This window comes from Kitasatospora sp. NPDC050543 (genome assembly GCF_044457565.1).
In the GTDB taxonomy this organism is placed as follows: domain Bacteria; phylum Actinomycetota; class Actinomycetes; order Streptomycetales; family Streptomycetaceae; genus Kitasatospora.
On sequence record NZ_JBITGZ010000045.1, the window covers coordinates 1 to 42,836 of the forward strand.

General features: G+C 71.4%; 41 protein-coding genes. 30 read left to right on the plus strand and 11 right to left on the minus strand.

Going from position 1 to position 42,836, the window contains the following annotated elements:
* Positions 1-251: 251 nt before the first annotated feature.
* Positions 252-689 (plus strand): phage tail protein, encoded by a 438-nt coding sequence (locus ACIBH3_RS32495; RefSeq protein WP_396315703.1) that lies wholly within the window; start codon positions 252-254, stop codon positions 687-689.
* Between the two features lie 219 nt (positions 690-908).
* On the opposite strand, the gene ACIBH3_RS32500 is transcribed toward ACIBH3_RS32495, so the two are convergent.
* The 3 genes from ACIBH3_RS32500 to ACIBH3_RS32510 all read right to left on the minus strand — a co-directional run bounded on the left by ACIBH3_RS32500 (position 909) and on the right by ACIBH3_RS32510 (position 2,521).
* Positions 909-1,247 carry a hypothetical protein gene (locus tag ACIBH3_RS32500; protein ID WP_396315704.1) on the minus strand — a complete coding sequence of 113 codons (339 nt, stop codon included), beginning with the start codon at positions 1,245-1,247 and terminating at the stop codon, positions 909-911.
* Between the two features lie 176 nt (positions 1,248-1,423).
* Entirely contained in the window at positions 1,424-1,621 is a 198-nt protein-coding gene (locus ACIBH3_RS32505) for a DUF397 domain-containing protein (RefSeq protein WP_396315705.1), read from the minus strand.
* A gap of 3 nt (positions 1,622-1,624) precedes the next feature.
* The gene (locus tag ACIBH3_RS32510; RefSeq protein ID WP_396315706.1) at positions 1,625-2,521 is read right to left on the minus strand and encodes a helix-turn-helix transcriptional regulator; all 897 of its coding nucleotides are present in this window, start codon (positions 2,519-2,521) and stop codon (positions 1,625-1,627) included.
* 284 nt (positions 2,522-2,805) lie between these two features.
* Here ACIBH3_RS32510 and ACIBH3_RS32515 point away from each other — a divergent pair, with 284 nt between their 5' ends.
* Positions 2,806-3,228, plus strand: coding sequence for an ATP-binding protein (locus tag ACIBH3_RS32515; protein ID WP_396315707.1), 423 nt, complete (start codon positions 2,806-2,808; stop codon positions 3,226-3,228).
* A gap of 198 nt (positions 3,229-3,426) precedes the next feature.
* Here the strand turns inward: ACIBH3_RS32515 and ACIBH3_RS32520 are convergent, their stop codons facing one another.
* On the minus strand, positions 3,427-3,756 hold the full coding sequence (locus tag ACIBH3_RS32520) for a MazG-like family protein (RefSeq protein WP_396315708.1): 330 nt from the start codon (positions 3,754-3,756) through the stop codon (positions 3,427-3,429).
* A gap of 140 nt (positions 3,757-3,896) precedes the next feature.
* Between ACIBH3_RS32520 and ACIBH3_RS32525 the strand changes: the two genes are divergently transcribed.
* The 4 genes from ACIBH3_RS32525 to ACIBH3_RS32540 all read left to right on the plus strand — a co-directional run bounded on the left by ACIBH3_RS32525 (position 3,897) and on the right by ACIBH3_RS32540 (position 6,685).
* Positions 3,897-4,211 carry a type VII secretion target gene (locus ACIBH3_RS32525; protein ID WP_396315709.1) on the plus strand — a complete coding sequence of 105 codons (315 nt, stop codon included), beginning with the start codon at positions 3,897-3,899 and terminating at the stop codon, positions 4,209-4,211.
* 84 nt (positions 4,212-4,295) lie between these two features.
* Complete coding sequence (locus tag ACIBH3_RS32530; protein ID WP_396315710.1) at positions 4,296-5,465, plus strand: polymorphic toxin type 44 domain-containing protein; 1,170 nt, start codon at positions 4,296-4,298, stop codon at positions 5,463-5,465.
* Entirely contained in the window at positions 5,462-6,121 is a 660-nt protein-coding gene (locus tag ACIBH3_RS32535; RefSeq protein WP_396315711.1) for a hypothetical protein, read from the plus strand. The genes ACIBH3_RS32530 and ACIBH3_RS32535 overlap by 4 nt, the downstream gene beginning before the upstream one ends.
* 309 nt (positions 6,122-6,430) lie before the next feature.
* Complete coding sequence (locus ACIBH3_RS32540; RefSeq protein WP_396315712.1) at positions 6,431-6,685, plus strand: hypothetical protein; 255 nt, start codon at positions 6,431-6,433, stop codon at positions 6,683-6,685.
* Positions 6,686-6,751: 66 nt separating this feature from the next.
* Here ACIBH3_RS32540 and ACIBH3_RS32545 read toward each other — a convergent pair whose 3' ends face one another.
* A complete protein-coding gene (locus tag ACIBH3_RS32545; RefSeq protein WP_396315713.1) occupies positions 6,752-7,438 on the minus strand; it encodes a peptidylprolyl isomerase in 687 nt (228 codons plus the stop codon).
* A gap of 81 nt (positions 7,439-7,519) precedes the next feature.
* Positions 7,520-8,140 carry a TetR/AcrR family transcriptional regulator gene (locus tag ACIBH3_RS32550; protein ID WP_396315714.1) on the minus strand — a complete coding sequence of 207 codons (621 nt, stop codon included), beginning with the start codon at positions 8,138-8,140 and terminating at the stop codon, positions 7,520-7,522.
* Between the two features lie 48 nt (positions 8,141-8,188).
* On the opposite strand from ACIBH3_RS32550, the gene ACIBH3_RS32555 reads away from it, so the two are divergent.
* Positions 8,189-8,929 carry a CatB-related O-acetyltransferase gene (locus tag ACIBH3_RS32555; RefSeq protein WP_396315715.1) on the plus strand — a complete coding sequence of 247 codons (741 nt, stop codon included), beginning with the start codon at positions 8,189-8,191 and terminating at the stop codon, positions 8,927-8,929.
* The gene (locus ACIBH3_RS32560; RefSeq protein ID WP_396315716.1) at positions 8,926-9,864 is read left to right on the plus strand and encodes an alpha/beta fold hydrolase; all 939 of its coding nucleotides are present in this window, start codon (positions 8,926-8,928) and stop codon (positions 9,862-9,864) included. Before ACIBH3_RS32555 ends, ACIBH3_RS32560 begins: the two co-directional genes overlap by 4 nt.
* On the opposite strand, the gene ACIBH3_RS32565 is transcribed toward ACIBH3_RS32560, so the two are convergent.
* Positions 9,861-10,595: a DUF2278 family protein gene (locus tag ACIBH3_RS32565; RefSeq protein WP_396315717.1), complete on the minus strand. Its 735-nt coding sequence runs from the start codon at positions 10,593-10,595 to the stop codon at positions 9,861-9,863. The two genes, ACIBH3_RS32560 and ACIBH3_RS32565, sit on opposite strands and share 4 nt — an antisense overlap.
* Before the next feature lie 99 nt (positions 10,596-10,694).
* A complete protein-coding gene (locus ACIBH3_RS32570) occupies positions 10,695-10,856 on the minus strand; it encodes a hypothetical protein (protein WP_396315718.1) in 162 nt (53 codons plus the stop codon).
* A gap of 239 nt (positions 10,857-11,095) precedes the next feature.
* Here ACIBH3_RS32570 and ACIBH3_RS32575 point away from each other — a divergent pair, with 239 nt between their 5' ends.
* The 20 genes from ACIBH3_RS32575 (at position 11,096) to rarD (ending at position 35,269) form a co-directional block, all read left to right on the plus strand.
* Positions 11,096-12,028, plus strand: coding sequence for a DMT family transporter (locus tag ACIBH3_RS32575; protein WP_396315719.1), 933 nt, complete (start codon positions 11,096-11,098; stop codon positions 12,026-12,028).
* Between the two features lie 512 nt (positions 12,029-12,540).
* Positions 12,541-12,900 (plus strand): NADH-quinone oxidoreductase subunit A, encoded by a 360-nt coding sequence (locus tag ACIBH3_RS32580; RefSeq protein WP_014137597.1) that lies wholly within the window; start codon positions 12,541-12,543, stop codon positions 12,898-12,900.
* A gap of 57 nt (positions 12,901-12,957) precedes the next feature.
* Positions 12,958-13,512 carry an NADH-quinone oxidoreductase subunit B family protein gene (locus tag ACIBH3_RS32585; RefSeq protein ID WP_266271098.1) on the plus strand — a complete coding sequence of 185 codons (555 nt, stop codon included), beginning with the start codon at positions 12,958-12,960 and terminating at the stop codon, positions 13,510-13,512.
* Complete coding sequence (locus ACIBH3_RS32590; RefSeq protein ID WP_396315720.1) at positions 13,509-14,273, plus strand: NADH-quinone oxidoreductase subunit C; 765 nt, start codon at positions 13,509-13,511, stop codon at positions 14,271-14,273. Before ACIBH3_RS32585 ends, ACIBH3_RS32590 begins: the two co-directional genes overlap by 4 nt.
* Positions 14,273-15,601, plus strand: coding sequence for an NADH-quinone oxidoreductase subunit D (locus tag ACIBH3_RS32595; RefSeq protein WP_396315721.1), 1,329 nt, complete (start codon positions 14,273-14,275; stop codon positions 15,599-15,601). Before ACIBH3_RS32590 ends, ACIBH3_RS32595 begins: the two co-directional genes overlap by 1 nt.
* Positions 15,598-16,338 carry an NADH-quinone oxidoreductase subunit NuoE gene (gene nuoE, locus ACIBH3_RS32600; protein ID WP_396315722.1) on the plus strand — a complete coding sequence of 247 codons (741 nt, stop codon included), beginning with the start codon at positions 15,598-15,600 and terminating at the stop codon, positions 16,336-16,338. Before ACIBH3_RS32595 ends, nuoE begins: the two co-directional genes overlap by 4 nt.
* Positions 16,338-17,699 carry an NADH-quinone oxidoreductase subunit NuoF gene (gene nuoF / locus ACIBH3_RS32605; RefSeq protein ID WP_396315723.1) on the plus strand — a complete coding sequence of 454 codons (1,362 nt, stop codon included), beginning with the start codon at positions 16,338-16,340 and terminating at the stop codon, positions 17,697-17,699. The genes nuoE and nuoF overlap by 1 nt, the downstream gene beginning before the upstream one ends.
* Positions 17,696-20,146 (plus strand): NADH-quinone oxidoreductase subunit G, encoded by a 2,451-nt coding sequence (locus ACIBH3_RS32610; protein ID WP_396315724.1) that lies wholly within the window; start codon positions 17,696-17,698, stop codon positions 20,144-20,146. The genes nuoF and ACIBH3_RS32610 overlap by 4 nt, the downstream gene beginning before the upstream one ends.
* Positions 20,143-21,477, plus strand: a complete 1,335-nt coding sequence (nuoH, locus tag ACIBH3_RS32615; RefSeq protein ID WP_396315725.1) for an NADH-quinone oxidoreductase subunit NuoH — start codon at positions 20,143-20,145, stop codon at positions 21,475-21,477. The genes ACIBH3_RS32610 and nuoH overlap by 4 nt, the downstream gene beginning before the upstream one ends.
* A 6-nt stretch (positions 21,478-21,483) precedes the next feature.
* A complete protein-coding gene (nuoI, locus tag ACIBH3_RS32620; RefSeq protein WP_396315726.1) occupies positions 21,484-22,074 on the plus strand; it encodes an NADH-quinone oxidoreductase subunit NuoI in 591 nt (196 codons plus the stop codon).
* Positions 22,071-22,919 carry an NADH-quinone oxidoreductase subunit J gene (locus tag ACIBH3_RS32625; RefSeq protein ID WP_396315727.1) on the plus strand — a complete coding sequence of 283 codons (849 nt, stop codon included), beginning with the start codon at positions 22,071-22,073 and terminating at the stop codon, positions 22,917-22,919. The genes nuoI and ACIBH3_RS32625 overlap by 4 nt, the downstream gene beginning before the upstream one ends.
* A complete protein-coding gene (nuoK, locus tag ACIBH3_RS32630; RefSeq protein ID WP_209412994.1) occupies positions 22,916-23,215 on the plus strand; it encodes an NADH-quinone oxidoreductase subunit NuoK in 300 nt (99 codons plus the stop codon). Before ACIBH3_RS32625 ends, nuoK begins: the two co-directional genes overlap by 4 nt.
* A gap of 14 nt (positions 23,216-23,229) precedes the next feature.
* The gene (gene nuoL, locus ACIBH3_RS32635; protein WP_396315728.1) at positions 23,230-25,125 is read left to right on the plus strand and encodes an NADH-quinone oxidoreductase subunit L; all 1,896 of its coding nucleotides are present in this window, start codon (positions 23,230-23,232) and stop codon (positions 25,123-25,125) included.
* 34 nt (positions 25,126-25,159) lie between these two features.
* Positions 25,160-26,791 (plus strand): NADH-quinone oxidoreductase subunit M, encoded by a 1,632-nt coding sequence (locus tag ACIBH3_RS32640; RefSeq protein WP_396315729.1) that lies wholly within the window; start codon positions 25,160-25,162, stop codon positions 26,789-26,791.
* Positions 26,788-28,419 carry an NADH-quinone oxidoreductase subunit NuoN gene (gene nuoN, locus ACIBH3_RS32645; protein WP_396315730.1) on the plus strand — a complete coding sequence of 544 codons (1,632 nt, stop codon included), beginning with the start codon at positions 26,788-26,790 and terminating at the stop codon, positions 28,417-28,419. The genes ACIBH3_RS32640 and nuoN overlap by 4 nt, the downstream gene beginning before the upstream one ends.
* Before the next feature lie 353 nt (positions 28,420-28,772).
* Positions 28,773-29,783, plus strand: a complete 1,011-nt coding sequence (locus ACIBH3_RS32650; protein ID WP_396315731.1) for a polyprenyl synthetase family protein — start codon at positions 28,773-28,775, stop codon at positions 29,781-29,783.
* Between the two features lie 212 nt (positions 29,784-29,995).
* Complete coding sequence (locus ACIBH3_RS32655) at positions 29,996-30,658, plus strand: LuxR C-terminal-related transcriptional regulator (RefSeq protein ID WP_396315732.1); 663 nt, start codon at positions 29,996-29,998, stop codon at positions 30,656-30,658.
* Positions 30,659-30,891: 233 nt separating this feature from the next.
* Positions 30,892-32,865, plus strand: a complete 1,974-nt coding sequence (locus ACIBH3_RS32660) for a 2-oxoacid:acceptor oxidoreductase subunit alpha (protein WP_396315733.1) — start codon at positions 30,892-30,894, stop codon at positions 32,863-32,865.
* A complete protein-coding gene (locus ACIBH3_RS32665) occupies positions 32,858-33,991 on the plus strand; it encodes a 2-oxoacid:ferredoxin oxidoreductase subunit beta (protein WP_396315734.1) in 1,134 nt (377 codons plus the stop codon). Before ACIBH3_RS32660 ends, ACIBH3_RS32665 begins: the two co-directional genes overlap by 8 nt.
* A 243-nt stretch (positions 33,992-34,234) precedes the next feature.
* Positions 34,235-35,269, plus strand: coding sequence for an EamA family transporter RarD (gene rarD, locus ACIBH3_RS32670; protein ID WP_396315735.1), 1,035 nt, complete (start codon positions 34,235-34,237; stop codon positions 35,267-35,269).
* On the opposite strand, the gene ACIBH3_RS32675 is transcribed toward rarD, so the two are convergent.
* The 3 genes from ACIBH3_RS32675 to ACIBH3_RS32685 all read right to left on the minus strand — a co-directional run bounded on the left by ACIBH3_RS32675 (position 35,259) and on the right by ACIBH3_RS32685 (position 38,463).
* Entirely contained in the window at positions 35,259-36,209 is a 951-nt protein-coding gene (locus tag ACIBH3_RS32675; RefSeq protein ID WP_396315736.1) for an ABC transporter permease, read from the minus strand. The genes rarD and ACIBH3_RS32675 overlap by 11 nt on opposite strands.
* The gene (locus tag ACIBH3_RS32680) at positions 36,196-37,125 is read right to left on the minus strand and encodes an ABC transporter ATP-binding protein (protein WP_396315740.1); all 930 of its coding nucleotides are present in this window, start codon (positions 37,123-37,125) and stop codon (positions 36,196-36,198) included. Before ACIBH3_RS32680 ends, ACIBH3_RS32675 begins: the two co-directional genes overlap by 14 nt.
* An 84-nt stretch (positions 37,126-37,209) precedes the next feature.
* Positions 37,210-38,463, minus strand: coding sequence for an outer membrane lipoprotein carrier protein LolA (locus ACIBH3_RS32685; protein WP_396315737.1), 1,254 nt, complete (start codon positions 38,461-38,463; stop codon positions 37,210-37,212).
* 181 nt (positions 38,464-38,644) lie between these two features.
* On the opposite strand from ACIBH3_RS32685, the gene ACIBH3_RS32690 reads away from it, so the two are divergent.
* Together ACIBH3_RS32690 and ACIBH3_RS32695 are read left to right on the plus strand one after the other, a co-directional pair.
* Complete coding sequence (locus tag ACIBH3_RS32690) at positions 38,645-41,230, plus strand: bifunctional FO biosynthesis protein CofGH (protein ID WP_396315738.1); 2,586 nt, start codon at positions 38,645-38,647, stop codon at positions 41,228-41,230.
* A gap of 291 nt (positions 41,231-41,521) precedes the next feature.
* On the plus strand, positions 41,522-42,637 hold the full coding sequence (locus ACIBH3_RS32695) for an ADP-ribosylglycohydrolase family protein (RefSeq protein WP_396315739.1): 1,116 nt from the start codon (positions 41,522-41,524) through the stop codon (positions 42,635-42,637).
* The last annotated feature ends 199 nt before the right edge of the window (positions 42,638-42,836 follow it).

Consider the following 42,836-nt stretch of genomic DNA (forward strand, 5'->3'; position numbering starts at 1 on the left):
TTTTTTGGCCCCCAACCGGCCGGCCCCGGGGGGGGGGCGGGGGTTGGCCCGGCTACAAACCGGCCCCCCCCGGGGCCCCCCCCCCCGCGCCCCCCCCCCGGGGGGCCCCCCCCCGCCGGGGGGGGGGCCCCCCGTCATGTCCCCGGGCACGCCGCAGATGAACCCTTTCGGGGGACATGACACATAACCTCGGCGACAGCGGGCAGCAACCCTGACGGCCGGACACCCGTCAGCAGTCAGGAAGCCCTTCCATGCCCCTCGGCGACGCCCTCTCGTCACACACCTTCGCGGTTGAACTCGGCAACTTCCAGGTCGAGACCGTCCAGGCGGTGTCGGGACTCACCCTTGGACAGGACGTGATCGAGACCCGCCAGGTCAGCCCGACCGGCGAACTCATCATCCGGAAGCAGCCCGGAGCGCAGAAGGCGGGCGAGATCACCGTCACTCGCGGTCTGGACAAGAGCACCGCCTTCACAGACTGGATCAAGCAGACTCTTGTTGACGGGGACCTCGACTCGGCGCGCCAGAACATCACCATCGCGGTGAAGGACGGCCGCAACGAGACCGTGCGCCGTATCCACCTCACGAACGCGTGGGCCTCCGGCTGGGCGGGGCCGGAGCTGGACGCCACCTCTGGTCCGGCGATCGAGACAGTGACCATCACCTACGAAGACGTGACCGTCGAATAGCGGCCAGAAGTGAAACCACCCGGCCGGCCCAGCAATGGCGTTGGGCCGGCCGGGTGGGCGGTTGGGTGTCTGTGGCAGGACCGCGGTCGTCAGAGCGTCCAGCTGCCGATCGTGCCGTCAGGTGCGGTGTAGCGGACGCTCTGGCCATCGGCGGTGGCCTCGATGGTGAGCCACTCGCGGCGGGGCCGGTTGTGGGTGCGCCACTGGCTGGAACTGCCGTCAGGAGCGGTCGATGCCGTCTACGGGACGTGTCGAGACGGGGCGGATGCGCACGAGGTGTGCCTCAAAGCCCAAGAACGCGATACGCGTTACGAGGCCAGTCCGGTGAAGCTGCTCAGCGATCGTCTCGATCTGGTCCGGTGCGAGGAAGTCCCCGAAGGATCGCAGGTCCGCGTCGGAGAGCGGCATCGCGCGCAGTGATTCGAGCAACGCGCCCAGTGCCGTGCCGAGTTGGGTGAACGTCGTCGGCTGGGTGATGCCCTGGATGTCTACCGTGACCGGCCCGGCGTACGTGCTGGGCTGCTCGCTGTTGAGGGTCGGGCCGGGAGTTGGGGGCATGACGGTGCACCACCTCGGAAGGTCAGGCCGCCATCATGGCAGCGCGTAGGGTTACGCTAGACCTACAGTGAGTAAGGATGCAAGAGTGAAGGGTGCACGAATGCGGGGGTGGCTCCGCCGGGTGCACGACGGCCCCCCTTGTTACGGGCAAGGGGGGCCGTCCGTCGGCGGGTCCGCTATGCGATGAAGCGGTCGAACTCGCCCCGCTTCACGCCCTCCAGCCAGAGTCCGAACTTCGTGGGTGTGGTCACGATGACCCTGTCCGGGGCGTCGGACTCGCGGATTTCGATCATGCCGTCATCGTTGGTGGAGACCTCTACCGAGTTGCCTCCGTCCTGACTGCTGGTCGTCGACTTCTGCCATTGCTTCGGCATGACTTACCTTTCCATTTCCATGCTGTGTTTAACGTGCTGGACGACCCCCCATGAATCGCGACCAGAGGTGGGTCGTGCAGACGTCTTGGCGTTTCCGGAGGGGAGTGCCAATCGACTGAGATCGTCGAACCTCCCGCGGTACTTCTCCAGCGCTTCCATTGTCTCGGTGAATTCGGATGCGCCGGGATGATCGATCACCACCGTGGAGAGCGAACGCGAAGCTGGCTCGGTGATGAGGAACGGGCCGCTGTACGGTGGCGTCGCCTTCACGCTGAACGGGTAGATCTGGATGCTGACGTTGGGTCGCTCCCAGACTTCGAGCAGGTGGGCCAGCTGGAGGCGCATCGCCTCGCCGCCTGCGAATGCCATGAGCAGTGCTGCCTCGTGGATCACAAAGCGGAACTCGGTAGGGCTGTCGAGGATTCGCTGACGTTCGAGGCGGAAGCGCACCGTGTCGTCGATCTGATCGTCGGAGAGCGACGTATCGCCGTTCTCGAACAGCTTGCGCATGTACTCCTCGGTCTGGAGCAGGCCGGGGATGAAGAATGTCTCATAGTTGAGGTACCCGCTGGCTGCCCAGTGCTCCAGCTCGGCAAGGTCGAGTGCGAAAGTCGGAACCTTCCGCTTGTAGCCGCTCCACCAGCCCTTGCCGTCGCTGGCGCCCATTGCTGCGAGCGTGTCGAGATACGCGGAATCCTTACAGCCGTAGAAAGCCGCGAGCAGGCGCAGACGTTTCTCGTCGAGACCGGTTCGAGCCGCTTCAATGTGGTTGAGCTGCGGCCCGCGCATGCCCACCTGCGCGGCGGCTTCCTGTACCGGCATGTCGGCTTCCAGTCGCAGTCGGCGCACCTCGGCGCCGTAGCGCCGTTGGCGTTCGCTGATGTGCGCTCGCAGAGCCAATGTCCATCCCTTCCGTAGCACGGGCAGTGTCGCGCGCGGAAGGCGTGCCGCGCCACTTGCTTGCTTGGCCAACCTATCCCGGCCATGGCGCAGGGTTGCACGAATGAAGGGGTAGCTCTACCTTGGGTCGCATGCCGCTCACTGACGGTTCGTCAAGCGGCCCGAAGCGCACCCCGTACGGGCGTGCAGGTAGCCGATGCCTGCCCGCCTGTTGATCGGCGGGCAAGCCACGGGCTCACGATCCCGTCAGCACCTACACGCCAGGAGACTGGAGACCCAGAATCATGCTGCTGCCTTTGGTGCGCCCGCCCGGCGACGCTGCGCCGGACGAGTTCCGGCTCGATCTCTTCCTGCCCGCCGTGCCTCAGTCCGTGCCTGCTGTGCGGCACCTGCTGCGGGACCTGCTCGCCGCGCTCGGCCTCGACTCAGACACGGCCTGCCTGCTGCTCTCCGAGCTGCTGTCCAACGCGATCCGGCTCGGCGGCTTCCCGACCGTGACTCTCGAACTGCGGTCGAAGACCCTGTACATCGCGGTTGCCGACCACGTTCCGGGAACGGTGACGGCACAGAGAACGGGCCCCGACGGCACCTCCGGCCGGGGGTTGTTCCTGGTCGAGGCATTGGCCGATGAGTGGGGAGTGAAGGACATCGGACCGTACGGCAAAGCGGTCTGGGCGACCGCGCCGGCGGTGCCGGCCGCAGCCTGACGGCCGCAGGCTGTTTCCGCCGACGGCTTCGCGGCGTTCGGCCCCGGGGTCAGGGCCGGGGAGTTCGCCAGGCGGGCTCCTACGGTTGGTCTCCACGGGCAGGCCTTCGGGAGTCCCCGGAGGCCTGCACACCGGATTGGTCGCCGGTTCGGCGCCGTAGACCGACCGCAGCAGTTCGTCGAGGGCTGATCGCCCCGGTCAGTTCTTCTCCCGGCTGGCCCGGGAACGGTCCTCGACGTACGCCAGGCGCCGTTCGAACACCTCGCGGGCGTCCGGGGTCAGGGTGCGCAGGGCCACCAGGGCGCTGAAGACCACGTCGCAGAGCTCGTGCTCGACGTCCTCCCAGCTGTGGGTGACGCCCTTGCGCGGGTTCTGCCCGGTGGCGCCGATCACGGCGGCGCCCACCTCGCCGACCTCCTCGGACAGCTTGAGGATCCGCAGCAGCCGCTCGTCTCCGCCGGAGAGCCCGCTCTCCTGGTCCAGCCAGGTCACGAGCCGGTCGACACTGTCCCAGATCCTGTCGTCCATGGTGTGCTGCTCCCGTGCGGTGGTGGTGACGCCGCCTGCCACCGTACGGCAGCGGGGCGCCGCGATTCCCCGCGAACGCCTGCGCGTTCGATCTCCGTTCGGCTAGCTTGGCCCCGAATCCGTGGCGAAGGGGGAACGCGATGGCGGATGGGATGAAGGTGGATCCGGCGGCTCTGGAGCGGGCCGCGTCCGGTACGACCACCAGCAGGGGCGAGCTGAAGTCGGCCGGGGCGTTCGCCCTCGACGAGACCTCGACGGCCGCCTCCAAGCTCACGGGCTGGAGGACGGCGGGCGGGCTCGGGGCCCTGCGCCAGCGCTGGGAACAGCAGATGAACGGGGTGGACGGCGCGATGGCCGATCTGGTGGAGCGCTTCCACAGCTCGGCCGGGCACTACAGCGCGACCGAGGGTGACGTCGCCGCGAGGATGCACCGGTCCGGTCGGGCGTTCGAGTAGCCCGGCCCGGAGCCACGACCCACGCGTCCAGGACCGTGCGGCCCGAGGCACGCCCGGGCCCCGAATTCGAACCGTGAAGGTGCCATGCGTTACGAGGATCTGTACCACGCCGACATGGGCGCGCTGGACACCGCCGCCGAGCGGTGGAGTTCGACGGCGGCCAGGCTCAGGACCGCCACCGAGGAGTTCAAGACCCAGACGATCACGCCGCTGCAGAACACCGGCTGGAGTGGGGACGCCGCCGTCCGCGCCTACAACCGGATCGGCGAGGTTCAGACGCAGCTCGGGCGGGCCGTCGAGGAGGCCGGCAAGATCCACACCCTGTTGGCCGACGCCTCGCAGAAGTTCAAGGCCGTCCAGCAGCGGCTGAAGGCGCTGGTCGAGACCGAGGCGCCCAGCCGGGGCCTGTACGTCACCGACCGCGGCGAGGTGCTGGCGCGGGAGCCGTACGACAGCAACTCGCGGGACCGCCACGACCCGGACTTCCGGGAGCTGGCCGGCAAGCAGCGCCAGGACATCCGGGAGGTCGCGGAGGCGATCACCGGGGTGCTCAAGCAGGCCGACGAGGTCGACGCGGAGGCCGACTGGGCGCTGCGTCAGGACCCCAACGGCGCGCAGGACACCGGATTCAACGAGCGGGTCTACACCGGGCTCGACGAGGCGAAGCGCCTGATGGACAGCGAGGCGCGCTACAACGACGCCCAGCGCTACATCTTCGAAGAGATGAAGACCAACATCAACTCCGATACGGTCAAGTCGATCCAGACGCTGCTCCGGCCGCCGGCCTGGTACGACTTCGGCCGGGATCCGGGGCAGGACACGATCGCCGCCCTGACCATGTGGGGCGTGAAGGTCGGCCCCCACCAGGACTGGGACCACAAGCCCAAGCTGAAGGACCGCTACGGGCTGGAGAAGCGCGAGGACTACTTCTTCAAGGTGCCGGGCAGCGACGACAAGGTGTTCTACGACATCTACTCCAACATCCACTACGGCTACGTGGGCCGCGCGGCCGGCTTCGACGCCAAGACGCTGATCGACGGCGCGTCGGTGGCCGAGCCCATCCTGGTGGGTGACGACGACCAGGGTGACCAGATCACCATGCGGGCCGGGATCGAGCTGTACGACAAGTACGGCAAGGATCTGACGGAGGAGCAGCTGGCCGCCAAGATCCACGAGGTGGTGGAGGAGATGAAGCGGACCAAGGACAAGGACGGCAAGCCGCTCGGGCAGGTCCACAAGGACGCCGCGCAGTGAGCCCGCAGGCGCCCGCAGGCCCGCGCCGGCCCGGGCCGGCGCGGCTGCTCCGGCTGCCACGGCGGCGGTGGGCCCGGTGGGCGCTGGGCGTCACGGCCGTCCTGGTGGTGGTGGCGGTCGGGCTGTGGAACCTGCCGCTGGCCGGCCAGTGGCGGGCCGAGCGCCAGCCGCGGGACCTGCTGCTCGCCGAGCCGGGTGGCGGCCGGGAGTGGCGGGTGCTGGGCGACGGGTCACCGCAGTCGCCGCAGCTGCGCGGGCTGGACCAGCGCTGGGGCCGGAGCTGGCAGGAGGGCGCGCACAGCTCCGAGGGGCGCGCGGACCAGGTCTTCGAGCGGGTGAACCGGATGGACTCGCCGACCTGGGCCTGGCTGCTGTTCCGGGGCGGCGCCGATCCGGCCGAGCGGGCCGGCAAGTTCTACGACGTGGCCCGGCTGGACGCCGCCGCTCTGGCGCCGCACGCGGACGAGCGGCGGTTCTCCTGCGCGCGCTCGTCGGTGGCCGAGGGCGCGTGCACCCGTTGGTGGGTCTGGCTGCGGTACGGGCAGTACCTGGTGGAGCTGGAGGCGGCGCCGGTGGGTGACCCGCACGCGGAGCCGCCCGCCTGGCTGGCCGACACCGTGGCCCGGGTGGACGGGGCCATGGCCGCCACCGCGTAGGGCGTCGGCGGGCGGGCGACCTTCAGGGCCGTGCGGGATTCGCTGTTGCGTCAATGGCCCTTCTGCGTAGAGTGGTTGGGCACGTGTCGCATCGAGGTCGCAGAGAGGTGAGTCGCATGTCTCGCGCGGGGTGGCCGGCCAGCTGACCGGCCGGTTGATTCCAGAACGTTCGAGCCGAGTGCTGGGCATCCAGGTGCCCTGGTGCTGGGCGGGGGGCGGGTCGGTGACACCGATTCGCTCGCGCCGACGGGCCCTGGGCCCGGTCGGGCGAACCGACTGATCAACTTCGCTCGCGAGAGAGGATCCGATGTGGCCGGAACCATCGCCGCGGCGGCGCTGGCCATCGCGGCTGTGCTGTCCTGTGTGGTCTATGTGGCGAGGCAGGTCGAGGATGTCATCCCGTCGATCACCTCGCTGATCAAGAGCGTCATCGACGCGCGCAGCGAGATCGTCGCCCACTACCGTCGCAGCCTCCGCCCGGAGGACCAGGACGCCGCCCGCACGGCCGTCGTGGTCGAGCGGGTCGAGGAGGCGCCGGTGGTGGAGCGGATTCCGCTGGCGTAGTGCACCGCGGCTCCCGGGCCGGCCGTTCGCGCGGCCGGCCCGGGAGCTCCTCGGCCCGGCGGCGGTTCAGTGGTTGCTGATCCTGACGTCCCTGATGTTCACGGGCAGGGTCGGGAAGCCGTCGCCGGGGTTGTTCTGGTCGTCCTCGCCGCCGGCCGCGATCTTCTGCAGGACGTCCAGGCCGGCCGTGACCTTGCCGAACGGCGTGTAGGCGGGCGAGAGCTTGGTGTCCTTCCAGACGAAGAAGAACTGGCTGCCGTTGGTGTTCGGGCCGGCGTTGGCCATGGCGACGGTGCCTGCGGGGTACGTCGCGCCCTCCAGGTTCTCGTCGGGGAACGAGTAGCCGGGGCCGCCGCTGCCGGTGCCGGTCGGGTCGCCGCACTGGAGGACGAAGAGCCGCTGGGTGGTGAGCCGGTGGCAGTGGCTGCGGTCGAAGTAGTCGTGCTCGGCGAGGAACCGGAACGAGAAGGTGGTGCACGGGGCCTTGTCGGTCAGTGCCTGGAAGGTGATCTTCCCCTGGCTGGTCCGCAGGGTGGCGCTGTACGGCCTGGCGGCCTTCTTGGCGTCGAAGCTCGGGATGCCCTTGAAGTTGTCGGCCGGCACCGCCGGGGTGTAGCTGCAGGTGGGAGCCGGGACCGCGGGGGTCTCGGCGGCGGCGCCGGTGGTGACGGCCAGTGGGAGGGTGGTGGTGGCAGCCAGCAGTGCCCAGTGTTTGCGCTTCACTTGGCGGACCTTCCGGGAGGTGGTTGTCATGGATGCATCATCCATGCCCGCCCGGGCCGCCGCCATGCCCCTTCCGGCCCACCACTCGCGGGCGCCCCGCGCCCCGCCCGTTCAGTCGGCGGTGTCGAACAGCCCCGCGCGGGCGGCCAGCAGGGCGGCGGCGGCCGCGCGCTCGGCGGCCCGGTCGTCCAGCGGCTCCCCGGTGATGAAGAGGCGGTGGTAGAGCGGTGCGGTGGCCGCCCGGACCAGCTCCGCGCCGTCGATTCCGGCGGACAGCTCGCCGCGCTCGACGGCCCGGTCGGCGACGGCGGCGGCCTGGCGGTGCCGGGCGGTGAAGAAGGTGTTGAGTGCGGCGGCACCGAGATCGGAGCGCAGGGCCGCGCTGATCAGTGCGGTCGGCGTGGTGCGCAGCTCGGGGTCGGTGAAGGTCTCCTGTACCTCCCGGGCGAGCAGGCGCAGGTCCTCGTCCAGCGTGCCGGTGTCGGGGATCGGCCAGGCCTGGTCCGCGGAGGAGGCGAGGGCGTCGGCGATCAGGCCGTCCATGCCGCCCCAGCGGCGGTAGAGGGTCGCCTTGTGCACGCCGGCGCGGGTGGCGACCGTCTCGACGGTGAGCTGTTCGTACGGCTTCTCGGCCACCTCCGCGAGCGTGGCGGCCACGACGTCGGCGCGGACCCGGGCGCTGCGGCCGCCGGGGCGGGTGGCGGTCGTGTGGGGCGGTTGATCGGCGGGCAAAGACGACTCCAGTCGCATTAGGGCTTGTCGGGATGGTTGCACTCTGCAATGCTTCATCTTAACGCGACACCAGTCGCATTCTCCGTCGAGAGGCCACCATTGCCCCGCGCCACCGCCATCCCCGACCCCGCCGCCCTGCACCCCCTCGCCGGGCATGACCGGGTCGTCCTGCTCCGCCCGCTGGTCACCGATCCCAGGATCGAGGTGGGGGAGTACACGTACTTCGACGACCCGGACGGCGCGACCGGCTTCGAACAGCGCAACGTGCTGTACTCCTACGGTCCGGAGCGGCTGGTCATCGGCCGCTACTGCGCCATCGCCACCGGGACGCGCTTCCTGATGGCGGGCGCCGACCACCCGACCATGGGCGTCTCGGCCTTCCCGTTCACCATGTTCGGCGGCAGCTGGACCGAGCGGACCCTGGACCTCGTCGCCGGCATGCCGAGCAGGGGCGACACCGTGGTCGGCAACGACGTCTGGTTCGGCCACGGGACCACCGTGATGCCGGGCGTACGGATCGGTGACGGCGCGATCATCGCCGTCGGCGCCGTCGTCACCGCCGATGTCCAGCCGTACACCGTCGTCGGCGGCAACCCCGCCCGGCCGATCCGCCGCCGCTTCCCGGAGCCCGACATCGACCTGCTGCTCCGTGCCGCCTGGTGGGCGTGGCCGGTCGAGCTGGTCACCGGGCACGTGCGCACGATCATGGCCGGAACCCCGGCGGAGATCGCCGCGGTCGCCGAGGCCAACGGCCTGCTCACGCCCGCCGGGTCAAAGGAGGCCGAGTGATCGACCCGATCGACCCCTACCGCACCACGGCCCTGGTAGACGGCCCGGCCGGCCGCATCGCCGTGATCGACCACGGCGGTCACGGCCCCGACGTCCTGCTGCTGCACGGCGCCAACCGCACCGCGCTCGACTGGCAGGCGTTGCTGCCGCACCTGCCGGGTCTGCGCCTGGTCGCGATGGACCTGCGCGGCCACGGCCGCTCCCAGGCTCCCGCCGACGGGGACTACGGCTGGGCCTCCCACCTGGCCGATGTCGACGCGGTCATCCAGGCCCTCGGCCTGCGCGAGCCGTGGCTGATCGGCCACTCGCTCGGCGGCATGATCGCCGTACGCCACGCCGCCACGCACCCCGGCTGCCCCGGAATCGTCGACCTCGACGGCTTCGGCAGCGGTGTGCCGTCGCTCTACCCGGGCCTGGCACCGGGCGAGGTCGCAGCCCGGAGGGCCGAACAGCTCGCCCTCTACGCGGCGCTGCCCGCCGTCTCGGCGGACGCCGGCGAGCTCCTCGCCCGGGCCCGCGCGTCGGCGAAGCGGCTCGGCTGGGCTCCGGACGTCGAGGAGGCCGGGGTGCTTCGCTCCCTGGCGCCCGCCACCGGGGGTGGGGTCGCGGTCCGCCCGGCCCCGTCGACGCTGCCCGCCCTGATGGCGCCGATCGACGGCTGGGACATGTTCGCCGAGGTGCGTTCGCTGCGCTGCCCGGTGCTGCTCGTCCAGGGCGGTCGCACTCCCGAGCTCGGCCACCTTCCCGGCCGGGTGCGGGAGTTGACCGAGGCGCTGATCGCCGGAATCGGCCGCGAGCTGGCCGCTCTGCGAGCCGAGGCGGGCCACGTCCGCGCCGTGAGCCTGGACCGGGCCGCCCACATGCTCCACCTGGACGAGCCGGCCGTGGTGGCCGCCCTGGTCCGGGAGGCCGTCCTCGGCGACGCGCGTCACTAGGGCAGCTCGGGATTCCCCTGTTCGTCGGTCGAGCGGGTCTGGGTGTTGAAGCTGATCTGCCAGACGACGAACCGGCCCTCCGGGAGTTCGCAGACCACCGCGCCGTCCTGCCAGATCCCGTTGCCCCGGTAGTGATCGCCGGGCGGGTCGCCCTGGTTCTGGTGCACGTCGTGGACGCCGAGCCCCTCGTCGAAGGCCTGCCCGTAGACGTAGATCCGCGCGGCGGCCCGCACGTGCGGCTCCAGGACGTCCAGGGCGTTGTCACCGTTGCTGGCGGTCCACGGGAAGTACCGGTACCCGACACGGGGCGCCAGCCATCCGCCGACCAGGTCGACCAGGTCGGGGCCGAAGGCCGGCGCACCGATCGCCGGGCGCTGGATGGTCCGGGAGACGGCCCGCCCGGCCGTGTGGAGTGCGTCCACCCAGGGGGCGTTGCGCAGCATCGGACTGCGCGCGTAGTCCAGCGCCCCGGAGAACGGCGTGGACGCCAGCGGGTGGAAGCCGTCCGGCAGGGCGCGTACGGTCGCCAGGTCCGCCGCCCGCAGGTCGTCCACCAGCCGGTAGCCGACCCCGGTGACGGCCGGGGCGTCGACGTCCAGCGCCGCCTCGTACACGCCCTGAGGCGTGTGCAGTCTGATGTGGCCGTGGTACCAGTGCCCGTACTGATGGGTGGGATCGCGGAAGAACTCCTGGAACGTCCCGATGGTCACACCGTAGTTGGCAAGCGGCACGGTTCTCCTCCTGGCTGCCGAGATGATCAGGCAGTCAAGGCTTCCGGGCCCGCGCCCGCGCCGACAGCCGCCGAACGGGTGCGTGCTCCGATTGCGGGATCAGACCCGCACGACGACGATCTCGGCCTTCGGCAGCGTGGCGGCGCAGGCCGCGATGTCCTCCGGGTCGGAGGTCAGGACCACCGCGCGTCCGTGGCCTGCCGCTGTGAGCACGACCAGCGCGTCGATCACATCGGGGCGCTTCCTCGGTGGCAGAGCCACGGTGCCGAGCATGATGCCGACGCGCTCGTGGTCGAGGAGTGTGAACCCGGTCAGGACTTCGCGGTCCCGCAGCGTATGAGGGTTTCGGCGTGGTGTTCACGGTGGCCGGAAAGGTGTTGATCAGCGGTGGCGCGGTGCGCCAGGATGGCGCGGCACGCCTTCTCGCGCACGAGAGCCGTCCGACGACGCACGGGGCATCCTGCCGATCCGCCCGTTCGTCCGTCCGGAGGGATTCCCCCATGCGCGCCTCCTCGCCGCTGGTCCGTGACCTGCCCGTGCTGCTGGTGGCGGTGGTCTGGGGCTCCAGCTTCCTGGCCGTGAAGCACGTCGCCACCCAGGAGACGGTCCTCGCCATGCTGGTGATCCGCTTCGGGCTGGTGCTGCCCCTGCTGGCGGTGATCACCCGCCGGGCGCTGCGTGCGCTGCGGCCGGCGGAGTGGCTGGGCGGGGTGCTGCTGGGGCTGATCCTCGGCTCGGTGTTCCTGCTGGAGACGTACGGCAGTGTGAACACCTCGGCCACCAACGCCGGGCTGATCATCAGCCTGACGATGATCTTCACCCCGATCGCCGAGAGCGCGCTCGCCCGGACCCCGCTGCCGCGCGCCTTCCTCGCCGCAGCCGTGCTCTCGCTGGTCGGCGTGGGCCTGCTGACCCAGGGCGGTGGGCTGACCGCGCCCTCAACCGGTGACCTGCTGGTCCTCGGCGCGGCGGTGGTCCGTACCGTGCACGTGCTGGTGATGTCCCGCACCCGGGCGATCGCCGGGACCGACGCGATGGCCCTGACCTGGGTGCAACTCGCCTCCGCGACCGCGCTCTTCGCCGCCGTCTCGCCGTTCGCCGGGCCGGCGCCCTGGACGCCGGCCGCCGCCTGGAGCGCCGGCCAGTGGCTGCTGGTGCTGCACCTGGGGCTGCTCTGCACGCTGTTCGCGTTCCTGGTCCAGATGTGGGCCGTGCGCACCACCTCGCCGTCCCGGGTGAGCCTGCTGCTCGGCACCGAGCCGCTCTGGGCGGCCGTGTTCGGCATCGCCGTCGGCGGCGACCGGCTGGGGGTGCCGGCCCTGTGCGGCGGTGTGCTCGTCCTGGCCGGCACCGAGTGGGGCCGGCGAGCCCTCGCCCCGGCAGCCCCGGCGGGCCGTGCGGCCGCTGCGCAGTCGGTGCCCGAGTCGGTGTGACGCCCGGGCGGGCGGGGCTCACCGTCCGCTGTCGCGCTCTCTGCTCCCGGGCGATCCTTCGGCGCTCCTCCCGGCCGGCCGTTCGCGCGCTTGTGAACGAAAGGTCAAGCGGGCGTTCGCAGTCGGCCACCCTGGAGGGTGAGTCGCTATAACACGTCAACCGGACGCCTCGAAATTTGCGACGGAAGACGCATAGTTGATATAGGGCTGAGGCTCTGACCAGCCACTTCATAGTTGAATGCGACTACTTGTGACCATATGGCTTCTTTGAGTTGATGAATCGGCGCCTGATCGCATTCGTTGGCATTCGCGAGGTGGCGTAGATCACAAAGATCGTCCCGAACTGCGTGTCGCAGATCACAAGCGCACGGGCATAGGATGCGCTCGATCCAGGCTTTGTGAACTGCCTCACATGAGGTGGATCACGGGAACTGGATCACGGGTCCACCACAGCGTGACCCGTTGGTTCCGATCTGCAGTCAAGGACGACTGGACGGAGGGAGCGGGGGCTTATGAATGCCTACGCGCCGATCCTCGTACTCGGTGCCATCGCGGCGGCGTTCGCGGTCGGCTCCGTCGTGATGGCCTCGCTGACCGGCCCGAAGCGCTACAACCGGGCCAAGTTGGAGGCGTACGAGTGCGGCATCGAGCCGACCCCGCAGCCCGTGGGCGGCGGTCGGTTCCCGATCAAGTACTACCTGACGGCGATGCTCTTCATCGTCTTCGACATCGAGATCGTCTTTCTCTACCCCTGGGCGGTCAGCTTCGACGCCCTGGGGATCTTCGGGCTGGTCGAGATGCTCCTGTTCATCGCCACCGTCTTCGTCGCGTACGCCTACGTCTGGCGTCGCGGCGGTCTGGAGTGGGACTGACCTCTGCTTGTGAACGCGGGGACAAACCACCGGACTTGAGAGGCTGAGAGGGATCTGATGGGAATCGAGGAGAAGCTGCCGAGCGGCTTTCTGCTCACCAGCGTGGAGACCGCCGCTGGGTGGGTGCGCAAAGCGTCGCTCTTCCCGGCGACCTTCGGGCTCGCCTGCTGCGCGATCGAGATGATGACCACCGGCGCCGGCCGCTACGACCTGGCCCGGTTCGGGATGGAGGTCTTCCGGGGCTCGCCCCGGCAGGCCGATCTGATGATCGTCGCGGGGCGGGTGAGCCAGAAGATGGCCCCGGTGCTGCGCCAGGTGTACGACCAGATGGCCAACCCGAAGTGGGTCATCTCGATGGGCGTCTGCGCCTCCTCGGGCGGGATGTTCAACAACTACGCGATCGTCCAGGGCGTGGACCACATCGTCCCCGTCGACATCTACCTGCCGGGCTGTCCGCCCCGCCCGGAGATGCTGATGGACGCGATCCTCAAGCTCCACGACAAGATCCAGCACGAGCCGCTGGGCGCGAACAAGCGTCGCGCCGAGGAACTGGGCGAGGCCCTGGCGCTCCAGGCCACCCCGGTCAGCGAGATGCGGGGGCTGCTGCGATGAGCGAGCAGAACGGCGCCGCGAAGAACGACGGCGACGGCGCTGCGAACGGCGACGCCGGCAAGAACGGCAACGGCATCCCCGCCACCCGCAAGGAGATCCCCCTTGAGGTGGTCGGCAGTCGCCAGGGCATGTTCGGCGCCCGGGGCAGCGGCGACACCTCCGGCTTCGGCGGCCTCATCGCGCCCATCGTGCTGCCCGCCGCGAGCACCCGCCCGTACGGCGGCTGGTTCGACGAGGTCGCGGACGAGCTGGAGGGCGCCCTGGAGGAACAGGGCCTGGACCCGGCCGACGTGATCGAGCAGACCGTGGTCGACCGCGGCGAGCTCACCTTCCAGATCGCCCGCGAGCACCTGCTGCGCGCCGCCCGCACCCTGCGTGACGACCCGGCGCTGCGCTTCGAGCTGTGCCTGGGGGTCAGTGCCGTGCACTACCCGGGCGAGAAGGGCCGGGAGCTGCACGCGGTCTACCACCTGCGCTCGATCACCCACGGCCGGCTGCTGCGGGTGGAGGTCACCGCGCCGGACGACGACCCGCACATCCCCTCGGTGGTCAGCGTCTACCCGACCAACGACTGGCACGAGCGCGAGGCCTACGACTTCTTCGGCCTGGTCTTCGACGGCCACCCCGCGCTCACCCGGATCATGATGCCGGACGACTGGCTGGGCCACCCGCAGCGCAAGGACTACCCGCTCGGCGGCATCCCCGTCGAGTACAAGGGCGCCCAGATCCCGGCGCCCGACCAGCGGAGGTCGTACAGCTGATGACCACTCACTTTGAAGAAGCAGGAGCGCGCGAGACCACCGAGGGCCGGGTCTTCACCGTCACCGGGGGCGACTGGGGCGAGGTGGTCGAGGCCATCGGCCGGGCCGACGACGAGCGCATCATCGTCAACATGGGTCCCCAGCACCCGTCCACCCACGGCGTGCTGCGGCTGATCCTGGAGATCGACGGTGAGACGGTCACCGAGGCCCGCTGCGGCATCGGCTACCTGCACACCGGCATCGAGAAGAACATGGAGTTCAGGAACTGGGTCCAGGGCACCACCTTCGTGACCCGGATGGACTACCTGACCCCGCTGTTCAACGAGACCGCGTACTGCCTGGCGGTCGAGAAGCTGCTCGGCATCACCGAGCAGGTCCCCGACCGGGCCAGTGTGATCCGGGTCCTGATGATGGAGCTCAACCGGATCTCCTCGCACCTGGTGTGCCTGGCCACGGGCGGTATGGAGATCGGCTCCACCACCCTGATGATCTACGGCTTCCGGGACCGCGAGGTCATCCTCGACATCTTCGAACTGGTCACCGGCCTGCGGATGAACCACGCGTACGTCCGCCCCGGCGGCCTCGCCCAGGACCTCCCGCCCGGGGCCGTCGACCAGGTCCGCGAGGCCGTGAAGCTGCTCCGCTCGCGGATGCACGAGTACGACAAGCTGGCCACCGGCAACCCGGTGTTCAAGGCCCGCCTGGTCGACGTCGGCTTCCTCGATCTGGCCGGCTGCCTGGCGCTGGGCGCGACCGGACCGATCCTGCGCGCCACCGGGCTGCCGCACGACCTGCGCAAGTCCGACCCGTACTGCGGCTACGAGGACTATGCCTTCGATGTCGCGGTGGCGGACGGTTGCGACTCCTACGGCCGGTTCCTGATCCGGCTGGAGGAGATGCGCCAGTCGCTGCGGATCGTCGAGCAGTGCCTGGACCGGCTGAAGCCAGGCCCGGTGATGGTGGCCGACAAGAAGATCGCCTGGCCGGCCCAACTGGCCGTCGGCCCGGACGGGATGGGCAACTCGCTCGACCACATCCGCAAGATCATGGGCACCTCGATGGAGGCCCTGATCCACCACTTCAAGCTGGTCACCGAGGGCTTCCGGGTCCCGGTCGGACAGGCCTACACGGCGGTCGAGTCACCCAAGGGCGAACTCGGGGTGCACGTGGTCAGCGACGGCGGGACCCGCCCGTACCGCGTCCACTTCCGCGACCCCTCGTTCACCAACCTGCAGACGATGGCGGCGATGTGCGAGGGCGGCCAGGTCGCCGACGTGATCGTCGCGGTGGCCGGGATCGACCCGGTGATGGGAGGCGTGGACCGGTGAGCAACGTAGAACTCGGCCTGCCGGCGCTGCCGGCCAAGCCGTACCCGCCGGAGGTGCACGAGCGGCTCGCCAGGGACGCGGCGGAGCTGATCGGGCGGTACCCCGTCGCCCGCTCCGCGCTGCTGCCCCTGCTGCACCTGGTGCAGGCCGAGGAGGGCTTCGTCAGCGCCACCGGAATCCGGTTCTGCGCCGAGCAGTTGGAGCTGACCACGGCCGAGGTCACCGCCGTCGCCACCTTCTACACCATGTACCGGCGCAAGCCCGCCGGTAAGTACCACGTGGGCGTCTGCACCAACACGCTCTGCGCGGTGCTCGGCGGCGACCAGATCTTCGCCGAACTCCAGGACCACCTGGGCATCAAGAACAACGAGACGACCGGCGACGGCGAGATCTCGATCGAGCACATCGAGTGCAACGCGGCCTGCGACTACGCCCCCGTGGTGATGGTCAACTGGGAGTTCTTCGACAACCAGACGCCCGAGAGCACCAGGCAGCTGGTCGACGACCTGCGGGCCGGCCGGGATCCGGAGCCCACCCGCGGCGCCAAGCTCTGCTCGTTCAAGGAGACCGCCCGCATCCTGGCCGGGTTCCCCGACGAGCGCCCCGGCACCGTCGACGCCTCCGGCGCGGGCGGCGCGCCCTCCCTGGTGGGGCTCCGGCTCGCCAAGGGCGAGGCCCTGCCCGGCAACGGCACCACCAAGGTCGTCTCCCCCCGGCACGAAGGGACGGAAGCGTGATGACCTCCGCAGAGCCGGCCGAGAAGCTGCTCACCCCCGTGCTGTCCGCCCCCTGGGGCGACGACCGGCCCTGGACGCTGGCCGGCTACCGCCACCACGCCGGCTACGACGGCCTGCGGGCCGCCCTCGCCATGCCCCCGGACGACGTGATCGCCCTGGTCAAGGACGCCGGACTGCGCGGACGCGGTGGCGCCGGCTTCCCCACCGGGATGAAGTGGCAGTTCATCCCGCAGAACGACGGCAAGCCGCACTACCTGGTGGTCAACGCGGACGAGTCCGAGCCGGGCACCTGCAAGGACATCCCGCTGCTCTTCGCCAACCCGCACGCGCTGATCGAGGGCATGATCATCGCCTCGTACGCGATCCGCTGCGACCACGCCTTCATCTACCTGCGCGGCGAGGTCGTCCCCGTGCTGCGGCGCCTGCACGCGGCCGTCGCCGAGGCCTACGAGGCGGGCTTCCTCGGCAAGGACGTCCTCGGCTCCGGCATCGACCTGGACATCACCGTGCACGCCGGCGCCGGGGCGTACATCTGCGGCGAGGAGACGGCGCTGCTCGACTCGCTGGAGGGCCGGCGCGGCCAGCCCAGGCTGCGCCCGCCGTTCCCCGCCATCGCCGGCCTGTACGCCTGCCCGACCGTCGTCAACAACGTCGAGTCGATCGCCTCGGTGCCGCCGATCCTGGCCCGCGGCAAGGAGTGGTTCAAGTCGCTGGGGACGGAGAAGTCCCCCGGCTTCACCCTCTACTCGCTCTCCGGGCACGTCACCAACCCCGGCCAGTACGAGGCCCCGCTCGGCATCACCCTGCGCCAGCTGCTGGACATCAGCGGCGGCGTCCGCGCCGGGCACCGGCTGAAGTTCTGGACCCCGGGCGGCTCCTCCACCCCGATGTTCACCGACGAGCACCTCGACGTCCCGCTCGACTACGAGGGCGTCGGCGCCGCCGGCTCGATGCTCGGCACCAAGGCGCTCCAGGTCTTCGACGAGACCACCTGCGTGGTCCGCGCCGTCACCAGGTGGACGGAGTTCTACGCCCACGAGTCCTGCGGCAAGTGCACCCCCTGCCGCGAGGGCACGTACTGGCTGGTCCAGCTGCTGCGCCGGATCGAGGACGGCGAGGGCGTCGCCGGAGACCTGGAGAAGCTGCTCGACATCGCCGACAACATCAACGGCAAGTCGTTCTGCGCCCTCGGCGACGGTGCGGCCAGCCCGATCGTCTCCTCGCTCCGGTACTTCCGCGCCGAGTACGAGCAGCACATCAACGAGCGCCGCTGCCCCTTCGACCCGGCGGCCTCCACCGTCTGGGCCGACACCCGCCGCAGCGGCCACCAGTCCGCCACCGAGAGGGAGGTGCACGCGTGACGATCACAGAGCCTTCCACCCAGGTCGAACTGGTCACGCTCACCATCGACGGCGTCGAGGTCCAGGTCCCGAAGGGGACGTTGGTGATCCGCGCCGCCGAGCAGATCGGCACCCAGATCCCGCGCTTCTGCGACCACCCGCTGCTCGACCCGGCCGGTGCCTGCCGGCAGTGCATCGTGGAGGTCGAGGGCCAGCGCAAGCCGGTCGCCTCCTGCACCATCCCGGTCGCCGAGGGCATGGTCGTCCGCACCCAGCTCAGCTCGCCGGTCGCCGAGAAGGCGCAGCGCGGCGTGATGGAACTGCTGCTGATCAACCACCCGCTGGACTGCCCGGTCTGCGACAAGGGCGGCGAGTGCCCGCTGCAGAACCAGGCGATGTCCACCGGCGGCGCCGACTCGCGCTTCGAGGGCATGAAGCGCACCTACCAGAAGCCGGTGCCGATCAGCAGCCAGGTGCTGCTGGACCGCGAGCGCTGCGTGCTGTGCGCCCGCTGCACCCGCTTCTCGGAGCAGATCGCCGGCGACCCGTTCATCGACCTGGTCGAGCGCGGCGCGCTCCAGCAGGTCGGCACCGGCGAGGGCGACGACTTCCACTCGTACTACTCGGGCAACACCATCCAGATCTGCCCGGTCGGCGCGCTCACCTCGGCGGCCTACCGCTTCCGCTCCCGGCCCTTCGACCTGGTCTCCTCGCCGAGCGTCTGCGAGCACTGCTCCTCCGGCTGCGGGCAGCGCACCGACCACCGGCGCGGCAAGGTGCTGCGCCGGCTCGCGGGCGAGGAGCCCGAGGTCAACGAGGAGTGGAACTGCGACAAGGGCCGCTTCGCCTTCCGCTACGCCCAGCAGCGCGACCGTCTCACCACCCCGCTGGTACGGGACGCCGACAGCGGTGAACTCGTCACCGCCTCCTGGCCCCAGGCCCTGGCGGCCGCCGCCGAGGGGCTGCGTGGTGCCCGTACCGCCGTGCTGACGGGCGGCCGTGTGACGGTCGAGGACGCCTACGGCTACGCCAAGTTCGCCCGGGTGGTGCTCGGCACCAACGACGTGGACTTCCGGGCCCGCCCGCACAGCGGCGAGGAGGCGGACTTCCTGGCCGCCGCCGTGGCCGGCCGCGGCGTGGACCTCGACGGCAGTGGGCTCTCGTACGCCGAGCTGGAGAAGGCGCCGGCCGTCCTGCTGGTGGGCCTGGAGCCCGAGGAGGAGTCGCCGATCGTCTTCCTGCGGCTGCGCAAGGCCAACCGGGCCCGCGGCCTCAAGGTCTTCGCCGTCGCCAGCCACGCCTCGCGCGGCCTGACCAAGCTGTACGGCGCGCTGCTGCCCGCCGCTCCCGGCACCGAGGCCGAGTGGCTGGCGGCGCTCGGCGCGGACGAGCCGCTCGGTGAGGACGCCGGGCGGGCCGCCGAACTGCTGCGGGCCCCCGGCGCGGTGATCCTGGCCGGCGAGCGGCTCGCCGCCGTACCCGGTGGGCTGACCGCCGCGCTGCGCCTGGCGCACACCACCGGCGCCCGGCTCGCCTGGATCCCGCGCCGCGCCGGGGAGCGCGGCGCCGTCGAGGCGGGCGCCCTGCCCGGGCTGCTGCCAGGCGGCCGCCCGGCCTCCGTCCAGGCCGCCCGCGCCGAGGCCGCCGCCGTCTGGGGGGTCGCGGGCCTGCCGGCCCGGCTCGGCCGGGACACCGACCAGATCCTGGCGGCCGCCGCCCACGGCGACCTGGACGCGCTGCTGGTCGGCGGCGTCGACCCGGGCGACCTGCCGGACCCGGCGCTCGCCGAGGAGGCGCTGGCCCGGGTGCCGTTCCTGGTCTCGCTGGAGCTGCGCCCCTCCGCCGTCACCGCGCACGCCGACGTCGTCCTCCCGGTGGCGGCCGTGGCCGAGAAGGCCGGCACGTTCCTGGACTGGGAGGGCCGGGTGCGGATGTTCGAGGCCGCCCTGAAGCCCGACCAGCAGATGGGGCGTCACCTCCCCCCGGACGTCCGGGTGCTGTCGATGCTGGCCGACGCGCTCGGGCACCGGCTCGGCCTGCCCGACGTCCGGGCCGCCCGGCTGGAGCTGGACCGTTTCGCCCCCTGGACGGGCGACCGCCCGGCGGCCCCCGCCGCGCACCCCGCCGTACTGCCCCGCCCGGCCACCGGCCAGGCCGTGCTGGCCGGCTGGCGCCAGCTGCTGGACAACGGCTCGCTCCAGGACGGCGACCCCAACCTGGCCGGCACCCGGCACCCGGCCGTGGCCCGGCTCTCGCCGGCCACCGCCGAGGAGATCGGCGCCGGCGCGGTGCTGCGGGTCACCGGCCCGGCCGGATCGATCACCCTGCCGCTGGAGATCACCAAGGAGATCCCGGACCGCACGGTCTGGATCCCGCTCAACTCCACCCCCGGCGGGGCCCACCGCACCCTGGGCACCACCGTCGGCCACCTGGTCACCATCGCAGCCGCAGCGGAGGCCACCTCATGAACGTCCTGGCAGCCTACGAGACCCTCGGCTTCTTCGGCCGCGACCCCTGGTGGCTGGTCCTGCTCAAGGCCGTCTTCGTCTTCGCGTTCCTGGTCGGCACGGTGCTGATCGCGATCGTCTGGGAGCGCAAGGTGGTGGCCTGGATGCAGCTGCGGATCGGCCCCAACCGGCACGGCCCCTGGGGCATGCTGCAGTCCCTGGCGGACGGCATCAAGCTGGCCCTCAAGGAGGACCTGGTCGTCACCGGGGCCGACAAGGTGGTCTACATCCTGGCGCCGATCGTCTGCGCGATCCCGGCGTTCATGGCCTTCGCGGTGATCCCGTTCGGCCCGGCCGGTGACGAGGTGTCGATCTTCGGCACCCGTACCCCGCTCCAGCTGACGGACTTCCCGGTGGCGCTGCTGTACATCCTGGCCACCGCCTCGGTCGGGATCTACGGGATCGTGCTGGCGGGCTGGTCCTCGGGTTCGACGTACCCGCTGCTCGGCGGTATCCGCTCCGGCGCCCAGATGATCAGCTACGAGATCGCGATGGGCCTGTCGTTCGCGGCGGTGTTCATCTACTCCGGTTCGATGTCGACCTCGGAGATCGTCCAGTCGCAGCAGCCGACCTGGTTCGCGGTGCTGCTGCCGGTCTCGTTCATCGTCTACATCATCGCGATGGTCGGCGAGACCAACCGGGCGCCGTTCGACCTCCCGGAGGCCGAGGGCGAGCTGGTCGGCGGCTTCAACACCGAGTACAGCTCGCTGAAGTTCGCGATGTTCATGCTGGCGGAGTACGTCAACATGGTCACCGTCTCGGCCGTCGCCTCGACGCTGTTCCTGGGCGGCTGGCGGGCGCCGTGGCCGATCTCCACCTTCTGGGAGGGCGCGAACCACGGCTGGTGGCCGATGCTCTGGATCATCATCAAGATCCAGCTGCTGCTGTTCTTCTTCATCTGGCTCCGCGGCACGCTGCCCCGCCTGCGCTACGACCAGTTCATGAAGCTGGGCTGGAAGGTGCTGATCCCGGTCTCGCTGGTCTGGCTGGTGATGGTCGCCAGCGTCCGGGCGCTGCGCAACGAGGGCTACGACTTCGGCCAGGTGGTGCTGTACGTCGGCGCCCCGATCGGCGCACTGCTGCTGCTGACGCTGCTACGGGACGTCCTGCGGCGCGGTCCCGAGCCCGAGCCGGCGCCCCCCGGCGGCGGGGGCGAGTTCGACCCGATGGCCGGCGGCTACCCCGTTCCGCCGCTGCCCGGCCAGGAGCTGCCGCCGGTGCCGCGCCGGCGCAGCCGGGCCCCGCAACTCCAGGACGCCCTCAACGGGGCCAACCATCCCGAAGGGAGCTGAACCGCCATGTCATCGTCCTCGGACAAGACTGACAAGCCGTCGGTGCTCGGCCCCGCCGCAGGCTTCGGCGTGACCTTCAAGGCCATGTTCAAGAAGCGGCTCACCGAGCAGTACCCGGAGCAGAAGAAGCCGACCGCTCCCCGCTTCCACGGCCGCCACCAGCTCAACCGGCACCCGGACGGCCTGGAGAAGTGCATCGGCTGCGAGCTGTGCGCCTGGGCCTGCCCGGCCGACGCCATCTACGTCGAGGGCGCCGACAACACCGACGAGGAGCGCTACTCGCCCGGTGAGCGCTACGGCGCGGTGTACCAGATCAACTACGCCCGCTGCATCCTGTGCGGCCTGTGCATCGAGGCCTGCCCGACCCGGGCGCTGACCATGACCAACGAGTACGAGCTGGCGGACTCCTCGCGCAAGGACCTGATCTTCACCAAGGAGCAGCTGCTGGTCGGCCTCTCCGAGGGCATGGTCGACTCCCCGCACTCGATCTTCCCGGGCGCCGACGAGGGCGCGTACTACCGGGGCGAGATCACCGCGGCGGCGCCGGGCACGGTTCAGCAGGAGCGGACCAGCCGGGAGAAGGAGGCGCAGTCATGACCTCCACCGGAGAGGCCGTGCAGTTCTGGGTGCTCGCCGTGATCGCCGTCGGCGGCGCGCTGGGCATGCTGCTGATGCGCAAGGCGGTGCACAGCGCGCTCTGCCTGGCCGCCACCATGCTGGCCCTGGCGGTCTGTTACATGGCGCAGGGCGCGGTGTTCCTGGGCGTCGTGCAGATCGTCGTCTACACCGGCGCGATCATGATGCTGTTCCTCTTCGTGGTGATGCTGGTCGGCGTCACCTCGGCGGACTCGCTGAAGGAGCAGCTGAAGGGCCAGCGGGTCGCCGCCGCCCTGTGCGGCCTGGGCTTCGGGGTGCTGCTGGTCGCGGGCATCGCCAACGCCAAGCTGGACCACTTCACCGGGCTGTCGGACGCCAACGCCGAGGGCAACGTCCAGGGGCTGGCCCGGCTGATCTTCACCAAGTACGTCTGGGCCTTCGAGGTCACCGGCGCGCTGCTGATCACCGCCGCGATCGGCGCCATGGTGCTCACCCACCGCGAGCACGTGAAGGCCCCGAGCACCCAGCGCGAGCTGGCCGCACGGCGGGTCAGGGACAACGTGCAGGTGCCGCCGCTGCCGGCGCCCGGGGTGTACGCGCGGCACAACGCCGTGGACATCCCCGGTCTGCTGCCGGACGGCGCCATCGCCGAGGACTCGGTGATGGGCACGCTGCGCGAGCGCGGCCAGATCCGCGATGTCAGCCAGGAGATGCTGGAGAAGATGGCCGAGCTGGAGGAGAGCACCGCCGACTGGCTGGGCCGCCCGCCGTCCGCGCGGCCGGTGACGGCACAGCCGCGCAAGGCTCTGGAGAAGGTCCCGAACCACGAGGGGGACTCGGCGTGAACCCCGTCAACTACCTCTACCTGTCGGCCCTGTTGTTCACCATCGGCGCCAGTGGCGTGCTGATCCGGCGCAACGCGATCGTGCTGTTCATGTGCGTCGAGCTGATGCTCAACGCCTCGAACCTGGCGCTGGTCACCTTCTCCCGGCTGCACGGCAACCTGGACGGCCAGATCATCGCGTTCTTCACCATGGTGGTCGCGGCGGCCGAGGTCGTGGTCGGCCTCGCCATCATCGTGTCCATCTTCCGGACCAGGCACTCGGCTTCGGTCGATGACAGCAACCTGATGAAGCTGTAGGCGGAGGGCCCACGGTGAACTCTCTCATTCCGCTGCTCGTGGCGGCTCCGCTGGCCGGTGCTGCCCTGCTGCTGCTCGGCGGCCGCCACCTGGACCGCTTCGGTCACTGGGTGGGCACGGCGCTGGCCGCGCTCTCCTTCGCCTTCGGGCTGACGCTGTTCGCGCAGATGCTCGGCCGCGACGTCGACCAGCGCCCGATCGGGGTCGAGCTGTACAGCTGGATCCCGGTGAACGGCTTCCAGGCCGACGTGGCCTTCCGGCTCGACCAGCTGTCGATCACCTTCGTCCTGCTGATCACCGGTGTCGGCACGCTGATCCACCTCTACTCGGTGGGTTACATGGCCGACGACGAGCGCCGCCGCCGCTTCTTCGGGTACCTCAACCTGTTCCTGGCCGCCATGCTGCTGCTGGTGCTCGCGGACAACTACCTGCTGCTGTACGTCGGCTGGGAGGGCGTGGGCCTCGCCTCGTACCTGCTGATCGGCTTCTGGCAGCACAAGCCGAGCGCGGCCACCGCCGCGAAGAAGGCGTTCCTGGTCAACCGGGTCGGCGATGTCGGCCTGTCGATCGCGATCATGCTGATGTTCGCCGAGTTCGGCAGCTTCGCCTTCGGACCGGTCTTCGGCGCCGCCTCGCAGGCGAGCGAGGGCAAGCTGACGGCGATCGCCCTGATGCTGCTGCTCGCGGCCTGCGGCAAGTCCGCCCAGGTGCCGTTGCAGTCCTGGCTCGGGGACGCCATGGAGGGCCCGACCCCGGTCTCCGCCCTGATCCACGCGGCCACCATGGTGACCGCCGGCGTCTACCTGATCACCCGCTCGGCGTCGATCTTCAACCTGGCGCCGGAAGCCCAGACCGCCGTGGTGGTGGTCGGAGCCGTCACGCTGCTCTTCGGTGCGATCGTCGGTTGTGCCAAGGACGACATCAAGAAGGCGCTGGCCGGCTCGACCATGTCGCAGATCGGCTACATGGTGCTGGCGGCGGGCCTGGGCCCGATCGGCTACGCGTTCGCGATCATGCACCTGGTGACGCACGGCTTCTTCAAGGCCGGGCTGTTCCTGGGCGCCGGGTCGGTCATGCACGGCATGGACGACGAGGTGAACATGCGTCACTACGGCGGCCTGCGCAAGTACATGCCGATCACCTTCGTCACCTTCGGCCTCGGCTACCTGGCGATCATCGGCTTCCCCGGCCTGTCCGGCTTCTTCTCCAAGGACAGGATCATCGAAGCGGCCTTCGCCAAGGGCGGCACCGAGGGCTGGATCCTCGGCGCCTGCACGCTGATCGGCGCCGCCGTCACCGCGTTCTACATGACCCGGGTGATGCTGCTGACCTTCTTCGGCGAGAAGCGCTGGAAGACGGACGAGCACGGTCACGAGCCGCACCCGCACGAGTCGCCGACGACCATGACGCTGCCGATGGTCGTGCTGGCCGTCGGCTCGGTCTTCGCGGGTGCGATCTTCGCCTTCAACAACTCATTCGTGGACTGGCTGGAGCCGATCACCGGCTTCTCCGAGGGCGACTCCCCGCTCACCCCGGCGGTCGTCACCCTGCTCACGGTGGTCTGCATGCTGGCGGGCGTCGGCCTGTCGTACCTGATGTACGGCCGCTCGCCGATCCCCGTCGTCCCCCCGGTCGGCTCCGCCCTGACCCGCGCCGCCCGCCGGGACCTGCTCCAGGACGACTTCAACCACGCCGTGCTGGTCCGCCCGGGCTCGGCCCTCACCGCGGCGCTGGTCTTCCTCGACAGCAAGGGCCTGGACGGCTTCGTCAACGGCCTCGCCGCCACCATCGGCGGCATCTCCAGCCGACTGCGCAGGGTGCAGAACGGCTACGTCCGCTCGTACGCGCTCTCCATGTTCGGCGGCACGCTGGTGCTGGTCGCCACCACTCTCCTGATGAGGTCGGTCTGATGGGTAGTCACTACACGAGCAGGGAGGTACGGCCATGAGCTACCTGCTCAGTGCCACCTGCGCCGTCCCGGCGGCCGGTGCCGTGCTCACCGCGGCGCTGCCCGCCGGGACGAGCGAGGCCCGCCGGCGCACGGCCAAATGGACCGCGCTGGGTGTCGCCGGCGCCACGCTGGCGCTGGCCGCGGTGATCGCCGCCCGGTTCGCGCCGGACGGGGCGCGCTACCAGCTGACCGAGTCCCACAGCTGGATCCGCTCGTTCGGGATCAGCTTCTCGCTCGGCGCGGACGGCATCGCCACCGTGCTGGTCCTGCTGACCGCCGTCCTCGTCCCGGCGGTGATGCTCGCCTCCTGGCAGGACGCCGACCCGGCCCCGGGCGCCGACGGCGCGGCCGATCCCGACACCTTCGAGCGCCGGCGCCGCACCCAGGCCTACTTCGCGCTGATCCTCGCCGTCGAGGCGATGGTCATCGTGTCCTTCCTGGCCACCGACGTCTTCGTGTTCTACGTCTTCTTCGAAGCCATGCTGATCCCGATGTACTTCCTGATCGGCGGCTTCGGCGACCGGGCCGGCGGTGCGGACTCGGCCCGCCAGCGCAGTTACGCGGCGGTGAAGTTCCTGCTCTACAACCTGCTCGGCGGGCTGATCATGCTGGCCGCCGTGATCGGGATGTACGTGATCGCCCAGCAGCAGGGCTTCGCCACCTTCGACCTGCCGACGCTCACCTCCGCGATCGCCGACGGCAAGCTCACCTTCAGCGGCCCGGCCGAGAACGCGCTCTTCCTGGGCTTCTTCTTCGCCTTCGCCGTCAAGGCGCCGCTCTGGCCGCTGCACACCTGGCTGCCGAACGCGATGGGCGAGTCCACCGCCGGCACCGCCGTACTGATCACCGCGGTCGTCGACAAGGTCGGCACCTTCGCGATGCTCCGGTTCTGTCTCGGCCTGTTCCCGGACGCGTCCAAGACCTTCGCGCCGGCGATCCTGGTCCTGTCGGTGATCGGCATCATCTACGGCGCCCTGCTGGCCGTCGGCCAGAAGGACATCAAGCGGCTGGTCGCGTACGCGTCGATCTCGCACTTCGGCTTCATCATCATGGGCATCTTCGCGATGACCAGCCAGGGCCAGAGCGGCGCGACCCTCTACATGGTCAACCACGGCATCTCCACCGCGCTGCTGATGCTGCTGGCCGGCTTCCTGATCACGCGGCGCGGCTCGCGGCTGATCGCCGACTACGGCGGGGTGCAGAAGGTCGCGCCGGTGCTCGCCGGAACGTTCCTGATCGGCGGTCTGGCGACCCTGTCGCTGCCCGGCCTCGCCCCCTTCGTCAGCGAGTTCCTGGTCCTGGTCGGCACGTTCACCCGCTACCCGACGATCGGCATCATCGCCACCTTCGGCATCGTGCTGGCCGCGCTGTACGTCCTGGTGCTCTACCAGCGCACGATGACCGGGCCGGTCAGGGAGGGCGTGCGCGGCATGCCGGACCTCAAGGCGCGCGAACTCGCCGTGGTCGCACCGCTGGTGGCGCTGACCATCCTGCTCGGCGTGTACCCGAAGCCGCTCACCGACATCGTCAACCCGGCGGTGGACGCCACCCTCTCCCAGGTCCACCGGACCGACCCGGCGCCGGCCCACCCGGTCGCCGCCACCTCAGGAGGTGAGCAGAAGTGAGCCAGTGGCTCGCCGCCGCCGGCGGCAACAGTCCCAGCATCCCCGCGCCGCACGTCGAGTACGGCCAGCTCTCCCCGATGCTGGTGGTCTTCGGCGCCGCCGTCGTCGGCATCCTCGCCGAGGCCTTCCTGCCCCGGAAGTACCGGTACTGGACGCAGATCGCCATCGCGCTGCTCGGCCTGGCCGGCGCCTTCGTCGCGGTGATCGTGCTCGCCTCCCAGGGGTACGGCTCGACCAAGGTCGACCTGCTGGCCATGGGCGCCGTCGCGCTGGACGGCCCCGCGCTGTTCCTCCAGGGCACCATCCTGCTGGTCGCGGTGGTCGCCGTGCTCACCTACGCCGAGCGCCGGCTGGAGCCGCGCGTCGGCGGGGTCCCGGTCGACCCCTTCGCCCCGCAGGCCGCCGCCACGCCCGGCGGCGAGCAGGAGCGGGACGCCACCCGGGCGGGCTTCGCCACCACCGAGGTCTTCCCGCTCACCATGTTCGCGGTCGGCGGGATGCTGCTCTTCCCGGCCGCCAACGACCTGCTGACCATGTTCGTGGCGCTGGAGGTCCTCTCCCTCCCGCTCTACCTGCTCTGCGCGCTGGCCCGGCGCCGGCGGCTGCTCTCCCAGGAGGCCGCCGTCAAGTACTTCCTGCTCGGCGCCTTCGCCTCGGCCTTCTTCCTGTTCGGCACCGCCCTGCTGTACGGCTACGCGGGCAGCGTGCGGCTCGGCGACATCGCGGACGTCATCTCCGGCGTCGCCCCCGCCACCCCGGCGCTGCTGAGCACCACGCAGAACGACGCGCTGCTGCTGATCGGCCTCGCGATGCTCTCGGTCGGCCTGCTCTTCAAGGTCGGCGCGGTGCCGTTCCAGGCCTGGACCCCGGACGTCTACCAGGGTGCGCCGACCCCCGTCACCGGCTTCATGGCGGCGGCCACCAAGGTCGCGGCCTTCGGAGCCCTGCTGCGGCTGTTCTACGTGGCCTTCCCCGGCCTGCGCTGGGACTGGCGGCCGGTCATGTGGGGCGTGGCGATCCTGACCATGGTGGTCGGCGCGGTCATGGCCGTCACCCAGCAGGACGTGAAGCGGCTGCTGGCGTACTCCTCGATCGCGCACGCCGGGTTCATCCTCACCGGTGTCATCGCGACCACCCGGCAGGGCCTGAGCGCGGTGCTCTTCTACCTGCTCGCGTACTCCTTCGTCACCCTCGGCGCGTTCGCCGTGGTCACCCTGGTGCGCGACTCCAAGGGGGAGGCGACCCACCTCTCCAGCTGGGCGGGCCTGGGCCGGCGCTCGCCGCTGCTGGCGGGGGTCTTCGCGCTCTTCCTGCTGGCCTTCGCCGGCATCCCGCTGACCTCGGGCTTCACCGGGAAGTTCGCGGTCTTCCAGGCCGCCGCGGCCGGGGGCGCCACGCCGCTGGTCATCGTCGGTGTGCTGAGTTCGGCGATCGCCGCGTTCTTCTACATCCGGGTGATCGTGCTGATGTTCTTCTCCGACCCGCAGCCCGGCGGCCCCTCCGTGGCCATCCCCAGCCCGATGACCGCCACCGCGATCGGTTTCGGCGTACTGGTGACCCTGGGCCTGGGCCTGCTCCCGCAGTACTTCCTGGACCTGGCGACGAAGGTCTCGCCGTTCGTCCGCTAGCGCGTGGCAGTCGATCGGAGGTCCGGGCCCCGGATGGGCCCGGACCCCGGCCGGGCCCTGCGCCTGACCGGGACGTCCGACGCCGTGGACGCCCTGGTCGCCGCCACCGCGGTCGCACTCCGCGCGCCGGTCCACCGGCGACCCGCAGGACGTCGCCGCACCGCTCCGCGCACCGGGCGCGGACAAGCTGCCGGTCCTGCTCGCCCAGGTGTGACCTGCGGTATCCGCCCGATCAGGACAGGACCCGCACGCCCGTGCAGTGATCCACTCGTGACCGGATACCCTGCCTGTATGGCCAGCGGCGGCACTCAGGGACCGGGCCGCTAGATCGACCAGGGACAGGAGTGGTCTTCGTGACCGTCGTGGGACCCTTCGGGCTCAGCGTGCAGGACCGCGATCTGACCCGCGACGTCCAGGCGGGGATGGACGCGGTCGAAGCCGCCCTCGCCGAGACCGTCAAGAGCGACGTACCGTTCATCACCATCACCGCCAGCCACCTCATCGAGGCCGGCGGCAAGCGCTTCCGCCCCCTCCTGGTGATGCTGGCCGCGCAGTTCGGCGACCCGTACGCCCCGGGCGTCGTGCCGGCCGCCGTGGTCGTCGAGCTGACCCACCTCGCGACGCTCTACCACGACGACGTCATGGACGAGGCCCCCGTGCGGCGTGGCGCTCCCAGCGCCAACTCCCGCTGGGACAACTCCGTCGCGATCCTCACCGGCGACTTCCTCTTCTCGCGCGCCTCCCAGGTGCTCGCCGAGCTCGGCCCGGAGGCCGTCCGGCTCCAGGCCGACGCCTTCGAGCGGCTGGTGACGGGTCAGATCCTGGAGACGGCAGGGCCCGGGCCCGAGGACGACCCGCTGCGGCACTACCTCGACGTGATCGCGGGCAAGACCGGCTCGCTGGTCGCCGTCTCCTGCCGCTTCGGCTCACTGATGGCCGGCGCCGAGCCGTGGATGGTCGACATCCTCACCCAGTACGGCGAGCGGATGGGCACCGCCTTCCAGCTGGCCGACGACGTCCTGGACATCGCCAGCGACGGGCACGAGTCCGGCAAGACCCCCGGCACCGACCTGCGCGAGGGCGTCCCGACGCTGCCGATCCTGCTGCTCCAGCAGATGCCGGCGGACCAGGACGACCCGGCCGACGTCCGGCTGCGCGAGCTGCTGGAGCTCGACCTCGCCGACGACACCCTGCACGCCGAGGCGCTGCGCCTGCTGCGCAAGCACCCCGCGCTGGAGCACGCCCGCCGGGAGACGCTGCGCTACGCGGAGGAGGCCCGGGCGCTGCTCGCCTCGCTGCCGGACTGCCCGGCCAAGGCGGCCCTGCAGGGCCTGTGCGACGCGGTGGCCATCCGCACCATGTGAGCGCGGGCCTGATGGTCCGCCGGGTGGTCGGTCGGCCGGCCTGCCCGCGCCGTTCGGGCGCGGTCCTCGGGCCGGCCGCTGCGCGCTCGGGGCGGGTCAGGGGCGGTCCGGGCGGCCAGGAGGCCGGGAGGCCGTGCCGATTTGCGGTCCGGGAGCCGACGTCATGGGGGAGACTGAGGCGGTCAGTTGGGACCGCCAGCCGGAAGGCCACCATGCTTCGCGTTGTCATCGCCGAGGACTCCGTACTGCTGCGGGAGGGCCTGACCAGGCTGCTCACCGACCGCGGCCTGGAGGTCGTGGCGGGGGTCGGGGACGGCGAGGCCCTGCTCAAGACCATCCACGACCTGGGCGCGGCCGGCACCCTGCCGGACGTGGTGGTCGCCGACGTGCGGATGCCGCCCACCCACACCGATGAGGGCGTCCGGGCCTGCGTGACGCTGCGCGGCCTCCACCCCTCGGTGGGGGTGCTGGTGCTCTCGCAGTACGTCGAGGAGCGCTACGCCTCCGAGCTGCTGGCCGGCTCCACCCGCGGCGTCGGCTACCTGCTCAAGGACCGGGTCGCGGAGGTGCGCGAGTTCGTGGACGCCGTGGTCCGGGTCGCCGAGGGCGGCACGGCGCTGGACCCGGAGGTGGTGCAGCAGCTGCTCAGCCGCAGCCGGAAGAGTGACGTGCTGGCGGGCCTGACCCCGCGCGAGCGCGAGGTGCTCGGCCTGATGGCGGAGGGCCGGACCAACACCGCGGTGGCCAAGCAGCTGGTGGTCTCGCACGGCGCGGTGGAGAAGCACGTCAGCAACATCTTCCTCAAGCTGGGCCTGGCCCAGAGCCCGGAGGACCACCGGCGGGTGCTGGCCGTGCTGACGTACCTGAACTCCTAGGTCGGCTCGTCGGGCCCTCCCGGAGGGCCGGTTCCGGCCGGCCCCGGGAGCCCCGTGACCGGTGGGGCTGCTGCGGTTTCCGTGCAAATACAGACACCGGGGAGGCACTTCTCGCCGCATGCCGCAGTTCCGTCCAACGCAATCCCTTCACGCATAGGATGCGAGAGGTGCACCAGGCGGACGGGGCACACGGCTCACGCCCGCGGCTGCTGCCCACGAGGAGGTCCGCGGCAGTGACCAGTCAGGTCGATCAGTCAGAGGCAGTGGACGGCTCGGACGGGAACGAGGGCCGGTCCGGTCCCGCCCCGTCGGGAGGCCCTCAGCCCAGGCATGCCAAGCCGATCAGACGCCTGGACCGGGTGATCATCAGGTTCGCCGGCGACTCCGGTGACGGTATGCAGCTCACTGGTGACCGGTTCACCTCGGAGACCGCGTCCTTCGGCAACGACCTCTCCACGCTGCCGAACTTCCCCGCCGAGATCAGGGCGCCCGCGGGGACACTGCCGGGTGTCTCCAGTTTCCAGCTGCACTTTGCCGATCATGACATTCTGACCCCCGGCGACGCACCGAACGTCCTGGTCGCCATGAACCCCGCAGCCCTCAAGGCCAACCTCGCCGACCTGCCGCGCGGCGCCGAGATCATCGTCAACACGGACGAGTTCACCAAACGGGCGATCTCCAAGGTCGGCTACCCGGCCGACCCGCTGACCGACGGCTCGCTGGAGGCGTACCACCTGCACAAGGTGCCGCTGACCACGCTGACCCTGGAGGCCCTCAAGGACAGCGGCCTGGCCCGCAAGGACGCCGAACGGGCCAAGAACATGTTCGCCCTGGGCCTGCTCTCCTGGATGTACCACCGGCCGACCCGCGGCACCGAGGCCTTCCTGCGCACCAAGTTCGCCAAGAAGCCGCAGATCGCCGAGGCCAACATCAGCGCCTTCCGGGCCGGCTGGAACTTCGGCGAGACCACCGAGGATTTCGCGGTCTCCTACGAGATCTCGCCGGCCAAGCTGCCACCGGGCACCTACCGCAACATCTCGGGCAACCTGGCGCTCTCCTACGGCCTGATCGCGGCCTCCCAGCGCTCCGGGCTGCCGCTCTACCTCGGCTCGTACCCGATCACCCCGGCCTCGGACATCCTGCACGAGCTGAGCCGGCACAAGAACTTCGGCGTCCGGACCTTCCAGGCGGAGGACGAGATCGCCGGTATCGGCGCCGCGCTGGGCGCGGCCTTCGGCGGCTCGCTCGGGGTCACCACCACCTCGGGCCCGGGGGTGGCACTGAAGTCCGAGACGATCGGGCTGGCCGTCTCGCTCGAACTCCCGCTGCTGGTGCTCGACATCCAGCGCGGCGGCCCGTCCACCGGCCTGCCGACCAAGACCGAGCAGGCCGACCTGCTCCAGGCGATGTTCGGCCGCAACGGCGAGGCGCCGGTGCCGATCGTCGCCCCCGCCACACCCGCCGAGTGCTTCGACGCGGCCCTGGAGGCCGCCCGGATCGCCGTCACCTACCGGACCCCCGTCCTGTTGCTCTCGGACGGCTACCTGGCCAACGGCTCCGAGCCCTGGCGGATCCCCGCGGTCGACGAACTGCCCGAGATCACGCCCGCGTTCGCCGAGGGCCCGAACCACACCCTGGACGACGGCACCGAGGCGTTCTGGCCGTACAAGCGCGATCCGCAGACGCTGGCCCGCCCCTGGGCGATCCCCGGCACCCCGGGCCTGGAGCACCGGATCGGCGGCATCGAGAAGCAGGACGGCACCGGCAACATCTCCTACGACCCCGCCAACCACGACTTCATGGTGCGCACCCGGCAGGCCAAGGTGGACGGCATCGCCGTGCGGCCGGCCGAGGTTGACGACCCCTCCGGCGAGGCCCGGGTGCTGGTGCTGGGCTGGGGTTCGACGTACGGGCCGATCACCGCGGCCGTCCGGCGGGTACGGGCGGACGGCGGGCACATCGCCCAGGCGCACCTGCGCAACCTCAACCCCTTCCCCGCGAACCTGGGCGCGGTGCTGAAGAGGTACGAGCGGGTGATCGTGCCGGAGATGAACCTCGGACAGCTGGCACTGCTGCTCCGGGCGAAGTACCTGGTGGACGCGCAGTCCTACAACCAGGTGCGCGGACTGCCCTTCAAGGCCGCGCAGCTGGCCGACGTGCTGTGGGCGGCGATCGGGACGCTGGATGGGGATGAGAGCGATGACTGAGCGTTCGACGACCGGCGGTTCGACGACCGGCACTTCGGTGACGGGCGGTTCGACGACCGGCGGTTCGGCGGCCGGCGGCTTCCGTTCGCTGGGGCTGGTGCCCAAGGCCGACGCGCCGCAGACCCTCAGGGACTTCAAGACCGACCAGGAGGTCCGCTGGTGCCCCGGCTGCGGGGACTACGCCATCCTGGCGGCGGTGCAGGCCTTCATGCCGGAGCTGGGGATCAGGCGGGAGAACACCGTCTTCGTCTCCGGTATCGGCTGCTCCTCGCGCTTCCCGTACTACATGAACACCTACGGGATGCACTCGATCCACGGCCGTGCCCCGGCGATCGCCACCGGCCTGGCCTCCTCCCGGCCCGACCTCAGCGTCTGGGTGGTCACGGGCGACGGGGACGCGCTCTCGATCGGCGGCAACCACCTGATCCACGCGCTGCGCCGGAACGTCAATCTCAAGATCCTGCTGTTCAACAACCGGATCTACGGGCTGACCAAGGGCCAGTACTCGCCGACCAGCGAGCTCGGCAAGATCACCAAGTCCACGCCGATGGGCTCGCTGGACGCGCCGTTCAACCCGCTCTCGCTGGCGCTGGGCGCCGAGGCCACCTTCGTCGCCCGCACCATCGACTCCGACCGCCAGCACCTGCAGTCCGTCCTGCGGGCCGCGGCCGAGCACGAGGGCACGGCGCTGGTGGAGATCTACCAGAACTGCAACATCTTCAACGACGGCGCCTTCGAGGTGCTCAAGGAGCCCGGCACCCGCGACGAGGCGCTGATCCGGCTGGAGCACGGTCAGCCGATCCGCTTCGGCGCCGACCGCGGGCAGGGGGTCTTCCGCGACCAGGACTCCGGCGACCTGAGGGTGGCGCCGGTGACGGCCGGGAACGAGGCCGCCGTACTGGTCCACGACGCCCACGCGGCCGGCCCGGCCACCGCCTTCGCGCTCTCCCGGATCGCGGACGCGGACACCCTGCACCACACGCCGATCGGGGTGCTGCGCAGCGTGTCCCGGCCGGTGTACGACACCTTGATGGCCGAGCAGCTGGCCACCGCGACCGAGCAGCACGGCCCGGGCGACCTCGCCACGCTGATCGGCGGCAGCGACACCTGGACGGTGACGGGCTAGGCGCCTGGGCGGGTGCCTGGGCGGGCGTTCGGGCGGCTGGGCGTTCGGCCCGACCCGGCCTCCGGCGGTGCCCCACCGGGCGTGGTTCCGGTGCAGGCGCCGCTGTTCCGCGGCTCGGCGTCCCCGGCTCGGTGTGCGGGCATCCTGGGCCTGTCATGACCAAAATCCGAATACGGAGATGACATCCTCCTCTTTGCCCGCTACCGTCGGCTGGACACACGTGCGCGCGGAGGGCAGGCCGGCATGCCAGAGACATCCCAGCAGGAGGCCGCGAGAGGCTTCTGGTCAGGCGTGGCGGCATACGGGATGTGGGGCCTGTTCCCGCTGTTCTGGCCGCTGCTGGAGCCCGCCGCCGCGGACGACATCCTCGCTAACCGGATGGTCTGGTCGCTGGTGGCCGTCGCCCTGATGCTGCTCGTCCAGCGGCACTGGGGCTGGATACGACCGCTGCTGCGCCAGCCCCGCCGGCTCGCGATGTCCGGCGCCGCGGCCGCCGTCATCTCGGTCAACTGGGGCGTCTACATCTGGGGCGTGAACGCAGGGCACGTCGTCGAGACCAGCCTCGGGTACTTCATCAACCCGCTGGTGACCATCGCGTTCGGCGTCCTCCTGCTGCACGAGCGGCTGCGATCCGCCCAGTGGGCGGCGGTCGGCATCGGCGCCCTGGCGGTGGCCGTCCTCACCATCGGCTACGGCCGGCTGCCCTGGATCGCGCTGACGCTGGCCCTCTCCTTCGCCACCTACGGCCTGCTGAAGAAGAAGGTCGGGCTGAGCGGGCTGGAGAGCCTCGCGATGGAGAGCGCCTTCATGTTCCCCTTCGCGCTGGGGTACCTGATCTACCTCGCCGTGCGCGGCCAGGGCACCTTCGGCCACACCGTCGCGGGGTCGTACGGGCTGGGGCACTCCGGGCTGCTGATGCTCAGCGGAGTGATCACGGCGATCCCGCTGCTCTGCTTCGGTGCGGCGGCCGTCCGGGTGCCGCTGACCATGCTGGGGCTGCTGCAGTACCTGGCGCCGGTGTTCCAGTTCCTGATCGGCATCGCGGTCTTCCACGAGTCGATGCCGCCCGCCCGCTGGGCCGGCTTCGCACTCGTCTGGGCCGCCCTCGCCGTCCTCACCTGGGACGCGCTGCGCCGCCTGCGGGCCGACCGGGTGCTCACCGAGCCCGCCCTCCGGGCGCGGACGCAGCCCGAGCCCCAGCCCGGGCCTGCGGCCCGGCCGCAGGCTCAGGCACCGGCCGACGCGGCCGCGGAGCCGGCCGCGCCCGTCACGACGTGATGTCCCGGCTGGTGAAGCGGGACCACGCGGCGGAGCCGAACACCGCCACGTAGATCGCCTGCAGACCGAGGTTCTCCAGCACTCCGTCCCAGTACATCGGCTGCCGCAGCAGATCGCCGAAGCTCAGCCAGTGGTGGGTGAACAGGAACGGCTGGATCGCGTGCAGCTGCGGGAAGCTGTCCAGGATCTGCACGGTGATCACCAGGCCGACCGTCGTCGCCATCGCCGCGATCCCGCTGCCGGTCAGCGTGGAGACGAACAGCCCGATCGCCACCAGCCCGGCGAGCGAGGCCGCCACCACCGCCGCGACCAGCGCCGCCCGCAGCAGCGCCGAACCCAGCCCGATGGTGTCGCCCGAGATCAGGGTGACCTCGCCGAGCGGGAACAGCGCCGCCCCGGTGGCCAGCGCGGCCAGGGCCACCGTCATCGTCGCCGCCAGGCAGAACGCGAGCCCGGCCGCGAACTTGGCCGCCAGCAGCCTCGTCCGCCCGGCCGGGGCGACGAGCAGGTAGCGCAGCGTGCCGGTGCTCGCCTCGCCCGCGATCGAGTCACCCGCGACCACGCCGACCGTCATCGGCAGGAAGACCGGCAGGGCGACGGCCAGTGCGGTGAAGACCAGGAACAGACCGTTCTGGGTCACCTGGGCGATGAAGGCGGGGCCCTCGCCGCCGGAGGAGCCGTCGGTCTCGATCTTGATAACCGTGCCGATCAGCACCGGCAGCACCGCCAGGATGCCCAGCAGCGCGATCGTCCGGACCCGCCGGAAGGTCAGCCCCAGCTCGCTACGGAACAGCGCCGCGAAACCGGCCACGCCCTGCGACCGCCGCCCGCCCTCGGACACCTGGGCCGCCGGGGCCCGGCCCGTCCCGCCCTGGCCCGTCTCGCCCTGGCCCGCTTTCGGCGGGCCCGTCTCGCCCCGGACCACCTCAGCCTGCGACATCGAAGCCCTCTCCGGTCAGCGCCACGAAGGCGTCCTCCAACGTGCCGCGCTCCACCCCGAAACCGCGCACCCGCACTCCGGCCTCGACCAGTGCGGCGCACAGCTTCGGCAGTGCCTCGTCGGCGTTCTGGCCCGCATCGGCGTCCACCCGGCCGTCGCCGGCCCGTACGTCCGCCACCTGATGGGCGGCCAGCACGGCCGCCGCCTCCTCGACGTCCGGGGTGCGGACCACCAGCCGGCCCTGCGCCCGGGCGGCCAGCTCGGCCACCGTGCCCTGGACCAGCAGCCGGCCGCGCGACATCACCGCGGCGTGCGAGCAGACCTGCTCGATCTCGTCCAGCAGGTGGGAGGAGAGGAACACCGTGGTGCCCTCCGCCGCGACCTCCCGCACCAGCGCCCGGATCTCCCGCATGCCCTGCGGGTCGAGCCCGTTGGTCGGCTCGTCCAGCACCAGCAGCTCGCGCGGCTGCAACAGGGCGGCCGCCAGGCCGAGCCGCTGCTTCATGCCGAGGGAGTACGCCCGCGCCTTCTTGCCGGCGGCGGCCGTCAGCCCGACCCGGTCCAGTGCCTCGGCGACCCGCCGGGCCCGGGTGTGCGGGTCCGCCGTCGGGTCGGCGGAGTCGTACCTGGCGAGGTTGTCGCGCCCGGAGAGGAAGCCGTACAGCGCCGGGCCCTCGATCAGGGCGCCGACTCTGGGCAGCACGGTGCCGACGGACTGCGGCATCGGCTCACCGAGCACCGCCGCCATGCCCGAGGTCGGGGCGATCAGGCCCATCAGCATCCGGATGGTGGTGGTCTTGCCCGAGCCGTTCGGCCCGAGGAAGCCGAAGACGCTGCCCCGGGGCACCGTCAGGTCCAGCCCGTCGACGGCGAGCTGGCCGCCCCGGAAGCGCTTGGTCAGCCCACGGGTGTGAATGACGTGATCGGAGAGGCCCGAGGGGGCCGGGCGCGTCTGCGCGGCCCGGCCCCCCGAGGGCTCCGTGACGGGAGCCTTGGTCACCTACTTCACCCCGGCCGCACTCTGCAGTACCGGCAGCGTCACCGCGCCGGCGAACACCCGGCCGTCGTCGGTGATCAGCACGTTCAGCACCTTGGTGCTGATCAGCGAACCGCCGTCGACAGGCTTGCCGAGCCCCTTGGCCAGCGACTGCACGCTCATGCCCCTGCCCTCGCCGCCCTGCTTGCCCCTGGCGGGCGCGGCGGCCTCGTCGGGCAGCCTGGTGCTCAGGACGCTCGTCCAGCCCTCGCCGACCACGTTGACGTCGCCCATCGGGCCCTTGGCAGCCGGGCCGCCCTTACGGGCCTCGTCCGCCGCGGCGCCCGCGGCCTCTGCCGCCTTCGCGGCCTTCGCGGCGTCGGCCTGGCGCTCAGTGACCTTGGCGCCCTTCGGCGCGCTGAATTCGAAGGTCTTGGCGTCGGGCCTGGCGAACGACACGTCCTTGAAGTGCGCGTCGAAGACCGTGCCGCCGCCGCTCGCGGCCTTCACCACCACGGCCAGCGGCACTCCGTTGTCCGCGTCCACCGCGATCCGCACCTCACCGATCGTCGAGCCGGCCTGCGCGGGCTTCACACTCAGCTGGTACGCCCTGCGGCCCGCGACGTTCGCCGTACCGTCGACCGTCACCTCGGTGGTGCCGGAGCTCAGCGCGAGGAACTGCCGCGCGGCCTCCTGCGGCGTCGTCGGCACGCCCGTCAGCGGCGCCCGGTGCTGGCCGGCGCCGCCCTGCGGGGCCGTCAGGTGCACCGCCTCGTTGGTCGAGCTGTCCCACGCCCAGACCTGGTCGCCGTTGTGGACCAGCTCGTACTCGGCCAGCTTCTCGATCAGCCCGATCCGCTGGCGGTCCGGCCCGTCCACCGCCACCCGGAGGGTGTGGTCCCCGCCGAGCAGCTCGGTGAGCTTCGCCTCGGGCGCGGCCGAGGAGCCGCCCCTCGCCCCGCCCCCGCCCGCGCCCGGCCCGCCGCCGATCCCGCCGGCCGCGCCCAGCAGCTGGGCGGGCACACCCAGGTCGGTGGAGATCTGCACCGTGCCGGAGAGCGTCTGCGTCTGGGAGCCGAGCGCCTTCGCCACCAGCTGCTCCGCCGTCACCGTCGGCAGGCTCGGCGCGGAGTCGGCGGCCAGGGCCGGCACCAGGCCGACACCGGCGGCCACCAGTGCGGCCACTGCGGCGGGCACCAGCACGCGCACCGCCCTGCGCCGCCCGGACCGGTACGGTGTGCCGCCCTGGTACTCGTCGGTCGTCGTGTCGTCCGTCATCGTTCCAACCCCTCCATCGCTCTGGCCGATCGCTCGTCCCTGGTCCATTAGAAGCCGTCCGGGCCGCCGGGTCATCGCTCTCCAGGTCCATATGTGAGTACCTCTGACGGGGTGGACGACCCTGAGCCGTCCTCAGGGTTGCCTAGTCCTGGAGACTGACGGCTGGCGTATCGTCGCCGCCATGGACGCAACGGACGCCCCGCACCAGCCCGCCCCCACCGCCAACGGGATGAGGCGTGCCCTGCGCAGAGCACGCGACGGGGTCGCCCTCGACGTGGCCGAGGCGGCGGTGCTCCTCCAGGCCCGCGGCGAGGACCTGAAGGACCTGTGCGCGAGTGCGGCCAGGGTCCGCGACGCCGGCCTGGAGGCGGCCGGCCGGCCCGGGGTCATCACCTACTCCAAGAGCGTCTTCATCCCGCTCACCAGGCTCTGCCGGGACAAGTGCCACTACTGCACCTTCGCCACCGTCCCCGGCAAGCTGCGCCGGGCCGGACACGGGATGTTCATGTCGCCCGACGAGGTGCTGGACGTCGCCCGCCGCGGCGCCGCGCTGGGCTGCAAGGAAGCGCTGATCACGCTCGGCGACAAGCCGGAGGACCGTTGGCCCGAGGCCCGCGAGTGGCTGGACGCGCACGGCTACGACGACACCGTCGCGTACGTCCGGGCGATGTCGATCCGCATCCTGGAGGAGACCGGCCTGCTGCCCCACCTCAACCCCGGGGTGCTGAGCTGGACGGACTTCCAGCGGCTCAAGCCGGTCTCGGCGTCCATGGGCATGATGCTGGAGACCACCGCGACCCGGCTGTGGAGCGAGCCGGGCGGCCCGCACCACGGCTCGCCGGACAAGGAGCCGGCCGTCCGGCTTCGGGTGCTGGAGGACGCCGGGCGGAGCTCGGTGCCGTTCACCAGCGGGCTGCTGATCGGCATCGGCGAGACGTACGAGGAGCGGGCGCAGTCGCTGTTCGCCCTGCGCCGCGTCGCGCGGGCGTACCACGGCATCCAGGAGCTGATCCTGCAGAACTTCCGCGCCAAGCCGGACACCGCGATGCGCGGCATGCCGGACGCGGAGCTGGACGAGCTGGTCGCCACCGTCGCCGTCGCGCGGCACGTGATGGGCCCGGCCGCCTGCCTCCAGGCGCCGCCGAACCTGGTGGACGGCGAGTACGCGCGCCTGATCGGCGCGGGTGTCGACGACTGGGGCGGGGTGTCGCCGCTGACGCCGGACCATGTGAACCCCGAGCGTCCCTGGCCGCAGATCGAGCGCCTGGCCGAGCAGTCCGCCGCCGCGGGCTTCCGGATGCGCGAGCGCCTCGCGATCTACCCGGAGTACGTCCGGCGCGGTGAGCCCTGGCTGGACCCGCGGGTGCTGCCGCACGTGCGGGCGCTGGCCGAGCCGGGCACGGGCCTGGCCCGTGAGGACGCCGTGCCGACGGGCCGCCCCTGGCAGGAGCCCGAGGACCTGCCCGCCTCCTACGGCCGGACCGACCTGCACCGCACCATCGACACCGAGGGCCGTACCGGCGATCGCCGGGCCGACTTCGACGACGTGTACGGGGACTGGGAGTCGCTGCGCGAGCGGCTGCCCGGTGCCGCGCCCGAGCGGCTGCCGGGCGACGTCCGGGCGGCGCTGGCGGTGGCGGCGGACGACCCGACGAAGCTCGACGACGACCAGGCGCTGGCCCTGTTCCACGCCGACGGCCCGGCCCTGGACGCGCTCTGCCGGATCGCCGACGACGTCCGCCGGGACGCGGTGGGCGACACCGTCACCTACTGCGTCACCAGGAACATCAACTTCACCAACGTCTGCTACACCGGCTGCCGGTTCTGCGCCTTCGCCCAGCGCCGGACCGACGCCGACGCCTACACCCTGTCGTTGCAGCAGGTCGCCGACCGGGCCGCGCAGGCCTGGGAGGTCGGCGCGACGGAGGTCTGCATGCAGGGCGGGATCCACCCCGACCTGCCCGGCACGGCCTACTTCGACATCGCGCGCGCGGTGAAGGACCGGGTGCCCGGGATGCACGTGCACGCCTTCTCCCCGATGGAGGTGGTCAACGGAGCCACCCGCACCGGGCTCTCCATCCGGGACTGGCTCCAGCAGGCCAAGGAGGCGGGCCTGGACACCATCCCCGGTACGGCCGCCGAGATCCTGGACGACGAGGTCCGCTGGGTGCTCACCAAGGGCAAGCTGCCGGCCGCGACCTGGGTGGAGGTGGTCAGCACCGCGCACGAGCTGGGCATCCGCTCCTCGTCCACGATGATGTACGGCCATGTGGACACCCCCGCGCACTGGCTCGGCCACCTGCGGCTGCTCGCCGGGATCCAGCAGCGCACCGGCGGCTTCACGGAGTTCGTGACCCTCCCCTTCATCCACACCAACGCGCCGGTCTACCTCGCCGGGATCGCCCGTCCTGGCCCAACCACCCGGGACAACCGGGCGGTGGTCGCGATGGCCCGGCTGCTGCTGCACACCCACATCCCCAACATCCAGACCAGCTGGGTGAAGCTGGGCGCCGAGGGCGCGGCCGAGATGCTCAGCTCGGGCGCCAACGACCTCGGCGGCACGCTGATGGAGGAGACCATCTCCCGGATGGCCGGCTCCGCGTACGGCAGCCACAAGTCGATCCGCGACCTGGCGGCCATCGCCGAGGCCGCCGGCCGCCCGCACCGCCAGCGCACCACCACCTACGGCGAGGTGCCGGCCGAGCGCCGCGCCGCCGCGCTGGCCTCGGACGGGCACCTGCCCGAGCTGCTGCCGGTGCTCGAGTAGCCCGTCAGCCGCCGCGCCGCCCCGCCCGACCATCCGGGAGACGCGGCGTCAGCCCACCGGCAGCCGGCTGCGCAGGTCGCGGTCGGCGGTCATGGCGCGGACGCCATGGAGTGCCGGGTGGCGGGTCATGGGCCTGGCGCGACGCCGTAGCAACAACTTGTTGAAGAGCTGGTGTTCGAGGGAAGCGACCGGGCTTCGGGGTTATTCGAATACAGTGCGGGGGCGCGCGATCGGTGGTCGGGCGCGGCCCCGACTCGGCCCCGAACCCCGGACGAAAGGCACCGACCCGTGATGCCACTGTGGTCACGCGCGCAGCAGCAGGACTTCCGCAGCCGGGTGCGGGGCTGTCTGCTCGGCGGGGCGATCGGCGACGCGCTCGGCGCCGGTGTCGAGTTCGAGTCGCTGGAGAAGATCCGGGCCGTGCACGGTCCGCAGGGCGTGAGCGGCTACGTCCCCGCGTACGGGCGGCTCGGTGCGATCACCGACGACACCCAGATGTCCCTGTTCACCGTCGACGGGCTGATCCGCGCCCACGTCCGCCGCGACACCGGCAGTTGGCACCCGCCCACCGACATCCACCTGGCGTACCTGCGCTGGGCCGCCACCCAGCGCGACTGGGGCCCGGACGAGCGCCGGGCGGACCTCGGCTGGCTGGGCCGCGAGGAGTGGCTGTACGCCCAGCGCGCGCCGGGGCAGGCCTGCCTGTCCGGTCTCTCCGGACCGGACGCGGACCGGCTCGGCACCCTGGACGCGCCCAAGAACCCGCACTCCAAGGGCTGCGGCACGGTGATGCGGGCCGCGCCGTTCGGCCTGCTGACCTCCTGGGAGCCGGGCCTGGTGTTCCAGCTGGCCGTGGAGTGCTCGGTGCTGACGCACGGCCACCCCACCGGCTACCTCTCGGCCGGCGCGCTCGCGGTCATAGTCCACACCGTCGCCCGCGGCGGCACCCTGGAGGAGGGCGTGCACCTGGCCCTCGCGCTGCTCTCCGAGCGCCCCTCGCACGAGGAGACCACTGCGGCACTGCGCGGCGCCCTGGACGCGGTACGGGCCGGCGAGCCCTCGGCGGAGCGGGTCGAGGCGCTGGGGGAGGGCTGGGTCGCGGAGGAGGCACTGGCCATCGGCGTGTACTGCGCGCTGGTGGCGCACGACGTGCGGTCCGGCCTGCTGCTGGCCGTCAACCACTCCGGGGACAGCGACTCGACGGGGGCGATCTGCGGCAACCTGCTCGGCGCGCTGCACGGGGACACGGCCCTGCCGCCGGCGCTGGTGGCGGCACTGGAGGGCCGGGGGGCGGTGCTGGAGCTCGCCGACGATTTCGTACTGGAACTGATGCACGGGCCGGAGCTGCACGGCCAGGACGCCGGGGAGGGGGCGGCCTGGGCGGCGCGGTATCCGGTGCTGCGCTAGCCGGCGGCGCCGGCCTCACGGGGGAGGGGCGGGGGCTGCGAGGCGGGGGAGGGGCGGGGCCTGCGGGGCGGGCGGTGGGCCCCCCCGCGGGGGGGGGGGGCCCCGGGGGGGGGGGCGGGGCCCCACCGCCCCCGCCCCCCCAACGGGCGGGGGGAGGGGGCCCCCCCCCCCAGGTCCCGACCCGGGGCGCCCGAGGCGC

Coding starts and splice junctions, on each gene's coding strand:
- ACIBH3_RS32495 (WP_396315703.1), top strand. CDS start 252: ATGCCCCTCGGCGACGCCCTCTCGTCACACACCTTCGCGGTTGAACTC.
- ACIBH3_RS32500 (WP_396315704.1), bottom strand. CDS start 1,247: ATGCCCCCAACTCCCGGCCCGACCCTCAACAGCGAGCAGCCCAGCACG.
- ACIBH3_RS32505 (WP_396315705.1), bottom strand. CDS start 1,621: ATGCCGAAGCAATGGCAGAAGTCGACGACCAGCAGTCAGGACGGAGGC.
- ACIBH3_RS32515 (WP_396315707.1), top strand. CDS start 2,806: ATGCTGCTGCCTTTGGTGCGCCCGCCCGGCGACGCTGCGCCGGACGAG.
- ACIBH3_RS32520 (WP_396315708.1), bottom strand. CDS start 3,756: ATGGACGACAGGATCTGGGACAGTGTCGACCGGCTCGTGACCTGGCTG.
- ACIBH3_RS32525 (WP_396315709.1), top strand. CDS start 3,897: ATGGCGGATGGGATGAAGGTGGATCCGGCGGCTCTGGAGCGGGCCGCG.
- ACIBH3_RS32530 (WP_396315710.1), top strand. CDS start 4,296: ATGCGTTACGAGGATCTGTACCACGCCGACATGGGCGCGCTGGACACC.
- ACIBH3_RS32545 (WP_396315713.1), bottom strand. CDS start 7,438: ATGACAACCACCTCCCGGAAGGTCCGCCAAGTGAAGCGCAAACACTGG.
- ACIBH3_RS32555 (WP_396315715.1), top strand. CDS start 8,189: ATGCTTCATCTTAACGCGACACCAGTCGCATTCTCCGTCGAGAGGCCA.
- ACIBH3_RS32575 (WP_396315719.1), top strand. CDS start 11,096: ATGCGCGCCTCCTCGCCGCTGGTCCGTGACCTGCCCGTGCTGCTGGTG.
- ACIBH3_RS32580 (WP_014137597.1), top strand. CDS start 12,541: ATGAATGCCTACGCGCCGATCCTCGTACTCGGTGCCATCGCGGCGGCG.
- ACIBH3_RS32585 (WP_266271098.1), top strand. CDS start 12,958: ATGGGAATCGAGGAGAAGCTGCCGAGCGGCTTTCTGCTCACCAGCGTG.
- ACIBH3_RS32590 (WP_396315720.1), top strand. CDS start 13,509: ATGAGCGAGCAGAACGGCGCCGCGAAGAACGACGGCGACGGCGCTGCG.
- ACIBH3_RS32595 (WP_396315721.1), top strand. CDS start 14,273: ATGACCACTCACTTTGAAGAAGCAGGAGCGCGCGAGACCACCGAGGGC.
- nuoF (WP_396315723.1), top strand. CDS start 16,338: ATGACCTCCGCAGAGCCGGCCGAGAAGCTGCTCACCCCCGTGCTGTCC.
- nuoH (WP_396315725.1), top strand. CDS start 20,143: ATGAACGTCCTGGCAGCCTACGAGACCCTCGGCTTCTTCGGCCGCGAC.
- nuoI (WP_396315726.1), top strand. CDS start 21,484: ATGTCATCGTCCTCGGACAAGACTGACAAGCCGTCGGTGCTCGGCCCC.
- ACIBH3_RS32625 (WP_396315727.1), top strand. CDS start 22,071: ATGACCTCCACCGGAGAGGCCGTGCAGTTCTGGGTGCTCGCCGTGATC.
- ACIBH3_RS32640 (WP_396315729.1), top strand. CDS start 25,160: ATGAGCTACCTGCTCAGTGCCACCTGCGCCGTCCCGGCGGCCGGTGCC.
- ACIBH3_RS32655 (WP_396315732.1), top strand. CDS start 29,996: ATGCTTCGCGTTGTCATCGCCGAGGACTCCGTACTGCTGCGGGAGGGC.
- ACIBH3_RS32665 (WP_396315734.1), top strand. CDS start 32,858: ATGACTGAGCGTTCGACGACCGGCGGTTCGACGACCGGCACTTCGGTG.
- rarD (WP_396315735.1), top strand. CDS start 34,235: ATGCCAGAGACATCCCAGCAGGAGGCCGCGAGAGGCTTCTGGTCAGGC.
- ACIBH3_RS32675 (WP_396315736.1), bottom strand. CDS start 36,209: ATGTCGCAGGCTGAGGTGGTCCGGGGCGAGACGGGCCCGCCGAAAGCG.
- ACIBH3_RS32685 (WP_396315737.1), bottom strand. CDS start 38,463: ATGACGGACGACACGACGACCGACGAGTACCAGGGCGGCACACCGTAC.
- ACIBH3_RS32690 (WP_396315738.1), top strand. CDS start 38,645: ATGGACGCAACGGACGCCCCGCACCAGCCCGCCCCCACCGCCAACGGG.
- ACIBH3_RS32695 (WP_396315739.1), top strand. CDS start 41,522: ATGCCACTGTGGTCACGCGCGCAGCAGCAGGACTTCCGCAGCCGGGTG.